Raw genomic sequence first — 57,671 nt, 5'->3', positions numbered from 1 at the left:
ACGAATTTTGCTGTTGAGGCAGGAAAAATATGACATCGATAAATGACTCTACCCTAATGCCCGCTGCGCTGCGCGATACTCGCCGCATGAACCAGTTTGTCTCCATTGCCGCCGCCGTGGCGGGCTTGTTATTTGGACTGGATATCGGCGTCATTGCCGGCGCATTACCGTTTATTACCGATCACTTTACTCTCAGCAGTCGCCTGCAGGAGTGGGTGGTGAGCAGCATGATGCTCGGCGCGGCCATCGGTGCGCTGTTCAACGGCTGGCTGTCGTTCCGTCTGGGGCGCAAATATAGCCTGATGGTCGGGGCAATTCTGTTCGTTGCCGGCTCCATTGGCTCGGCGTTTGCCGCTAACGTTGAAATCCTCCTGCTCTCCCGCGTGCTGCTGGGCGTGGCTGTGGGGATTGCGTCCTACACGGCGCCGCTTTATCTCTCCGAAATGGCGAGTGAAAACGTGCGCGGCAAGATGATCAGCATGTATCAGCTGATGGTCACGCTGGGTATTGTGCTGGCGTTCCTGTCTGATACCTACTTCAGCTACAGCGGCAACTGGCGCGCGATGCTGGGCGTGCTGGCCTTACCGGCGCTGGTGCTGATCGTCCTGGTGATTTTCCTGCCAAACAGCCCGCGCTGGCTGGCGCAAAAAGGGCGTCACGTGGAGGCGGAAGAGGTCCTGCGCATGCTGCGCGATACCTCGGAAAAAGCGCGCGAAGAGCTGAACGATATCCGCGAAAGCCTGAAGTTAAAGCAGGGCGGCTGGGCGCTATTTAAGATCAACCGCAACGTGCGCCGCGCGGTCTTCCTCGGCATGTTGCTGCAGGCGATGCAGCAGTTCACCGGGATGAACATCATCATGTACTACGCGCCGCGCATTTTCAAAATGGCCGGGTTTACCACTACGGAACAGCAGATGATCGCGACCCTGGTGGTCGGGCTGACCTTCATGTTCGCCACCTTTATTGCCGTGTTCACCGTGGACAAGGCGGGCCGCAAACCGGCGCTGAAGATTGGCTTCAGCGTGATGGCGCTCGGCACGCTGATCCTCGGCTACTGCCTGATGCAGTTTGATAACGGCACGGCCTCAAGCGGGCTTTCCTGGCTTTCTGTCGGGATGACCATGATGTGTATCGCAGGTTACGCGATGAGCGCCGCGCCGGTGGTGTGGATCCTGTGCTCCGAAATTCAGCCGCTCAAATGCCGTGATTTTGGCATCACCTGCTCCACGACCACCAACTGGGTATCAAACATGATCATCGGCGCGACCTTCCTGACGCTGCTGGACGCGATTGGCGCAGCGGGAACGTTCTGGCTCTATACGGTGCTGAACGTGGCGTTTATTGGCGTCACGTTCTGGCTGATCCCGGAAACCAAAGGCGTGACGCTGGAACATATCGAGCGCAAGCTGATGGCTGGCGAGAAGCTGCGGAATATCGGCGTGCGATCGTAATGACTGTTTAAGCGTTCAACACAAGTCAGAGTTGGTAAAATGGTTAGTCATTACAATAATAACGTAATGAAATTCACTACCAACTCTGGCAGGGAAGGATGAATAGAGGGATTTGAACTTAGGATAATTCTTAGGATAATGTATCATCGGAACACCGCTATTATTTGCGCAACATGAAACGCATCCTAAAAAGAAGAATGTCTATGTCTGAGATGGATATCAAAAAAAGCACCGATCTTGATTTTCCCCGTTATACCTCCCCGGCAATACACGCTAAAGAAATTGATCTTTTCGGTTTATTAGCGGTCCTTTTGGCGGCCAAAAAACGCATTGTCACCATTATCCTTGCTTTTGCACTGGCGGGGCTGGCCATTTCATTTTTACTGCCGCAGAAGTGGACCAGTAAAGCAGTGATCACTCAGGCAGAATCGTCGCAGTGGAACCCGCTGCGCCAGATGATGGTAGCGTTGCAGGTACTTGACGTGGACGCGAAAATTTCCCGTCCGGAAGTCTTTGACATGTTTATTAAAAAGTTTCAGTCGCAGTCATTGCTCGAAGAGTACCTGAAATCCTCTCCTTACGTGATGTCACAACTTAAAGATGCCGAGGTGGATCCGCTTGAGCTGCATCGGGCGATAGTTAACATTTCAGACAGAATGAAAGCGGTGAATGACGCTCAGGGAAAAGACGCGGATAAAGCGCCTTTTGTCTCCTGGACATTGAGTTTCACTGCGCCGACAGCTGACGATGCGCAAGCCGTACTGAATGGATACATCGATTATATCGCGGCTATTGTTGAAAAAGAGACGGTGCAGAATATCCGCAACCAGATCGCCCTGAAAAAGAATGTCGTTGAGCAGCAGCTGGAACTGGATCGTGTCCGTCTGACCAATATTCACAATACCAACCTGCAGCGACTGAATTATTCGCTGGAAGTGGCGAATGCCGCAGGCATTAAGAAACCAGTTTATAGCAACGGGCAGGCCGTAAAAGATGACCCGGATTACTCCGTTGCGCTCGGCGCTGACGGTATCGCGCAAAAGCTGCAGATCGAAAAAAATCTGAAGGACGTGACCGAGCTGAATGCGGATTTCCAGAACCGGGAATACCACCTCGCACAGCTGAAAAAGCTCTCCTTTGCCGATGTTAAACTTGAGCCATTCCGGTACCAGCTCTCTCCTTCCATGCCGGTGAAAAAGGATGGTCCTGGCAAGGCCCTGATTGTCGTTCTGGCGGCGCTCCTGGGGGGCCTGTTTGCCTGCGGTAGCGTTTTACTGCGCGAGGCGATGCTCGCCCGTACTTCGCCGCCGGAGCCGGTAGCGGAATAAGCTCTGCAGTTTAAAAGGCGCTGAATACAGCGCCTTTTTTTATGTACATCGGTTGTGTTAAAAATGAAACACAGATAAGGAGGGATGATGAAAACGATCGGCCTGTTAGGTGGAATGAGCTGGGAATCGACAATCCCTTATTACCGCCTGATTAATGAAGGGGTAAAGCAGCGTCTGGGCGGTCTGCACTCCGCAAGCCTGCTGCTGCACAGCGTTGATTTCCATGAAATCGAAGCCTGCCAGTCGAGCGGGGAGTGGGATAAAGCCGGGGAGATCCTGGCCCAGGCGGCGCTGGGGCTGGAGCGCGCCGGCGCCGAGGGTATCGTGCTTTGTACAAATACCATGCACAAAGTGGCGTCGCATATTGAGGAGCGCTGTTCGCTGCCGTTTCTGCATATCGCGGACGCAACCGGGCGTGCGATTGCGGCATCCGGGATGCGCCGCGTAGCGCTTTTGGGGACACGCTACACCATGGAACAGGATTTTTATCGTGGACGTTTGAACAGTGAATTTGGGATCGAGAGCCTGATCCCGGATGAAGAAGATCGGGCGCACATCAATCAGATTATCTTTGACGAGCTCTGCCTCGGTACCTTCACCGAATCTTCCCGCGCGTATTACGTCAGCGTCATCGATAAACTCGCGCAGCAGGGGGCTGAAGGCGCGATCTTCGGCTGCACCGAGATTGGCCTGCTGGTGCCCGTCGAGCGAAGCCCCGTCCCGGTATTCGATACCACCGCCATCCATGCCGCGGATGCCGTGGCGTTTATGCTGTCATAACGGGTTTTGCAGGTCAGGTAAGCGAAGCGCCACCTGGCGCGCGTGCTCCGTTAAGTGTTCGGTGAAAGCGTCCACCAGCGCGGAAGCCGGACGGTGCAGCGGGCGGATCAGGCTCACGGTGAACGGGACGGAGACGCTAAAGCGGCGGATGACGATCCCGCTTCCGGCATAGTCCAGCGCCGTGAGCGGATTCACCACCGCGACGCCGACGCCTGCACGCACCATCGCGCAAATCGAAGCCGCGCTGTGCGTTTCCACCACCATTCGCCGTTTGACCTGATGCTCGGCAAACAGCGTATCCAGCAGCTGTCTGTAGCTGTCTGTCTGCGAAAGGCTAATGTAGTTTTCCCCGTGGAAATCCTCCGGTGTGAGCACCGCCTTACCGGCAAGCCGATGCCCTGCGGGCAGAACGCATACTTCATCTAACGAGATCAACTCCGTGCGCGCCGTTCCCGCCGGCGTGGAGAGAGTTTCGGTTAAGCCTAAATCATGACGCTGGGCAGAAAGCCACTCTTCAAGCAGGGGGGATTCCTGAGGCACGATGGTGAGGCTGACCTCCGGGTACCGGGCCAGAAAGGGCTGCAGCAGCATCGGCAAAAAGGATTGCGAAAAGACGGGCAGGCAGACGATCGACAGCTCGCCCTGGCGAAACTCGCGCAGGCTTTCCGCAGCACTCACTATTCTGTCCAGTCCGTACCAGGAGCGCTGGACTTCCTCGAACAGGCGCAACCCCTGCACCGTCGGGTGAAGCCTGCCCCGGGTACGCTCGAACAGCTTCAGCCCCAGCACTTTCTCGAAGCGGGCCAGCTCGCGGCTCACCGTCGGCTGCGAGGTATGCAGCATCTGTGCGGCTTCGGTGAGATTGCCGGTAGTCATCACGGCGTGAAAAATCTCGATGTGGCGTAAATTGACGGCGGGCATAGGGCACCTGAAAGCAGATTACTGTCCATATCATTTTTGCATAGACTCGCGATAAAACGATATTTTTTATTCTCTTCGCGCTGTGGCGTAATCATCAAAACGCATTTACCCGGAGAAGACCATGCCACGCCCGCTGAACCAGACCGATACCGATTTGAACGCCGACAACCTGCTGCGCCTGCCTGCCGAGTTTGGCTGTCCGGTGTGGGTCTATGACGCGCAGATCGTTCGCGAGAAGATCGCTGCCCTGCATCAGTTTGACGTGGTGCGTTTTGCCCAGAAGGCCTGCTCCAATATTCATATTCTGCGCCTGATGCGTGAGCAGGGCGTGAAGGTCGACTCCGTCTCGCTTGGCGAAATCGAGCGCGCGCTGGCGGCCGGATACGATCCAAAAGCCGACAGCGACGCGATCGTCTTCACCGCCGATGTGATCGACGATGCGACGCTTGCGCGCGTCCACGAACTGCAGATCCCGGTGAATGCCGGTTCTGTGGATATGCTGGAGCAGCTCGGCCAGGTTTCTCCCGGCCATCGCGTCTGGCTGCGCGTGAACCCGGGCTTTGGTCATGGTCACAGCCAAAAAACCAATACCGGCGGTGAAAACAGCAAGCACGGGATCTGGTATGCCGATATGCCTGCCGCGCTGGAGGTATTACAGCGCTACGGCCTGAAGCTGGTGGGTATTCATATGCACATTGGCTCTGGCGTCGATTATGGCCACCTGGAGCAGGTGTGCGGTGCGATGGTGTGCCAGGTTGTCGACTTCGGCCAGGATCTGGAGGCGATCTCAGCCGGTGGCGGTCTCTCCATTCCTTATCGCGAAGGCGAAGAGGCGATCGATACCGATCACTACTACGGTCTGTGGAGCGCCGCGCGTGACCAAATCGCCGCGCATCTGGGCCACTCGGTGAAGTTGGAAATTGAGCCGGGTCGTTTCCTGGTGGCGGAAGCCGGCGTGCTGGTTTCGCAGGTGCGCAGCGTCAAAGAGATGGGGTCTCGCCACTTCGTATTGATTGATGCAGGCTTTAACGATCTGATGCGTCCGTCCATGTACGGCAGCTATCACCACATTACCGCCCTGGCCGCCGACGGCCGTGATTTAACGCAGGCGCCGCGCGTTGAGACGGTCGTTGCGGGCCCGCTGTGCGAATCGGGTGACGTGTTTACCCAGCAGGAAGGCGGCAAAGTGGAGACCCGCGCGCTGCCAGAGGTCAAACCGGGTGATTATCTTGTGCTGCATGATACCGGTGCCTACGGGGCGTCGATGTCATCTAACTACAACAGTCGCCCGCTGCTGCCGGAAGTGCTGTTTGATAACGGCAAGGCACGGCTGATCCGTCGTCGTCAGACCATTCAGGAACTGCTGGCTTTAGAACTCATCTGATGAAAGTAGGGCCCCGTTGTAACCGAATCGCGTAACACCAGCGTGCCGGTAAACGGCGGGATGGCATCGACCGGCTGGTTTTTTGCCAGCCGGATCGCCTGATCGATGGCCGTGACAATCATGTTGTCGATGGGCAGATAAACCGATGAGAGCGCAGGCTCCAGCCATTTCGCGCTTGGGGCATCGTCAAAGCCGAACAGTGAAATATCCTGCGGAATTTTAAGCCCTGCCTGGTGTAACGCTTTGGACGCCCCCAGGGCCATATCGTCGTTACAGGCAAACAGGGCGCTAAACGACACACCGTCGGCAATCAACTCCTTGCACAGCTCGTATCCCCGCGTCATTCCCGCATCGCCGTACTTTATCCGACGCTCGTCCAGGCGAATGCCGTGCTTTTCCAGCGCCTTACGGTAGCCCATCAGCCGCGCTTTCCCGGTTGGGGTGTGGATCGGAACGGTGATACAGGCGATCTCCCGATGGCCCTGGGCGATCAGGTAATCCACGGCCTTAAACGCGGCATCCTGCTGTTCGAAAAACACGCAGCGATCCGGCGCCTGGCTCACTTCACGGTTAATGACCACCAGCGGCGTTTTCACGGTGTTCATCAGTTTGACGATCGCTTTTTCGCTCATGTAGCGCGTGTAAAGCACGATGGCATCGCACTGGCGATCGGCCAGCATCTGCACCGCCTGTTCTTCCTGTTCCGGCGCGTCGTGACCGTCGGTGACGATCAGCTGTTTCCCGTGAGTTTCCGTCTGCCGCGACGCCTGCTGGAGAAGACGACCAAAGTAAAAGCCGTCGAAGGTCGAGACGACCAGGCCAATGCTGTTGCTGGTCTGGTTAGCCAGCGAACGCGCGAGAAAGTTCGGGCGATAGCCCAGCTCTTCCATCGCAGCAAAGACCTGCTGACGCGTACTCTCTTTAACCTGACCTGTGCCGTTCAGCACGCGCGAGACGGTAGCCTTCGACACGCCCGCACGCAGTGAGACATCCAGCATTGTTGCCATTCTACATTCCTGCTTCCACGTAATGATTTGCAGTTTAACACAGACCTCACGGCGTATAAGCGATGCGGGAAGCGCAAAACTTCCGCCACGATCACGCTTTTTGGTCACGATTCGTCTGGCCTGCGTGAAGTAAAACGAAATAGTCTGACTCTGGTAAAGTAATCGCCGAACCGAGCTGGAGCGACAGGCCAGCAAATAGATGAGAAAACGCAGGTGAAACGTGAAAAAGATAGCTATCCTCCCGCTTTACCAGGCACCGCACTATGCGGAGCAGGTCACCGACTGGCTCTGGCAGGCCTTTGGCGAAGGGCTTTCCCGGGAATTTTTCCACAGCATCGTTGAGCACAGCCAGACGCCGGGGGCCTTACCGCTGACGTTTATTGCCGTTGATAACGAACAGCTTGTTGGTACGGTAGGGCTCTGGCGCTGCGATTTGATCACGCGTCAGGATCTCTTTCCGTGGCTGGCGGCGCTCTACGTTGACGACGCGTCGCGAGGCAAGGGGCTGGCAGGAAAGCTACAGCAGCACGTTATTACCTGGGCCGCGCAGGCGGGATATGAAGAACTGCACCTCTGGTCTGCCTGCCGCGACTTCTACGAACGTTACGGCTGGCAGTATATCGGTGATGGGCTGGAATACCCCAACACGCGGGTTCACCTCTATCGTTATTCGCTCTGCGCTTCCGCAGGTGAAGCAACGGAGTGACGGCGAACCAGCGTCGGGCTAAACAGATGCGTAATATCCGGCGGCTGGCGCTGTTCAGCCAGCGCTAGCGCCAGCTCGGCGGCCTGCGTCGCCATGGTGATAATCGGGTAGCGTACGGTGGTCAGCCGCGGGCGCACGTAGCGAGAGACCAGCACGTCATCGAAGCCAATCAGCGAAATTTCTGCCGGAACCTCAATCCCGTTGTCATTCAGCACCCCCATTGCCCCCGCGGCCATGGAGTCGTTATAGCTGGCAACCGCCGTGAAATTTCGTCCGCGACCCAGCAGCTCGGTCATGGCCTGTTCACCGCCGCTCTCATCCGGTTCACCGTAGGCCACCAGACGGTCATTACACGGCAGGCCGTTTTCGCGCAGGGCGTCGTAGTAGCCCTGCAGGCGGTCTTCCGCATCAGAAATCGGATGATTGGAACAGAGATAGCCAATCCGGGTATGGCCCTGTTGAATCAGATGACGGGTCGCAAGCCAGGCGCCGTAGCGGTCGTCGAGGGCCACACAGCGTTTTTCAAACCCGGGAATAATGCGGTTGATGATCACCATTCCAGGCATCTGCTTCATCAGGTGAATCAGCTCGGCATCCGGGATCATTTTGGCGTGAACCACCAGCGCGGCGCAGCGGTGGCGGATCAGCTGCTCGATGGCCTGGCGTTCTTTTTGCTCATTATGATAGCCATTGCCGATCAGCAAAAAATTGCCTGTCTGGTAAGAGACCTGTTCAACCGCTTTCACCATGGCGCCGAAAAAGGGGTCGGAAACATCACCCACTACCAGCCCAATGGTTTCGGTGGACTGCTGGGCGAGCGCGCGGGCATTGGCATTGGGATGATAATTCAGGGATTCCATGGCGGTTTGTACCGCCTGGCGCGATGCGTCACTGGCTTTTGGGGAGTCGTTAATCACTCGAGAGACGGTTGCCACCGACACACCTGCCAGACGGGCCACATCCTTTATTGTCGCCATTCATTACCTTCTTATTGGGGGTAAGCGTTTACACACCAAATAGTGTTGCGGAAAAGCGCCGCGCATTCAAGGGGAGCGGATTTTCGCTCTCCACAAACGTGACGCAGGACAACACTGGTAGTGTAATCGTTACACGCGCAGTCATGTCTGAAGAATGTCAATCTGAACCTTTGGTTACACTTTGCGTCAGGCTGTTGCGATTGTCCGATGGCAAGGATGTTAGAGAGGTTGATACAGTCGAAATCCCAGAGGTATTGATAGGTGGAGTCAACTCCGGTTGATTAACACGCTTACACCAGCCTGCGTTTTTACGCAGGTTTTTTTTTGCCTGAAAGTTCAACCTGTAACAGCAATAGAAAATATTCACACCTGGTTGCACTTCGGCTCATTCCCTTGCGTTTTCCTGCTGGCGAAGCGCAGGTCGAACGACCACAATCAAGATCCCAGAGGTATTGATTGGTGAGAATTCTTAGTACGGTTTCGTACTCATCTCTTGCACCAACCTGCGCGGATGCGCAGGTTTTTTTTCGCCTCCACTTTTGCTGTCGCTCCCGTATCACTTCTCGTGTAATCTGCCACCATTTACTATCAACCCTCCACACTGGCTGGCAAAGGGAGTTGAGATGCTATTTGGGTTCTTCCGTACACTCTTCCGTATTCTTTTTCGCATCCGCGTTACTGGCGATGCCCAGGCGCTTCGCGGCGAACGCGTTCTTATCACGCCAAATCATGTTTCCTTTATAGACGGCATTCTGCTGGCGCTATTTTTACCCGTGCGCCCGGTGTTTGCGGTCTATACCTCTATCAGCCAGCAGTGGTACATGCGCTGGCTCACGCCGCTGATTGATTTTGTGCCGCTCGACCCGACAAAGCCGATGATGATTAAGCATCTGGTGCGTCTGGTTGAGCAGGGGCGCCCGGTGGTTATTTTCCCGGAAGGGCGTATCTCCGTGACCGGTTCGCTGATGAAAATCTACGATGGCGCGGGGTTTGTTGCAGCGAAATCAAAAGCGACCGTGGTGCCGCTGCGTATTGAAGGCGCAGAGTTGACCCATTTCAGCCGACTGAAGGGGCTGGTGAAGCAGCGTCTGTTCCCAAAAATCACGCTGCATATTCTGCCGCCCACGTTGTTACCGATGCCGGACGCCCCGCGTGCCCGCGATCGCCGTAAAATCGCCGGGGAAATGCTGCATCAGATTATGATGGAAGCGCGCATGGCCGTGCGTCCGCGCGAAACGCTGTACGAATCTCTGCTTTCCGCGCAGCACCGCTATGGCGCGAAGAAAAACTGCATCGAAGACATCAATTTTACCCCGGATACCTATCGCAAGCTGCTGACTAAGACCCTCTTTGTGGGCCGCATTCTTGAGAAATACAGCATGAAGGGCGAAAAGATTGGCCTGATGCTGCCTAACGCAGGCATCAGCGCGGCGGTGATTTTTGGTGCGGTTTCCCGGGGGCGCATCCCGGCAATGATGAACTACACGGCGGGCGTGAAAGGGCTGACCAGCGCCATCACCGCTGCCCAGATTAATACCGTCTTTACCTCTCGTCAGTTCCTGGACAAAGGCAAGCTCTGGCATCTTCCCGAGCAGCTCACCCAGGTGCGCTGGGTCTTCCTGGAGGATCTGAAAGCGGACGTGACCACCGGCGACAAGCTGTGGATTTTTGCTCACCTGCTGATGCCGCGTCTGGCGCAGGTCAAACAGCAGCCGGAAGATGACGCGATCATTCTCTTCACGTCGGGATCGGAGGGCAACCCGAAAGGCGTCGTCCACAGCCACAAGAGCATTCTGGCGAACGTTGAACAGATCAAAAGCATTGCCGACTTTACCGCGAATGACCGTTTTATGTCGGCGCTGCCGCTGTTCCACTCCTTTGGCCTGACGGTGGGGCTGTTTACGCCGCTGCTGACCGGCGCAGAAGTGTTCCTCTACCCAAGCCCGCTGCATTATCGGATTGTGCCGGAGCTGGTGTATGACCGTAACTGCACCGTTCTGTTCGGCACCTCAACCTTCTTGGGCAACTATGCGCGTTTCGCCAATCCGTATGACTTCTATCGCGTGCGGTATGTGGTGGCCGGTGCGGAAAAACTGCAGGAGAGCACGCGTCAGATCTGGCAGGACAAGTTTGGCCTGCGCATTCTCGAAGGCTATGGCGTTACCGAGTGTGCTCCCGTGGTCTCGATAAACGTACCGATGGCGGCGAAGCCGGGTACGGTGGGTCGAATTCTGCCGGGGATGGATGCGCGTCTGCTGGCCGTGCCGGGCATTGAGGACGGTGGCCGTCTGCAGCTGAAAGGGCCAAACGTGATGAACGGTTATCTGCGCGTGGAAAACCCAGGCGTGCTTGAGGTGCCGACGGCTGAAAACGTCAACGGCGAGGTTGAAACCGGCTGGTACGACACCGGTGATATTGTCCGTTTTGATGAACAAGGCTTTGTACAGATTCAGGGACGCGCGAAGCGCTTCGCCAAAATCGCCGGTGAAATGGTCTCTCTGGAAATGGTTGAGCAGCTGGCGACGGCCGTCTCCGCGGATAAGATGCATGCGACGGTAGTGAAGAGTGATGCCAGCAAAGGCGAGGCGCTGGTGCTGTTTACGACTGACGCTGAGCTTAAGCGCGACAGGTTACTGAGCTATGCGCGTGAACACGGTATTCCTGAACTGGCGGTGCCGCGCGATATTCGCTTCCTGAAGCAGCTCCCGGTGCTGGGTAGCGGGAAGCCCGATTTCGTGACCCTGAAAGGCATGGTTGAAGAGGCGGAACAGCAAAATGCGTGAGTCAGTACACACTAACACATCGCTCAGATCGAAAGGCATGATGGCCGTTATCGCTGCGCAGTTTCTCTCTGCGTTTGGTGATAACGCGCTGCTGTTTGCCACGCTGGCGCTGCTGAAGGCCGAGTTTTACCCCGACTGGAGCCAGCCGATCCTGCAGATGGTGTTTGTGGGCGCTTACATTATCTTTGCTCCGTTCGTCGGGCAGGTGGCGGACAGTTTCCCGAAAGGCCGAGTGATGATGTTTGCCAACGGTCTCAAGCTGCTGGGTGCCGCCAGCATTTGCTTTGGCTTCAATCCGTTTATTGGCTACACGCTGGTGGGCATTGGCGCTGCCGCTTACTCCCCGGCTAAGTATGGCATTCTCGGAGAACTGACCACGGGCGATAAGCTGGTGAAAGCCAACGGCCTGATGGAGTCGTCAACCATCGCCGCAATCCTGCTCGGATCCGTCGCGGGCGGCGTACTGGCCGACTGGCATGTCCTGGCGGCACTGGGCATCTGCGCGGTGGTGTATGGCGGGGCAGTTGTGGCGAACCTGTTTATTCCTAAGCTACCTGTGGCTCGCCCGGGGCAATCCTGGCGCTTTAAACCGATGACCGGCAGTTTCTTTACCGCCTGTCGCGTGCTGTGGCGTAACGGAGAAACGCGTTTCTCCCTGATGGGAACCAGTATGTTTTGGGGGGCGGGCGTCACGCTGCGCTTCCTGCTGGTGCTGTGGGTGCCGGTGGCGCTGGGAATTACCGACAACGCGACGCCGACCTATCTGAATGCGATGGTGGCCATCGGCATTGTGGTGGGAGCAGGCGCGGCGGCGAAGCTGGTGACGCTCGAGACGGTAGCACGCTGCATGCCCGCAGGGATCCTGATTGGCGTCGTGGTGCTGATTTTCTCGCTGCAACATGCATTATTGCCTGCGTATGTCCTCCTCATCCTGATTGGTATTCTGGGCGGTTTCTTCGTGGTGCCGCTGAACGCGTTGCTGCAGGAACGTGGCAAGCAGACCGTCGGGGCGGGGAATGCCATCGCGGTACAAAACCTGGGTGAAAACCTGGCGATGCTGCTAATGCTGGGGCTCTACTCGCTGGCGGTAAAAGTCGGTGTGCCGGTGGTGGGGATTGGCGTCGGGTTTGGCGGGCTGTTTGCGCTGGCGATTGCGGGATTGTGGATCTGGCAACGTCGGCGCTGATAAGTGCGGCCTGATGTCCTCACTCTGGCCCTCTCCTACAGGGAGAGGGAGCAAACCCTAAAAACGGCAACGTGCGTTGCCGTTTTGCTTTTATTACGGCGCAGGATACGTATAAACCTGATGCACCGCTTCAATCTCCGCTAACACCTCTTCACTCAGGTTCAGATGGAAACTCTCAATATTGGTTTTCAGCTGCTCCATCGTGGTCGCGCCCAGCAGGGTGCTGGCAACAAACGGCTGACGACGCACGAAGGCCAGCGCCATCTGGGCAGGGTCAAGACCGTGACGCTTTGCGATATCCACATAGGCGGCAACGGCCTTCTGCGTCTGCTCGCCGCTGTAGCGGGTAAAACGGCTAAAGAGGGTATTTCGCGCCCCGGCCGGTTTCGCGCCGTTCAGGTATTTCCCCGTCAGCGTGCCAAAGCCGAGACAGGAATAGGCGAGCAGTTCCACTTCTTCATATTGCGTCACTTCGGCCAGACCAACCTCATAGCTACGGTTAAGCAGGCTGTACGGATTCTGGATGGTGACGATACGCGGCAGATCGTGTTTATCCGCCAGGTGCAGATAGCGCATTACGCCAAAGGCCGTTTCGTTAGAGACGCCAATGTAGCGGATTTTTCCCGCGCGCTGGCACTCGGTCAGCGCTTCCAGCGTTTCCAGCAGCGTTACGGCGGGGGCGCTCTCATTCCAGCTATAGCCGAGCTTACCAAAGCAGTTGGTTGGACGCTGCGGCCAGTGCACCTGATACAGGTCGAGGTAGTCGGTTTGCAGGCGCTTCAGGCTGGCATCCAGTGCGGCGCGGATATTCTTACGATCGAGGATCTGATTCGAGCGGATCCCGGTATCGTTGTTGCGCGCGGGACCACTGACTTTTGAGGCAATCACCAGCTTTTCACGGTTGCCGCGTTTTGCCAGCCAGTTACCGACATAGGTTTCGGTAAGTCCCTGCGTTTCCGGACGTGGAGGAACAGGGTACATCTCCGCGACATCAATCAGGTTAATCCCCTGGCTGACGGCGTAATCGAGTTGTGCATGGGCATCGGCTTCGCTGTTTTGTTCACCAAATGTCATCGTGCCCAACCCCAGTTGGCTTATTTCCAGAGCGCTGTGGGGGATACGGTGATAATGCATAGCCGGCTTCCTCAGTAGACTTATAGACCGCGTCAGGGCGTGCCCGACAAAGGAATATAAACATGGCAGAGGGGAAGCAAAAGGGGAAGAAAAAAATCAAAAAGGCCAGCAAGCGACTGACCTCTCTCTGTTTATCGCTCGATAATTTGCGATACTTCGTCGCGATTGATCTGCATTTTATTGCCTTCCTGGTCGCGGTAGCTGACCAGACCGGTATCATCGTCGACTTCGGGTTTGCCGTCGGTCAGGATCATTCGACCGTCTTTTGTCGCCATAACGTAATCGCTGCTACAGCCCGATACGGCAAACGCTAAACCGACTGCTGAAACTAACACTGCCCATTTTTTCATCGTTATCGTCCTCATCTGGATCTGGCGCGTATCAAATCATAGTTTAGTTTTAACCCGATATGGCAACAGGAGGAAGCGGTAAAATCTTAAAAACCAGCTGATTATGTTTGAGAGCTCGCAAAATAAGTAAAAAACTATGTTTTTAGAAGAAAATGGTGAGCAAGAAGCGCGCCGGTGAAGTTCTTTTTGAGATAAAAACCGCGCGGCAGCGTTAGTATCGGCTCACCCTTCGAGCCGATTGCCTCGGTAAGCGCTTTGCTGTTGGCCGCTTTCGGGCGCAGCTGTAATACTTCTCCGTGCCGGGCGGTGATGCGCTCTACCTGCCCAAGCACGATCATGTCCATCAGCTCCTCCCAGTCCAGCCGCAGCTGATGCTCTTCTTCGTCGTTCGGGCTCCAGAGCAGCGGCGCGCCAACGCGACGCTCAGCCAGCGGGATCTGACGCTCACCTTCAACCGGCACCCACAACACGCGCTTCAGCTTGTGACGAACGTGGCTGGTTTCCCACGTCACGCCGGTGTTGCCGGTTAGTGGCGCAACGCAGACGAAGGTGGTCTCAAGGGGCTTGCCCTGGCTGTCTATGGGGATGGTTTTTAACTCCACGCCAAGCGCTGCAAAATCCTGCTCGGGTTTGCTCCCTGCGCTGGCGCCCAGCCACAGCTCAAGCAGCATGCCGATCCAGCCTTTATCCCGTTTTAGATCCTTCGGGATCTGAAGCCCTGCCATTGCCGCCAGCTCGCCAAGCGAAAAGCCTGCCAGACGCTGTGCCTGCTGTAGCAACTGGCCCTCGCTGGACGGCGGTGAGAGCAAGGGTGTAAGCGGATGCATGAAGGTAACCTTTTGATTAAAAAATAAACGAAGAAATTGTCCCCTGTGGATAGAGTTTAACTATTTCTGTACCAATATTCCATGTCTATGATTTATAGGTTTTTTTATTGCTTTTAAATCGTTTCACCAGACTCAGAAAACCGGTTGTTCAAATCTGGTCACTGACAATGAACAGGATCTTACACCATGTTATCCACAGAAAAATGGGATAACTGGGCATAACCCTGACTACTGTTTCAATTTACAGCCTTGACGTGCGATGAAAATCGAATTTTCAAACAAATTGTGACTAACTTATTGGCACAATCTGTGGATAAAACCGACGCTGTTCGATCTTTCATCAGCACGACGCTCCCTGATGTGACGATCGTCACGCTATTCTGTTTTTTGTTCATAAAAATACATTTAACTTTATGAAAAATATTGAATTATTTAACTGGCGCGAAAGCGTTGGCAAGGCAGGGTTTGAGGTTGTTCATCGGTAATCAGACACTTCTTCACAACTATATCCACAGAAAAGGTGAATAAAATTCCCTTCACTGCCTCTCATCTGTTTATAACTCAGTACTTATTTGTGAGTTATTCAAATGTTATTAGGTTGCAGCCCTGTAAGAGAGTGGTTTACCGCCTCCCTGTAGTGTGAAACAATCATTCATATATAAGGTTTAATTTGGGGTAGTCCGGTGATTGATGACGATGGCTACCGCCCGAACGTAGGAATAGTAATTTGTAATCGTCAGGGCCAGGTAATGTGGGCCCGGCGATATGGTCAGCACTCCTGGCAGTTCCCGCAAGGCGGGATCAATCCGGGAGAGTCCCCAGAACAAGCGATGTACCGGGAGCTTTTTGAAGAGGTCGGTTTAAGCCGAAAAGATGTTCGCATCCTGGCTTCGACCCGCAACTGGTTGCGTTACAAGTTACCGAAACGTTTGGTGCGTTGGGACACAAAGCCGGTTTGTATCGGCCAGAAACAGAAGTGGTTTCTGTTGCAGTTGGTGGGCAACGATTCAGACATCAATATGCAAACCAGCAGTACGCCGGAGTTCGATGGCTGGCGCTGGGTGAGCTATTGGTATCCTGTTCGTCAGGTCGTGTCATTTAAACGCGATGTTTACCGTAGGGTGATGAAAGAGTTTGCAAGTGTGGTCATGCAGCTTCAGGAGGTCCCCCCTAAGCCGCAGAGCGCACCTGCCTGGCGACGTAAAAGAGGTTAAGCTACGCAAATCATGCTCACCCGCTTGCGAGAAATAGTCGAGAAGGTGGCCAGTGCTCCGCGTCTGAACGAGGCGCTGAATATTCTGGTTACTGACATCTGTCTTGCGATGGAGACCGAGGTCTGTTCGGTATATCTGGCCGACCACGATCGGCGCTGCTATTACCTGATGGCGACCCGTGGTTTGAAAAAACCACGTGGACGCACCGTCACGCTTGCATTTGATGAAGGTATCGTGGGCCTGGTTGGGCGGCTGGCTGAACCCATCAACCTTGCTGATGCGCAAAAACACCCCAGCTTTAAATACATCCCTTCCGTAAAAGAAGAGCGCTTCCGCGCTTTCCTTGGCGTGCCGATTATCCAGCGTCGCCAGCTGCTCGGCGTACTGGTTGTCCAGCAGCGCGAGCTACGTCAGTACGATGAAAGCGAGGAGTCTTTCCTCGTCACGCTGGCCACGCAGATGGCGGCGATCCTCTCCCAGTCTCAGCTTGCCGCGCTCTTTGGCCAGTATCGCCATACGCGCATTCGTGCCCTTCCGGCATCGCCAGGCGTAGCGATTGCTGAAGGCTGGATGGACGCCACGCTGCCGTTAATGGAGCAGGTTTACGAAGCCTCAACGCTTGATGAAGCGCTTGAGCGCGAGCGTCTTACCGCCGCGCTGGAAGAGGCGGCGAATGAATTTCGTCGTTACAGCAAGCGTTTTGCCGCAGGTGCGCAAAAAGAGACGGCGGCCATTTTCGACCTCTATTCGCATCTGCTCTCCGATGCGCGTCTGCGTCGTGAGCTTTTTGCTGAAGTGGATAAAGGCTCGGTCGCGGAGTGGGCCGTTAAGAAGGTTATCGAGAAATTTGCCGACCAATTTGCGGCATTGACCGACGGTTACCTGAAAGAGCGGGCTGGAGATCTCCGGGCCCTGGGACAACGTCTGCTGTTCCATCTTGATGACACCATTCAGGGGCCGAATGCCTGGCCTCAACGGTTTGTTCTGGTCGCCGATGAACTGTCGGCAACCACGCTGGCTGAACTGCCGCAGGACAGGCTGGCCGGTGTCGTGGTGCGCGATGGTGCCGCCAACTCACACGCCGCCATTATGGTGCGCGCGCTGGGTATCCCAACCGTTATGGGGGCCGATATCCAGCCGTCGGTACTGCACCGCCGTACGCTGGTGGTTGACGGCTATCGCGGTGAGCTGCTGGTCGATCCTGAGCCGGTTCTGCTCCAGGAATACCAGCGTCTTATCAGCGAAGAGAATGAATTAAGCAAGCTGGCGGAGGATGACGTTAACCTGCCCGCACAGCTTAAGAGCGGAGAGCGGATCAAAGTCATGCTCAACGCCGGTTTAAGCCCTGAGCATGAAGAAAAGCTTGGCAGCCGCATCGACGGTATTGGCCTGTACCGTACTGAAATCCCGTTCATGCTGCAGAGCGGTTTCCCCTCCGAAGAGGAGCAGGTGGCGCAGTATCAGGGGATGCTGCAGATGTTTAACGACAAACCTGTCACCCTGCGAACCCTCGATGTCGGCGCGGATAAACAGCTGCCCTATATGCCGATCAGCGAAGAAAACCCGTGCCTGGGCTGGCGTGGGATCCGCATTACGCTCGATCAGCCGGAGATCTTCCTGATCCAGGTGCGTGCAATGCTGCGCGCCAACGCGGCGACGGGCAATCTCAGCATCTTACTCCCGATGGTCACCAGCATTGATGAGATCGACGAGTCCCGGCGACTGATCGAACGTGCAGGCCGTGAAGTGGAAGAGATGATCGGCTATGCGATCCCGAAACCGCGGATCGGGGTGATGCTTGAAGTGCCGTCTATGGTCTTTATGCTGCCGCAGCTGGCAAACCGTGTTGATTTTATCTCTGTCGGCACAAACGACCTGACGCAATATATTCTGGCCGTCGACCGTAACAACACCCGTGTCGCCAGTATCTACGACAGCCTGCATCCGGCGATCATTCGCGCGTTAGCGATGATTGCCCGTGAAGCGGAACAGTACGGCATTGATTTACGCCTGTGCGGTGAAATGGCCGGGGATTCAATGTGCGTTGCGATCCTGATTGGTCTGGGATACCGCCATCTGTCGATGAACGGTCGCGCTGTCGCCCGCGTGAAGTACCTGCTGCGGCATATCGACATCAACGATGCCCGCGAGCTGGCCGAACGCAGCCTTGACGCGCAGCTGGCAGCAGAGGTTCGTCATCAGGTCGCAGCGTTTATGGAACGACGCGGTATGGGCGGCCTGATCCGCGGCGGCCGCTAATCATCTTTCTGCCTCTCCCTCCGGGAGAGGGCTCCAGCGCGCATAAAACCCTATACACATCTTTTACATCTCTGGCGCATCCTCCGCGCCCGCCTTGTGCTATGATTCGCAACTTTGGAGCCTCTGCTTACGGCAGAATCGCATTTCTACCGCTGTCCACTTTCAGCGGAATAACAACATCTTGTGGTGACAGATGAACAGTGGTTATCTGCATTTTCCGGAATTTGATCCGGTCATTTTTTCAGTAGGACCTGTTTCGCTTCACTGGTACGGTCTGATGTACCTGGTGGGCTTCATTTTTGCCATGTGGCTCGCTGGCCGTCGCGCCAGTCGTCCGGGCAGCGGCTGGACGAAAAACGAAGTTGAAAACCTGCTCTATGCGGGCTTCCTCGGCGTGTTCCTCGGTGGCCGCATTGGGTACGTGCTGTTCTATAACTTCCCGGTGTTCCTGAATGACCCTCTCTATCTGTTCCGCGTGTGGGACGGCGGCATGTCCTTCCACGGCGGCCTGATTGGGGTGATCCTGGTGATGGTGATTTTTGCCAAACGCACCAAACGCAACTTCTTCCAGGTTTCAGATTTTATCGCACCGCTGATCCCGTTTGGTCTCGGCGCTGGCCGTCTGGGTAACTTTATCAACGGTGAGCTGTGGGGCCGCGTCGACCCGAGCGTGCCGTACACGATGCTCTTCCCGGGCTCCCGCGCAGAGGATATCGCGCTGCTGCCATCACACCCGGAGTGGCAGTCCATTTTTGATACCTACGGCGTTCTGCCGCGCCATATGTCTCAGCTGTACGAGCTGGCGCTGGAAGGCGTGGTACTGTTTATCATCCTCAACCTGTTTATCCGCAAACCGCGTCCGATGGGCGCTGTCTCCGGCCTGTTCCTGATTGGCTACGGCGCATTCCGTATTATTGTCGAGTTCTTCCGTCAGCCTGACGCACAGTTTACCGGCGAATGGGTACAGTACATCAGCATGGGGCAGATCCTCTCCATTCCGATGATTGTCGCGGGTGCCATTATGATGATTTGGGCGTATCGTCGTCGTCCACAGCAACAAATTTCCTGAGGAACCATGAAACAGTATCTTGAATTGATGAAAAAAGTGCTCGACGAGGGCACGCCGAAAAACGACCGCACCGGCACCGGTACGCTCTCCATTTTTGGCCACCAGATGCGCTTCAACCTGCAAGAAGGCTTCCCTCTGGTGACGACAAAGCGCTGCCACCTGCGCTCGATCATTCATGAACTGCTCTGGTTCCTGCAAGGCGATACCAACGTAGCGTATCTGCACGAAAATAACGTCTCAATCTGGGACGAGTGGGCAGATGAAAATGGCAACCTGGGCCCGGTTTACGGCAAGCAGTGGCGCGCCTGGCCGACGCCTGATGGTCGCCATATTGACCAGATCACCACCGTGATGAACCAGCTGAAAAACGATCCGGACTCGCGCCGAATCATCGTTTCCGCCTGGAACGTCGGCGAGCTGGATAAAATGGCGCTGGCGCCGTGCCATGCGTTCTTCCAGTTCTATGTGGCGGATGGAAAGCTTTCTTGTCAGCTCTACCAGCGCTCCTGTGACGTGTTCCTCGGCCTGCCGTTTAACATTGCCAGCTATGCGCTGTTGGTCCACATGATGGCGCAGCAGTGCGATCTGGAAGTGGGCGATTTCGTCTGGACCGGTGGGGACACCCATCTTTACAGCAACCATATGGAACAGACGCATCTCCAGCTGACTCGCGAACCGCGTGCTCTGCCGAAGCTGATTATCAAGCGCAAACCGGCATCAATCTTCGACTACCGCTTTGATGATTTCGAGATTGAGGGCTATGACCCGCATCCGGGCATCAAAGCGCCTGTCGCTATCTGATGCGATAAAGCGTGACACAACCGGTGCTCTTTAGCGCCGGTTTTTTTTCGCCTTTATCCCGTTTCCCGAAGCGCTATCCAGAAAGCGTGCAACGCGCTGCAACACTCTCAATTCCTCGGATAACGCCTCGTAAAACGAAGAACCGTCGCTCGTCATGTTCACGGCGCTTCGCCACACTCCCGGTATGAAAAAAGAGAACGGTTTTACGCTTATCGAAACGCTGGTCGCGATTTCGCTTGTCGTTATCCTCAGCGCCTCAGGGCTGTACGGCTGGGACAGCTGGCAGCGGCAGCAGCGGCTGTGGCAAACCGCCAGTCAGGTGCGAGATTACCTGCTGTTTCTGCGCAATCATGCCAACCGCTACAACCGCGACCATCAAATTACCCGTCTGCGGGTGGGAGGCATGGATTGTCTGGTGAGCTCTGCCGCGCAAGGCTGTGAGAAGGGCAGTCCCTTTGTGCTGATACCACTCTGGCCTGAGGTCGCGATCGGCGAGGTAACGCCGTCGCTCGCGTTCTATGGATTAAAGGATACGGCATGGGCAGGGCGGATACGCGTTCAAAGCCGCGCGGGAGAATGGCTGATTATTGTCTCAAATGGAGGACGCATCAGGATGTGTAAGGTCTCTGCGGGAGGTTCATGTCGATGAAGCAGCGAGGTTTCTCACTGACTGAAGTTCTGATTGCCACGGCGATTAGCAGCCTTTTGCTGATAAGCGCATCGCGTTTTTTACCCGGCTTGCAGCGTGCGATCTTAGTGCAATCTGGTCAGAGACAACTGGAGGAAGAGGTCTGGCACCACCTGTTTGCTCTGGGCAAACAGCTTCAGCGTGCGGGGTACTGCGCGGGAAACTGTCAGGGACAGGCACTGGTGACAGCCAGGCAAGGAAGTTGCGTCATTGTGCGGTGGGATGCCAACAGTAACGGCAGCTGGGATAACAGCGCATCAGAAAATGACAGCACCGGTTTTCGACTGGAGTCTGGTGCGCTTGAAACCCAGCGTGGAGCGACCTCATGTGAAGGAAAAGGATGGGAAAAGCTCACGGACCCGGACAGGCTAGCGATCGCGCATTTTGTGGTGAGGACAGTGGAACATGCCGGTTTTGCGCCAGAGGTGAATATCGAACTGGCGGCGATTCGTAAAGGCGAGCAGGGGGAACCCTGGCAGGCGTTGTATACGGTCACGGGGTACAACCTGTGAATCGTCAACGCGGCATGTCTTCGCTGGCGCTGGTTCTGCTTTTACTGGTGCTGGGTACCCTTATCCTCACGGGGCTCAATCAGCAGCTCACAACGTTTAGCGCGCTCGTTGGCGGGGAGAAAAGCTCGCTTCAGCAGCAGGTGAAGGTACAGTCCGCGCTTGAATGGGGACGGGTTCAGAGCTGGTCGTCGGAGTCACAGGTTCAGTGCAAAATGACACCGGCGTGGCGAGTGTGTTTGCGCCAGCTGAGTGGGGCGCGTGTACTGCTGATTGCCGGAGACAGCGGCCTGCTGCTTTGGCGCTCAGGAGAGATTGTCGACGGGAACGTTCGCTTTTCGCCTCACGGCTGGAGTGATTTTTGTCCCCTTAAGGAGAGCGCGTTATGCCAGCTGCCGTGAGCAGAGAAAAAGGGTTTAGCATGGTTGAGGTACTGCTGGCGATGATGCTGCTGGTGATCGTCGTGACCGCTCTGTCGGGTTATCACCGGGCGCTGGCGGCGCGGTTCACCCTGTTTAACCAGTATCGCCAGCTCTGGCACCATGCCTGGAATCAGTCTCAGCTTTCAACAAATGTTCTCCCGGCAGGCTGGCAGGCCAGTCGGGGGCAGACAACGCACGCAGGATGTGTCAGCATCACGGTCACACTTATTTCTCCTCTGGGGCGGCGCGGTGAGATAACGCGTCTGCATTGCCCGGTTAGCCAGTAGTCGGGAGCGTCTATGTTAAGGGTCTACCACTCAAATCGTCTGGATGTGCTGGAAGCGCTGATGGAATTTATCGTTGAGCGCGAGCGGCTTGACGATCCTTTTGAGCCTGAAATGGTGCTGGTGCAGAGCACCGGTATGGCACAGTGGCTGCAAATGTCGCTTTCCCGTAAATTTGGCATAGCCGCAAATATTGATTTCCCGCTGCCCGCGAGTTTTATCTGGGAGATGTTTGTGCGCGTGTTGCCGGACATCCCGGAGCAGAGCGCCTTCAACAAACAAGGCATGAGCTGGAAGCTCATGGCGCTGCTGCCGGAAATGCTGCAGCACGATGAATTCGCCATGCTGCGCCACTACCTCAATGACGATACCGATAAGCGCAAGCTGTTCCAGCTGGCGTCGCGTACCGCCGATCTCTACGACCAATACCTTGTTTACCGTTCTGACTGGTTAATTCGTTGGGAAGCGGGCGAGCTGGTTGAAGGGCTACCGGAGGCGCAAATATGGCAGGCACCGCTGTGGAAAGCACTGGTAGAGCATACGGAGAAACTTGGGCAGCCTAAGTGGCACCGTGCCAACCTGTACGAGCGGTTTATCTCAATACTCGAGAATGCCCCGGAGCGCCCGGCCCGACTGCCGTCACGCGTTTTTATCTGCGGGATATCCGCCTTACCGCCTGTTTATCTGAAGGCGTTGAACGCGCTGGGTAAACATATTGATATCCATATTTTGTTCACCAACCCTTGCCGACAGTATTGGGGGGATATCCTCGACGAACGTTGGCTTGCGCGGCTGGTAACTCGCCAACGAAAGCGCCTTTTTGAAGAACGTTCCGTCCCGCTGTTTAAAGACGGCTCGACTGCCGGGCAGCTTTTTGATGAAGACGGTATCCAGAACCTGCCCAATCCACTGCTTGCCTCGTGGGGGAAGCTGGGGCGTGACTACATTCACATGCTTTCAGACATCACTTCATCAGGCGAAGGCGACGTGGATGCCTTTGTCGACATTACCCCGGATAGCCTGCTGCATCATATTCAGCTGGATATCCTCGATCTGGAAAACCGTGCCGTGATGGGCGTGACGGCGAACGAATTCGAACGTAGCGACAGCAAGCGCAAGCTGGATGCTGACGATCGCAGCATCACGATCCATGTTTGCCATAGCCCTCAGCGCGAGGTCGAAGTGCTTCACGACCAGCTGCTGGCGATGCTGCAGGACGATCCCGAACTGACGCCACGCGATATTGTGGTGATGGTGGCGGATATCGACAGCTACAGTCCCTTTATTCAGGCCGTTTTTGGCAGTGCGACGGGCGAGCGATATCTGCCTTACGCTATCTCTGACCGTCGTGCCCGCCAGTCGCATCCGGCACTGCAGGCCTTTATCACTCTGCTTTCACTGCCGGATAGCCGCTTTATCTCCGAAGATGTCCTGGCGTTACTGGATGTTCCCGTGCTGGCTGCACGCTTCAACATCAATGAAGAGGGGCTGCGCTACCTTCGCCAGTGGGTGAACGAATCTGGCGTACGCTGGGGGATCGATGACGATAACGTTCAGGAGTTCGAACTTCCTCCAACCGGGCAGCACACGTGGCGTTTTGGCCTGACGCGTATGCTGCTGGGCTACGCCATGGAGAGCAGCCAGGGCGAGTGGAATGAGGTGCTGCCTTATGATGAGTCCAGCGGGTTAATTGCTGAACTGGTGGGGCATTTAGCGTCACTCCTGATGCAGCTTAACCGCTGGCGACACGAGCTGATGCAGCCGCGTCCGCTTGAAGCGTGGCTTCCGGTTTGCAGGGCATTGCTTAATGATTTCTTCCTGCCAGACAGTGACACCGAAGCGGCAATGGCACTGATTGAAACGCAGTGGCAGGCGATCATCGACGAAGGCGTGAACTCCCACTATCAGGAGGCCATCCCGCTGTCGCTGTTGAGGGATGAGCTGACGCAGCGGCTCGATCAGGAGCGAATCAGCCAGCGTTTCCTGGCAGGCCCCATCAATATCTGCACCCTGATGCCAATGCGTTCTATCCCGTTTAAAGTGGTCTGTCTGCTTGGCATGAACGACGGCGTTTATCCGCGCGCGCTGGCGCCGCTGGGGTTCGATTTGATGAGCGCAGATCCAAAGCGGGGCGACCGTAGCCGCCGCGATGATGACCGCTACCTCTTCCTTGAGGCGCTCATTTCCGCCCAGAGTAAGCTCTATATCAGCTATATCGGCCGTTCCATTCAGGACAACAGCGAGCGTTTTCCCTCCGTTCTGGTGCAGGAGCTGGTGGACTATATCGGCCAGAGTCACTATCTGCCGGGGGATGAAGAGCGCAACTGCGATGAAAGCGAGAAGAGGGTGAAATCTCATATCACCTGTTTCCACAGCCGCATGCCATTTGACCCGGTGAACTACACGCCCAGCGAGCGCCAGAGCTATGCGCAGGAGTGGTTACCGGCAGCGAAAAAGGAGGGGAGTGCGCATACCGATTTCATACAGGAACTTGACCCGCGCCCTGTCGATACCCTGACCTTTGAACAGCTTCAGCGGTTTTGGGCGCATCCGGTGCGCGCCTTCTTCCAGCAGCGATTGCAGGTCAACTTCCGTTCTGAAGAGAGTGAAATTCCTGATGCAGAGCCCTTTACGCTGGAAGGGCTGGAGCGCTACCAGTTAAACCTGCAGCTGTTGAATGCGCTGGTTGAAGAGGAAGATGCTGACAAACTTTATCGCCGCTACCGTGCTGCAGGGCAGCTGCCCTATGGGGCGTTCGGGGAAATTGTCTGGGAGGCGCAGTGTCAGGAGATGACCGCCCTGGCAGAGCGCGTAAGAGCGTGCCGACAGCCAGGGAAAAGCATTGAAATCGATCTCAACTGCAATGGTGTACAGCTCACGGGCTGGTTAACCCAGGTTCAGCCGGACGGGCTGCTGCGCTGGCGGCCCTCTATGCTTAGCGTTTCACAGGGTTTGCAACTCTGGCTGGAACATCTTGTCTACAGTGCGGATGGTCATAAAGGTGAAAGTCGGATTTTCGTGCGCAAAGAGGGCGAATGGCGCTTCCCGCCGATGGAGTCTGAGCAGGCGTTACGGTATCTGTCTTTGTACATTGAGGGCTACCGTCAGGGAATGAACAAACCGCTCCTGGTACTGCCGGAAAGTGGCGGCGCCTGGATAAAAGCCTGTTATGACGCACAGAATGATGCGATGTTAACGGATGAGGCGTCACTGCAGAAAGCGCGCAGTAAATTTATGCAGGCCTACGAAGGTAACATGATGGTGCGGGGCGAAGGTGAAGATGTCTGGTATCAGCGCTTATGGCGAACGCTTGAGCCAGAGTACATTGAGGCCATCACGGAAGAGGCGCAGCGCTACCTGCTGCCGTTGTTTAAATTTAATCAGTCCTGAGCGCTGTATAAAAATTGCGCAGCATGGGGTGTTCATTTATGATGCACTTCTTATCACGGACTGATGTACCCCATAAAGAGATGTTGGCGTGTCCAGCACGCAATGTGTTAATGATGTAGCCGTGATAAAGAGGTAGCACCTTGTTTAAAGCGTTTGTTTTGTTTTTCGCCCTCTGGGTACCTGTCACTCAGGCAGACTCCGGTTGGCAACCCGTTCAGGAAACTATTCGTAAAAGCGAAAAAGATACTCGTCAATATCAGGCTATTCGTCTTGATAACGGCATGACTGTGCTGCTGGTTTCCGATCCGCAGGCGGTGAAGTCCCTCTCGGCATTAGTGGTGCCGGTTGGATCGCTGGAAGATCCTGACGCGCATCCTGGGCTTGCACACTATCTGGAACATATGACGCTGATGGGGTCAAAAAAATACCCGCAGCCAGATAGCCTGTCCGAATTTTTGAAAATGCATGGCGGCAGCCACAATGCCAGTACGGCACCGTACCGCACGGCCTTTTATCTTGAAGTCGAAAATGATGCGCTGGAAGGCGCGGTCGACCGCCTTGCTGATTCCATCGCAGCCCCCCTGCTGGATAAAAAATATGCCGACCGTGAACGCAATGCCGTCAATGCTGAGTTGACCCTTGCCCGCACGCGAGACGGTATGCGCATGGCCCAGGTCAGCGCCGAAACCATCAACCCTGCGCACCCGGGTTCGCGCTTCTCCGGCGGTAACCTGGAGACGTTAAGCGACAAACCGAACAGCCCGGTGCTTGATGCCCTGCACGCGTTTCGCGATAAATACTACTCCGCCAACCTGATGAAAGCGGTCATCTACAGCAATAAACCGTTGCCAGAACTGGCAGGCATGGCGGCTAAAACGTTTGGTCGGGTGCCGAATAAAAATATCGACCTGCCGCAGATAGACGTACCGGTGGTCACGGACGCGCAAAAGGGCATTGTGATCCACTACGTGCCTGCGCTGCCGCGCAAAGTGCTGCGCGTGGAATTCCGCATCGATAACAACACCGCAAAGTTTCGCAGTAAAACCGATGAGCTGGTGACCTACCTGATAGGTAACCGTAGTCCGGGTACGCTTTCTGACTGGCTGCAAAAACAGGGGCTCGTGGAAGGTATTCGCGCCGACTCCGATCCGGTTGTGAACGGCAATAGCGGCGTGCTGGCGATCTCCGCCACCCTGACCGACAAGGGCCTGGCGAACCGTGACGAAGTGGTGGCTGCGATCTTCAGCTACCTCTCTTTACTGCGTGAGAAAGGCGTCGATAAGCGCTACTTTGATGAGCTCGCGCACGTGCTGGATCTCGATTTCCGTTACCCGTCCATTACCCGCGACATGGATTACGTTGAGTGGCTGGCGGATACCATGATCCGCGTGCCGGTGGAGCACACCCTCGATGCGGTCAATATTGCCGACCGGTATGATGCCGATGCGGTGAAAGCCCGCCTGGCGATGATGACGCCGGAGAATGCCCGCATCTGGTACATCAGCCCGAACGAACCGCATAACAAGACGGCGTATTTTGTCGATGCTCCTTATCAGGTGGACAAAATCAGCGCACAGACCTTCGCCGACTGGCAGAAGAAGGCCGGGGAGATTGCGTTGAAGCTGCCGGAGCTGAACCCCTATATTCCGGATGACTTCTCGCTGACCAAAACGACTCAAGATTATCCGCACCCGGCGCTGATCGTTGATGAGCCTACGCTACGCGTGGTGTATACCCCTAGCCGCTATTTCGCAAGCGAGCCAAAGGCCGATGTCAGCGTGGTGCTGCGTAACCCGAAAGCGATGAACAGCGCTAAAAATCAGGTGATGTTCGCGCTCAATGACTATCTCGCCGGGATTGCGCTCGATCAGCTCAGCAACCAGGCGGCCGTGGGCGGGATCAGCTTCTCCACCAACGCCAACAACGGTTTGATGCTCAATGCAAACGGCTATACCCAGCGTTTGCCTCAGCTGTTCCAGGCACTGCTGGAGGGTTATTTCAGCTATACGCCGACGGAAGAGCAGCTTGAGCAGGCCAAATCGTGGTATGCGCAGATGATGGATTCTGCGGAGAAGGGCAAAGCTTACGATCTGGCGCTTATGCCGGCGCAAATGCTGTCGCAAGTTCCTTATTTCCAGCGAGAGGACCGCCGCGCGCTGTTGCCTTCGATCACCTTAAAAGACGTGCTGGCTTACCGTGACGCGCTGAAAACCAACACGCGCCCGGAGTTCCTGATCGTCGGCAACATGAGTGAGGACCAGGCCAAAACCCTGGCAGAGAATGTACGCGCTCAGCTCGGTTCGAAAGGCGACGAGTGGTGCCGAAACCAGGACGTGCTGGTTGAGAAAAAACAGAATGTGATTTTTGAAAAGGCGGGTAACAGCACGGACTCCGCGCTGGCCGCGGTATTTGTGCCAACGGGCTATGATGAATTCGCCAGCTCAGCACAGAGTGCCGTGCTGGGGCAAATTATTCAGCCGTGGTTCTACAACCAGTTACGCACTGAGGAGCAGCTTGGCTACGCGGTGTTTGCCTTCTCCATGAACGTAGGCCGACAGTGGGGGCTGGGTTTCCTGCTGCAAAGCAGCGATAAACAGCCGGCGTATCTCTGGAAGCGTTACCAGGCCTTCTTCCCGCAGGTGGAAGCGAAACTCCGCGCCATGAAGCCGGAAGAGTTTGCGCAGATCCAGCAGGCCGTCATCGCACAGGTGATGCAGCCGCCGCAGACGCTGGGTGAAGAAGCCTCGCAGCTGAGCAAAGATTTCGATCGCGGTAATCTGAAATTTGATTCGCGTGATAAAGTAGTGGCCGAGATAAAACAGCTGACGCCGCAGAAGGTTGCCGACTTCTTCCATCAGGCGGTCATTAAGCCGCAGGGTATGACCATTCTGTCCCAGGTTTCCGGTAGCCAGAACGGGAAAACGGAGTACGTGAACCCGAAAGGCTGGAAAGTCTGGAAGAGCGTCAGCGCGCTGCAGCAATCTATGCCCTGGAGTAAGAAAGAATGACCGATACCGCTGAGTCCCTTGATCCCTTACGTTTACCTCTGCAGGGTGAACGATTGATTGAAGCCTCAGCGGGAACGGGAAAAACCTTCACTATTGCCGCCCTGTACCTGCGTCTGCTGCTGGGGCTTGGCGGCAACGCCGCTTTTCCACGCCCTTTGAGCGTGGAAGAGCTGCTGGTAGTCACCTTCACCGAGGCTGCCACCGCTGAGCTGCGGGGCCGTATTCGCAGCAATATCCACGAGCTGCGCATCGCCTGTCTGCGTCAGAGCACGGATAACCCTCTCTACGCGAGCCTTCTGGAAGAGATTGCCGATAAGCAACAGGCCGCCCAGTGGCTGCTCCTCGCTGAACGGCAGATGGATGAAGCGTCCGTCTTCACCATTCACGGTTTTTGCCAGCGCATGCTGAGCCTGAATGCATTTGAATCCGGAATGCTGTTTGAACAGCAGCTCATTGAAGATGAATCCGTGCTTCGCTATCAGGCCTGTGCGGATTTCTGGCGTCGCCACTGCTACCCGTTACAGCGCGATATCGCCGAAGCGGTACATGCGCTGTGGAAGGGCCCGGAGGCGCTGCTGCGCGCTATCGATCGTTACCTGCAGGGCGAAGCGCCGGTCATCAAATCCCCGCCGCCAGCGGATGAAACCCTGGCCTCACGGCATGAAAAAATCATCGCGCAAATTGCCGACATCAAGCAAAAATGGATGGAGTCCGTTGGCGAGATTGACGCAATCATCGAAAATTCCGGGATTGACCGACGCAAGTTTAACCGTGGCAACCAGGGAAAATGGATCGACAAGATCAGCGCCTGGGCGCAGGAGGAGACGCGAGGCTACCAGCTCCCGGACGCGCTGGAGAAATTCTCCCGGCGTTTCCTGGTTGAGCGGACCAAATCCGACGGCATTGTGCCTGAGCATCCCCTGTTTGTGGCGATTGAAACCCTGCTGGCTGAGCCCTTAACGCTCAACGATCTGATGATCGCCCGCGCCATGACGGAAATTCGCGAAGCCGTCGCGCGTGAAAAACGCCGCCGGGGTGAGCTGGGGTTTGACGACATGCTGAGCCGCCTCGATGCGGCGCTGTGCAGTGAAAATGGCGAAGCGCTTGCCGCCGCGATCCGGACCCGCTTCCCGGTGGCGATGATTGACGAATTTCAGGATACCGACCCTCAGCAATACCGCATTTTCCGCCGTATCTGGCGCCAGCAGCCCGGTACCGCGCTGCTATTAATCGGCGATCCGAAACAGGCCATCTACGCCTTCCGCGGTGCGGATATTTTCACTTACATGAAAGCCCGTAGCGAAGTTGACGCGCACTACACTCTCGATACTAACTGGCGCTCCTCTCCCGGCATGGTGGAAAGCGTCAACGCGCTCTTCAGCCGCATGGATACGGCGTTTATGTTCCGGGAGATCCCGTTTCAGCCGGTAAAGTTTGCCGAGAAAAATGCCTCGTTGCGCTTCGAGTTCAACGGCGAGACGCAGCCTGCCATGAACTTCTGGCTGCTGGACGGGGAAGGCTGCGGCGTTGCCGACTATCAAAATGCCATGGCCCAGCACTGTGCCGCACAAATCCGCGACTGGCTCAGCGCGGGCGCGCACGGTAAAGCGCTGCTGTGGAAGGGGGATAAACCAACTCCGGTAAAGGCATCCGATATCACGGTGCTGGTGCGCAGCCGTCAGGAGGCCGCGCTCATCCGCGACGCCCTGACGTTACTAAATATCCCCTCCGTCTACCTCTCAAACCGCGACAGCGTCTTTGAAACGCTGGAAGCGCAGGAGATGCTATGGCTGCTGCAGGCCGTGCTGGCTCCGGAGCGGGAAAGCACGCTGCGTAGCGCACTGGCGAGCGCGATGCTCGGGCTGAACGCGCGGGATATCGATGCGCTCAACAATGACGAAGCCGCGTGGGATGCCGTGGTAGAAGAGTTTGTTCGCTACCGCGAAAAATGGCAGAAGCGTGGAGTCATGGCGATGGTGCGCGAGCTCATGGCACAGCGCCACATTGCCGAGAATATGCTGGCGACAGCAGGCGGCGAGCGCCGTTTGACCGATATTTTACATATCAGCGAACTGCTGCAGGAAGCCGGTACGCAGCTGGAGAGCGAACACGCCCTCGTGCGCTGGCTGGCGCAGCAGATTGCCGATCCGAACAGTAATTCGTCCAGCCAGCAGATGCGCCTTGAGAGTGATAAACATCTGGTGCAGATCGTCACCATTCACAAGTCGAAAGGCCTGGAATATCCGCTGGTCTGGCTGCCGTTTATCGCCAATTATCGCGTGCAGGATCAGGCCTTTTACCACGATCGCGAATCTTTTGAGGCGGTGCTCGATCTCAGCAACGCGGAGTCCAGCGTTGAGCTGGCTGAAGCCGAGCGTCTGGCGGAAGACCTGCGCCTGCTTTACGTGGCGCTGACCCGTTCGGTCTGGCACTGCAGCCTGGGCGTTGCGCCTCTGTTCCGTCGCCGTGGCGAAAAGACCGGGGAGAGCGATTTTCATCTGAGCGCGCTGGGGCGGCTTATTCAGCATGGTGAACCCAAAGACGCGGCGGGCCTGCGCCAGTGCATCGAATCTCTTTGCACAGAGCATGTTGCCCTGCATATTCCGTCGCAGCCCGACAACAGCCGCTGGCAGATGCCGGAGCTGAGTGACTCACAGCTCCATGCCCGTCAGGTGGTACGTACTATTGCCGACGACTGGCGGGTCACCAGCTATTCCGGTTTGCAGCAGCACGGGCAGAGTATTGCGCAGGATCTGATGCCAAAACTGGACGTGGATGCCGCAGGAGCCGGTAGCGTACCTGTTGAGCCGGTGCTCACGCCGCACCAGTTCCCGCGCGGCGCCTCGCCGGGCACGTTTTTGCATAGCCTGTTTGAAGAGCTGGATTTTACCCAGCCGGTATCGGAAGAGTGGGTGCTGAAGATGTTACAGAGTGGCGGCTACGACGCACAGTGGCAGCCGGTTCTCACCGACTGGATCCGCGCGGTACTGCACGCGCCGCTCACGACGCAGGGGATCTCGCTGAACCAGTTGACCGCCAAAGATAAGCAGGTGGAGATGGAGTTTTATCTCCCCATCGCCAGCCCGCTCAGGGCCGAGGCGCTTGATGCGCTGATCCGCGAGTACGATCCGTTATCCGCCGGATGTCCGCCGCTGAACTTCCGCCAGGTGCAGGGGATGCTCAAAGGCTTTATCGACCTGGTTTTCCGCCACGAAGGGCGCTACTACCTGCTGGATTACAAATCAAACTGGCTGGGTGAAAGCAGCGAAGCCTACACCCAGGACGCGATGGCCTCGGCAATGCAAATGCATCGCTACGATCTGCAGTACCAGCTTTACACCCTTGCGCTGCACCGTTACCTGCGCCATCGCATGGCCGATTACCGCTACGAAGCGCATTTTGGCGGCGTAATTTACCTGTTCCTGCGCGGAGTGGATGCTAACGACCCGCATTCCGGCGTCTTTAGCACGCGTCCGGCTGCGGAACTGATTGAAAAAATGGATAACCTGTTTGCTGCAGGCACGGAGGAGGTGGCATGACGATGCAGGCGCTACTGCTGGACGCGGTTGAACAACGATTATTGCGTCACCTGGATGTGCAGTTCGCCATGATGGTGGCAGGCGAGGAGCCTGCCGTCATGCTTGCCGCCGCCATTCTGAGTAAAGACGCTGGGGAAGGGCACGTATGTCTGCCGCTGTCGCGTCTGGCGGTGGATGAGAAAATGCCTCCGGCTTTACAGGCGTGTTTCGCGCTGCTGGGTGACGCAGTGGACTGGCAGGGGATATTACTCGGCTCGCCTGCCGTGAGCGGAGCCGATACCGGGACGCCAATGATCCTTGTCGGCGAGCGTTTGTATCTTAACCGGCTGTGGCGTAACGAACTGACGGTAGCGCGCTTCTTCAGCGAGACTAACGCCCCGCTTCCCTGCGATGAAGCGCAGCTCCGGCAAACGCTGGATACGCTGTTTACCGCTGACGACGCGACAGACTGGCAGAAAGTGGCGGCAGCCGTGGCCTTAACGCGACGGATCTCGGTGATTTCTGGCGGCCCGGGCACCGGGAAAACGACCACCGTGGCAAAACTGCTTGCCGCGCTGATTCAGCTCTCGGGTGAGCAAAAGTGCCGTATTCGCCTGGCGGCCCCCACCGGTAAAGCCGCGGCACGTCTGACGGAGTCGTTAGGCGGCGCGCTGCAAAAGCTGCCGCTAACCGGGGAGCAGCTTGCGCTTTTCCCCAATGAAGCCAGCACGCTGCACCGTTTGCTTGGCGCACAGCCGGGTAGCCAGCGTCTGCGCTATCATGCCGGTAATCCATTGCACCTTGACGTGCTGGTGGTGGATGAAGCGTCGATGATTGACCTGACTATGATGTCGCGTTTGATCGATGCGCTACCGCCGCACGCGCGTGTCATTTTCCTCGGCGATCGCGACCAGCTTGCCTCCGTTGAGGCGGGAGCCGTATTGGGGGATATCTGCACCTATGCCAGCCTGGGATATACCGCTGAACGCGCGCAGGAGTTAGCCCGTCTCACCGGATGTTCGCTCACCTCTGAAAACCATTCGCTGGCAGGGGCGCTGCGCGACAGCCTGTGTCTGCTGCAAAAAAGCTACCGTTTCGGCAGCGACTCCGGCATCGGCCAGCTTGCGGCAGCGGTGAACCGGGGCGACCGGCGCACCACCACTGCGGTGTTTGACGGTACCTTTACGGATATAGAGAAAAAATCGCTGCAAAGCGGGGAAGAGTATCAGGCGATGCTGGACGACGCCCTGCAGGGGTACCAGCACTTTCTGACGGGCGTACAACAGCAAAGTACGCCGGAGCAGGTCATTGCCGCGTTTGGCGAGTATCAGCTGCTCTGTGCGCTGAGGGAAGGCCCCTTTGGCGTCCGGGGTCTCAACGACAGGCTGGAACAGCTGCTGGCGCAAAAACGCAAAATTAACCGTACCCCGCACTCGCGCTGGTATGAAGGGCGACCGGTGATGATCTCCCGCAACGACAGCGCGCTGGGGTTGTTTAATGGGGATATCGGGATTGCGCTCGACTGCGGTCAGGGCCTGCGCGTCTGGTTCCAGATGCCGGACGGGAGCGTGAAGTCCTTCCAGCCCAGCCGTTTACCCGAGCATGAAACCGCCTGGGCGATGACGGTGCATAAATCCCAGGGCTCCGAGTTTAACCATGCGGCGCTGATCCTGCCCACGCAGCTTTCACCCGTCGTTACCCGCGAGCTGATCTATACCGCCATTACGCGCGCGCGTCAGCGCCTGTCGCTCTATACCGATGAACGGGTGCTGGTGCAGGCGATCGCCACCCGAACGGAACGCCGAAGCGGGCTGGGCGCGATATTTGAGTCACTCTGAACAACGCCAGAGATCCAGGCCGGGTACGCGCAGCGCTACCCGGCAAGCGTTGTATTATCCCAGGTCAGCCATCAGCACCTTTGAACGACGCTGATAGTTGTACATCTCTTTCTTCGTTTCCGGCAGAGAATCGATATCCACCGGCGTGAATCCGCGCTCCTGGAACCAGTGAATGCTGCGCGTCGTCAGGACGAACAGCTTGCTTAGCCCCATCTGGCGCGCCTGTGCCGCCACGCGTTCAAGCAGCATTTCGCCGCGTGAAGAGCTACGGTAATCAGGATGCACCGCCACGCAGGCCATTTCACCGATCTTCTCTTCCGGGAACGGATAGAGCGCGGCGCAGGCAATGGTCAGGTTATCGCGCTGAATAATGGTGAATTTGTCGATCTCCATCTCCAGCTGTTCGCGTGAGCGACGCACCAGAATACCCTGCTGTTCCAGCGGGCGGATCAGCTCCAGAATGCCGCCGATGTCATTGATGGTGGCGCGGCGGATCTGCTCCGCACTCTCCATCACAATCTGCGTACCAATACCGTCGCGGGAGAATAGCTCCTGCAGCAGGGCCCCGTCTTCCTGATAGCTGATCAGGTGGCTGCGGCGCACGCCGCTGCGGCAGGCCTTCACGGCGCCACGCAGGAAGCGGACGGTGCCGGAGTGGTAATCACCTTCGGCTTCCAGCGCTTCCACGCGGGCCTGGGCTTCATTCGGGAAGAGTTCCGGTACGATTGTTCCTTCAGCGTCCACGACGCCCTGGGAGGAGCAGAACCCAATCATTTTTTCCGCCTTCAGCTTGATCGCCAGCTGCGTGGCGATCTCTTCGGACGTCAGGTTAAAGCTTTCGCCGGTCACGGAAACGGCGACCGGGCCCATCAGAACGATGGCGCCGCTGTCCAGCTGGCGGTGAATAGCTTCCTCATCAATACGACGGATACGGCCGCTGTGGCAGTAATCCACGCCATCGTCCACGCCGAGCGGCTGGGCAATGATAAAGTTGCCGCTCACGACGTTGATATGCGCCCCCTGCAGCGGCGTATTGTTCAGGCTCATGGAGAGACGCGCGGTAATATCCAGCTGCAGCAGACCCGCCGCCTGTTTCACCAGCTCCAGGGTTTTGGCATCGGTGACGCGGGTGTGTTTGTGGTAAATCGGCTCGTGGTGGTGAGCGGCCAGGTTGGCGTCGATCTGCGGACGCGCGCCATACACCACCACCAGGCGGATCCCGAGGCTGTGCAGCAGGCCAATGTCATTGACGATGCTGGAAAAATTTTCATGCTCAATGGCTTCGCCGCCAAGCATGATGACAAACGTTTTTCCCCGATGGGCGTTGATATAGGGAACAGAATGGCGGAATCCCTGGACCAGTTCGGTTCTACGTTCCTTCACCATGGCACAACCCTTAATGAATGTTTATTCGTAATTTCTGTATTTTTATTCGATTGTGGTCGCGTGTGCAAGTGCAAATTTTCCGCGACCCACAGAAATTGGTAAGTAATCCGTGCGTTAGCGTATGATTGTTTACCCTTTTATAGATGACAGTTTATGCGTCATTCGTTAAAGTTTTCGGTCAATCTGGACATTTTGTATATCAGTCAGTGTTCTTGCTCGGGAGAAGCATGTCGGGATCCAATTCAGCAATAAGCCGCCGCCGTTTGTTAAAAGGGGCCGGGGCAATGTGGTTGCTTAGCGTCAGTCAGGTCGGTCTTGCCGCCACGAGTCAGGTGGTGGCGGTGCGCGTCTGGCCGTCGTCGACCTATACGCGCGTGACGGTCGAATCCAATCGCGTGCTGAAATATAAGCAATTTGCCCTCAGCAACCCGGAACGCGTGGTGGTGGATCTCGAAGGCGTTAACCTCAACTCCGTGCTGAAAGGGATGGCGGCGCAGATCCGCGGTGACGATCCGTTTATTAAATCGGCTCGCGTCGGGCAGTTTGATCCGCAAACCGTGCGCATGGTGTTTGAACTGAAGCAGAACGTTAAGCCGCAGCTGTTTGCCCTGGCGCCCGTTGCGACGTTTAAAGAGCGCCTGGTGATGGATCTCTACCCGGCCAACGCAACGGATATTCAGGATCCGCTTCTTGCCCTGCTGGAGGATTACAACAAGGGCGACTTGCAGCGTCAGGTTCCACCTGCGCAAAGCGGTCCGCAGCCGGGGAAAGCAGGGCGCGATCGTCCGATTGTGATCATGCTCGATCCCGGACACGGCGGTGAAGACTCCGGCGCGGTGGGGAAATACCGCACGCGTGAAAAAGACGTTGTGCTGCAAATTGCCCGCCGCCTGAAGGCGTTGATTGATAAAGAAGGTAATATGCGCGCCTATATGACGCGCAATGAAGATATCTTTATTCCGCTGAAGGTCCGGGTGGCGAAAGCGCAGAAGCAGCGCGCCGATTTGTTCGTGTCGATCCATGCGGATGCCTTTACCAGCCGCCAGCCAAGCGGCTCGTCGGTGTTCGCGCTCTCAACCAAAGGCGCGACCAGTACCGCAGCAAGATATCTGGCTGACACCCAGAACGCCTCTGACCTGATTGGCGGCGTGAGCAAAAGCGGTGACCGCTACGTCGACCACACTATGTTCGATATGGTGCAGTCGCTGACCATTAACGACAGCCTGAAGTTTGGTAAAGCGGTGCTGGGCAAGCTGGGCAACATCAATAAGCTGCATAAAAACAGCGTTGAACAGGCCGGGTTTGCGGTACTCAAAGCACCGGATATCCCGTCCATCCTGGTCGAAACCGCGTTTATCAGTAACGTCGAAGAGGAGCGTAAGCTCAAGACGGCAAAATTCCAGCAGGAGGTTGCGGAGTCGATTCTGGCGGGGATACGGGCGTATTTCTCTGACGGGGCGACGCTGGCGCGACGCGGATAACGCTTTCAGCCGGGTAAACGCCCGGCAAATTCACAAACGACAGATACAAAAAAACACCCTTGAGGGTGTTTATTGTTTTAGAAGTGTTGGTTGCGGGGGCCGGATTTGAACCGACGACCTTCGGGTTATGAGCCCGACGAGCTACCAGGCTGCTCCACCCCGCGTCCGTCTTTCTACTCGTGTAGAAACTTACTTCTTCAAATTTGATTGGTTGCGGGGGCCGGATTTGAACCGACGACCTTCGGGTTATGAGCCCGACGAGCTACCAGGCTGCTCCACCCCGCGTCCGTCTTTCTACAGTCGTAGAAGATACTTCATCAAATTTTAATTGGTTGCGGGGGCCGGATTTGAACCGACGACCTTCGGGTTATGAGCCCGACGAGCTACCAGGCTGCTCCACCCCGCGTCCGTGGATGCGCACTATACTCGGATAGGTTTGTGATGCAACCCCTTTTTCACATAAATCATGATTTTGTATGCAAATTGAACGACATGGCTCTGTTTGGACTATTTTTTGCGCAAAATTTGCCAAAGGGCATGCGATCGCATTTCATTAGCCCTGGCGGTTTGTTATCTTCATCACGCGGAAATGGGCAACTTAAAGACGAGATATAATGAAAGGACGTTGGGCGAAGTATCTGATGGCGGGCGCAATGGTAGCGATTCTTGCGGCCTGTTCTTCCAAACCGACCGATCGCGGTCAACAGTATAAAGACGGGAAGTTATCCCAGCCTTTCTCTTTAGTTAATCAGCCTGATGCCGTCGGCGCACCGATTAATGCCGGTGATTTCTCCGAGCAGGTCTACCAGATCCGCAACGCGTCGCCGCGTCTGTATGGTACCCAGAGTAGCGTGTATAACGCGGTCCAGGACTGGCTGAAAGCAGGCGGCGATACGCGCAACATGCGCCAGTTTGGTATCGACGCCTGGCAGATGGAAGGGGCCGATAACTACGGCAACGTCCAGTTTACCGGCTACTACACCCCGGTTATCCAGGCACGGCACTCGCGTCAGGGCGAGTTCCAGTACCCTATCTACCGTATGCCGCCAAAACGCGGTCGTCTGCCGTCTCGCGCTGAGATCTACGCCGGTGCGCTAAGCGAAAACTACGTTCTGGCCTACAGCAACTCCCTGATGGATAACTTCATCATGGACGTTCAGGGCAGCGGCTACATTGATTTTGGCGACGGGTCGCCGCTTAACTTCTTCAGCTATTCCGGTAAAAACGGCCACGCCTATCGCAGTATCGGTAAGGTGCTGATCGACCGCGGCGAAGTGAAGAAAGAAGATATGTCGATGCAGGCGATCCGCGAGTGGGGCGAGAAACACAGCGAAGCCGAGGTGCGCGAGCTGCTGGAGCAGAACCCGTCGTTCGTCTTCTTCAAACCGCAAAACTTCGCGCCGGTGAAAGGGGCGAGTGCAGTTCCCCTGATTGGCCGCGCGTCGGTAGCATCGGATCGTTCGATTATTCCTGCAGGCACCACGCTGCTGGCTGAAGTCCCTCTGCTGGACAATAACGGCAAGTTCAACGGTCAGTATGAGCTGCGTCTGATGGTGGCGCTGGACGTCGGCGGGGCAATTAAAGGCCAGCACTTCGACATCTATCAGGGTATTGGCCCTGACGCAGGCCATCGCGCGGGCTGGTATAACCACTACGGACGCGTGTGGGTACTGAAGGCGGCGCCAGGTGCTGGAAACGTATTCAGCGGCTGATTGTGATATTCTGAGCACAATACGGATTACTGTTCAGGGTGAGGAAAACCTCACCCTTTTTACATCTGAGGTCTTATGTCTGTGGTAATCAGCGACGCCTGGCGCCAGCGTTTTGGCGGGACGGCACGTTTATATGGTGAAAAAGCCCTGCAGCTGTTTGCGGATGCGCACGTCTGCGTCGTGGGCATTGGTGGTGTGGGGTCGTGGGCGGCAGAAGCGCTGGCGAGAACCGGTATTGGCGCAATTACCCTGATTGACATGGATGACGTTTGCGTCACCAACACCAACCGTCAAATCCATGCTCTGCGCGATAGCGTCGGCCTGGCAAAATCCGAGGTGATGGCGGAGCGTATTCGTCTCATCAACCCGGAGTGCCGCGTGACGGTGATCGACGACTTTGTGACGGCAGATAACGTCGCGGAGTACATGAGCAAAGGCTACAGCTATGTGATTGACGCCATCGACAGCGTGCGGCCAAAAGCGGCGCTGATCGCCTACTGCCGTCGTTACAAGGTCCCACTGGTGACCACCGGTGGCGCGGGCGGACAAATCGATCCGACGCAGATCCAGGTGGCCGATCTGGCGAAAACCATTCAGGATCCGCTGGCGGCCAAGCTGCGTGAACGCCTGAAGAGCGACTTCAACGTGGTGAAAAACAGCAAAGGCAAGCTCGGCGTCGACTGCGTGTTCTCGACGGAAGCGCTGGTCTACCCGCAGGCGGATGGTTCAGTCTGCGCGATGAAAAGCACGGCGGAAGGGCCAAAACGAATGGATTGCGCCTCAGGTTTTGGTGCGGCCACCATGGTGACCGCCTCCTTCGGCTTTGTGGCGGTGTCTCACGCCCTCAAGAAAATGATGGCGAAGGCGGAACGTCAGGCCTGAGCCTGACGTGCGGCATCCAGTACCGCGTCGCTGAGTGCGATCAACCCCTGACCGCGCGAGGCGCTGAGCTGCGCGCGCAGCCCAAGCTCATCAAATAACGCCAGCGGCGAATGTGCCAGCAATTCCGCCGCGCTTTTCCCTTCCACAGCGGTCAGCAATACGGCCAGCAGGCCCCGGACGATGCGGCCTTCGCTGTCGCCGAAGAAGTGCAGCGTCTCGCCGGAGACGCTCACGCCCAGCCAGACGCGGTTTTCACAGCCTGCGATCTCTTTCGCCTGCGCTTTAAGATCGTCTGAAAGGGCAGGGAGCTGTTTACCCAGCAGGATCAGCTGTCGATATTTATCTTCCCACTGCTGGAGCGGGGCGAAGGTCTGTTTTAAGGTCTCTTCTGTGATGACGGTGCCAAACGGATGTCCGGCTAAAGCAGCGCTAGTCATTAATCCACCAGTATTTCAAGGGCGCGGTCAACGGCGGCAACCAGCGCGTCGACATCGCTTTGGGTATTATACGGCGCAAACGAGGCGCGCAGCGTACCGTTAACGCCAAGCGCCGCCAGCAGCGACTGGGCGCAGTGCTGTCCGGCACGCAGGGCAATGCCGTACCCGGCCAGCAGCGTCACCATGTCGCTGTGATGTACGCCCGCAAAATCAAAGGCGAGCAGGCTTGAATCCTGAACGCGGAACGAGCGGAAACCCGGGCGCTTTTTGAGTTCTTCCTCTGCCAGCGTCGCCAGCCCCCGGGTCCAGCTTTCAGCCTGAACGATGTCTGTTTCTGCCAGCCACTCCAGCGCCGCGCTTAAGCCAATCACCCCCGCCACGTTCGGCGTACCGGCCTCCAGGCGATAGGGAACATCCTGAGTTTTGAAGCCATCGAACGACACTTCGGTGATCATTTTGCCGCCACCCAGCCACGGCGTCATTTTTGCCAGCAGTTCAGGCTTGCCGTACAACGCCCCAATACCGGTTGGCCCGTAGAGCTTATGCCCTGAGAAGGCATAGAAATCAATATCAAGCGCCTGCACATCAGCGGGGAAGTGCACTACGCCCTGAGCGCCGTCGACCATCACCACCATCCCGCTTGCATGGGCAATGCAAATAGCCTGAGCCAGGTCCGGGCAACCTCCCGTGACGTTCGACATCTGTCCGAGCGCCAGAATGCGGCTGCGAGGGGTAATCAGTTCGGGGAGACGTGCCACGTCGGGCAGAAGGTCTGCACCCAGTGGGAGTTTCACCACGCGCGCACCCGTTTGCTCGGCCACCATCAGCCATGGCACAAGGTTGGCGTGATGTTCCGCCTCGCTGACGACGATCTCATCGCCCGGCTGAAGCAGCGGGCGCGCGTAGCACTGGGCCACCATATTGATGGCTTCGGTGGTGCCGCGCGTCCAGACGATGTTTTTCCCGCTTTCGGCATTGATCAGGCGCGCGACCTGATCGCGTGCGGCTTCGTAGCGCGCGGTTAATCGCTGGGCTTCGGCAAACTGGCTGCGATGCACGTTCCCGGCGCTCAGGCTGTAGAACTGCTGCGTGGCCTCAATCACCGCCTGTGGCTTAAGGGCGGTGGCGGCGCTATCCAGGTAAATACCGGCATCGGCCAGAGCCGGAAACTGTGCGCGGAACTGCGCAGGACTGAAAGCGTTCATGGGATTCCTCATTTCAATATAGCGATCGTCGCGCAATTTCAGCGGCAGGGCAAGGAGGTTGATATCTATCAGAATTGTCTGCTTATCCTTACGACTTCAAAAAAGCAGGTTATGCTAAATAGTGTTAGGCGGATGTTTTAGCCTGTTATAAATCGAGGTTTGAATAGCATTAATTGCTAAAGGAGAATAATCATGAATAAGACAGCTGCAATCATTTCTGCCTGTGCGTTTACTTTTGCCCTGAGCGCGTGTTCTGGTAACAACTACGTGATGCACACCAACGATGGTCGTTCTATCGTTTCGGAAGGGAAACCGACTACCGATAATGATACCGGGATGATTTCGTACAAAGATGCTAACGGGAACAAGCAGCAGATCAACCGCACGGACGTGAAAGAGATGAAAGAGATCGAGCATTAACAGATCGCAGGCGAAAAAAAAGCACCGCAAATTGGCGGTGCTACATTAATCACTATGGACAGACAGGGTAAATGTACAGGAAGTGAAAAATTGGTAGCGTTGCTACCGTGGTCTGAATCGCAGACCAATTGCAAACACAACAACACAACATCACAACCGTAAGCCAAAAGCCCTTCAGAACACGCATTCCGAAAAAAGCTCTTCGTTCCGGCTCAGGAAGTGCCGCCACTATAGGTATTTGCTGGTAGTTCCTCAACGGACAAATTATAATGGCTCAGATAAAAAAAACTAATAGGTTAAACGTTGTTTCCTGTTTGTTAAAACCCGTTAACATCTAAGCCAGATAACCATGTCAAAGCGATTGCCACCCCTTAATGCATTACGTGTTTTTGATGCAGCAGCACGTCACCTAAGCTTCACCCGCGCGGCAGATGAGCTTTTTGTGACACAGGCCGCAGTAAGTCACCAAATCAAGTCTCTGGAGGATTTTCTGGGCCTTAAGCTGTTTCGTCGACGCAACCGTTCGTTGCTGTTGACCGAAGAGGGGCAGAGCTATTTTCAGGATATTAAAGAGATTTTTTCCCAGCTTACGGAAGCCACTCGTAAGCTGCAGGCTCGGAGTGCAAAAGGTGCTCTGACCGTCAGTTTATTGCCCAGTTTTGCTATTCATTGGCTGGTGCCAAGGCTCTCAAGCTTTAACTCAGCTTATCCGGGGATCGACGTTCGAATCCAGGCGGTAGATCGTCAGGAGGACAAGCTGGCCGATGACGTAGATGTCGCCATTTTTTATGGTCGCGGTAACTGGCCGGGCTTGCGCGTTGAAAAATTATACGCAGAATATCTCCTGCCGGTCTGTTCTCCTCTGCTGTTAACAGGTGAGAAGGCGCTGAAGTCACCCGCTGATCTGGCTCAGCATACGCTTTTGCATGATGCCTCTCGCCGCGACTGGCAAACTTATACCCGTCAATTAGGTCTTACACATATTAACGTGCAGCAGGGACCCATTTTTAGCCACAGTGCGATGGTGTTACAGGCTGCCATTCACGGGCAGGGCGTGGCGTTGGCGAACAACGTCATGGCGCAGTCCGAAATTGAGGCAGGCCGCCTGGTTTGCCCTTTTAATGATGTACTGGTCAGCAAGAATGCGTTTTATCTGGTTTGTCATGACAGTCAGGCAGAACTGGGTAAAATAGCCGCCTTCCGGCAGTGGATACTGGCGAAAGCGGCAACCGAGCAAGAAAAATTCCGCTTCAGGTATGAGCAATAACGTTTGTGTGCCGGGCACGCATCAACTCAGGACTTAAACATGACCAGCCGATTCATGCTGATTTTTGCCGCGGTGAGTGGCTTTATTTTTGTTGCACTGGGCGCCTTTGGCGCACATGTATTAAGCAAGTCTTTGGGCGCAGTAGAGATGGGCTGGATCCAGACCGGCCTTGAATATCAGGCGTTCCACACGCTGGCTATTTTTGGGCTGGCGGTGGCGATGCAGCGTCGTATCAGTATCTGGTTTTACTGGAGCAGCGTGTTTATGGCGCTGGGTACCGTGTTGTTCAGCGGTAGCCTGTACTGCCTTGCGCTCTCACATTTGCGCCTGTGGGCGTTCGTTACACCTGTCGGCGGCTTCAGCTTCCTGGCGGGTTGGGTATTAATGTTTATCGGAGCTATCCGTCTGAAACGCAAGGGCGTTGTTCATGAATAAGGTTGTTTTATATTGTCGCCCGGGGTTTGAGAAAGAGTGCGCGGCGGAAATTACCGATAAAGCGGCGAAGCGCGAAGTCTTCGGCTTTGCCCGTGTAAAAGAAAACGCGGGCTATGTGGTATTCGAGTGCTATCAGCCTGAAGACGCGGACAAGCTGGCGCGCGAGCTGCCGTTCAGCTCGCTGATCTTTGCTCGCCAGATGTTTGTCGCGGGTGAGCTGCTGAAGGATCTTCCGCCGGAAGACCGCATCACGCCTATTGTCGGCATGCTGCAGGGCGTGGTGGAGAAGGGCGGCGATCTGCGCGTTGAAGTGGCGGATACCAACGAAAGTAAAGAGCTGATGAAGTTCTGCCGTAAGTTCACCGTGCCGCTGCGTGCGGCGCTGCGTGATGCGGGCGTGCTGACGAACTACGAAACGCCGAAGCGTCCGGTGGTGCATATCTTCTTTATCGCACCGGGCTGCTGCTATACAGGCTATTCGTACACCACCAACAACTCTCCCTTCTTTATGGGTATTCCGCGTTTGCGCTTCCCGTCCGATGCGCCAAGCCGTTCCACGCTCAAGCTGGAGGAGGCGTTCCACGTTTTTATCCCGGCAGATGAGTGGGATGAGCGTCTGGCAAACGGCATGTACGCCGTCGACCTTGGCGCGTGCCCGGGCGGCTGGACCTATCAGCTGGTGAAACGCAATATGTGGGTATCGTCCGTTGATAACGGTCCAATGGCGCAAAGCCTGATGGACACCGGGCAGGTCACATGGCTGCGTGAAGACGGATTCCGCTATCGCCCGAACCGTAACAACATCTCGTGGATGGTGTGCGATATGGTTGAGAAACCGGCAAAAGTGGCCGCGCTGATGGCCTCCTGGCTGGTCAACGGCTGGTGTCGTGAGACCATTTTCAACCTCAAGCTGCCGATGAAAAAGCGCTATGAGGAAGTGTCGCAGAACCTGGCCTACATTCAGGAGCAGATGGATGAACACGGAATTAACGTGGAGATCCAGGCGCGTCAGCTGTACCACGACCGTGAAGAGGTGACGGTGCATATTCGTCGCTGGTGGGCTGCGGTCGGCGGACGTCGCGACGAGCGATAGTCCGCTGATTGCCCTCACCCCGGCCCTCTCCCAAAGGGGCGAGGAGGAAAAGACCGCACCGAGAAATTCCCTCTCCCCCATGGGGAGAGGGTTAGGGTGAGGGGATATTAACGTTCTAACCGCAGCTGCTGTAAATTCCCGTCCAGCTGTAAATCCGTCTGTAGCGTTGCGATCTCCCGGCAGATAAACGCCATCTCTTTATGCGCCTCCAGCTTCTTGCGCCACTTTTCCGGTACCTCATCCAGACGGGCGTAAATCCCTTCCAGACTCTGAAAATCGGTCAGCAGCTGCGCGGCGCTCTTCGGCCCAATACCGGCGACACCCGGAACCTTAGAACTGCTGATGCCTGCCAGCCCCCAGTAATCCGGCAGTTGCTCAGGCGAGACGCCGAACTCGCTGGCAATAAACGGCGCGTCCAGCCAGCGTTTTTGAAAATAGTCGCGAATGCGGATAGTCGGGGAGAGCAGCTGGCAGTAGCCTTTGTCAGTTGAAACGATAGTGGCCTGATGTCCGGCGCTTGCCACCTTTACGGCCAGGGTGGCCGCGAGATCGTCTGCTTCATTTCCCTGTGCACCCCAGCAGGGAACGCCCCGCTGTTCAAATGCAGCGCGCAGCATGGGCAATTCAGCGTGAAGAGCGTCCGGCATCGGGGCGCGTCCGGCTTTGTAGTCAGGTAGACGCTGGTGTCGCCAGCCCGTGTTGCGGGCTTCGTCATCAAATACCGCGACCGCATGGGTGGGCTCACTGTGGCGGATAAGCTGTTCCAGCGCGTGCAGACAGGTGTCTTTACAAGGCGTCCCCTGTACCGCATGGATACGACGGATCAGGTTAAGAGCATCGACGATAAGTAAATGAACGGCCACAGATAATCTCCCTTCTATCTCATGCGTAAAGGGTAACACTGTCAGCAGCGTGAAACTATGAATGGTGGGGAAAACAGGAAGAAGCCTCGCAAAACGAGGCTTCCTGAGGGGCTTAATCGCAGGTCACGATCTTCATCGCCAGGCCGCCGCGAGAGGTTTCGCGGTATTTGGCGTTCATATCTTTACCTGTTTCGTACATGGTTTCGATAACCTTATCGAGACAGACGCGCGGCTCGCTGGTGCGGCGCAGCGCCATACGTGCCGCGTTCACCGCCTTCACTGAGGCAATCGCGTTACGTTCAATGCACGGTACCTGTACCTGTCCGGCAACCGGGTCACAGGTCAGTCCCAGGTTATGTTCCATGCCGATTTCCGCAGCAATGCACACCTGTGTCGGGCTTGCACCCAGCAGTTCGGCCAGACCCGCCGCCGCCATGGAGCACGCCACGCCGACTTCACCCTGACAGCCCACTTCCGCACCGGAAATAGACGCGTTCATCTTATACAGCGAACCAATCGCACTGGCGACCAGCAGGTAGCGCGCCAGCGAGTTCGCGTTCACTTCACGGATAAACTTGTCGTAGTACGCCAGCACCGCCGGAACGATACCGCAGGCGCCGTTAGTCGGCGCGGTGACCACGCGGCCCCCTGCGGCGTTCTCTTCGTTTACCGCCAGGGCGAACATGTTGATCCAGTCTACAACGGCCATCGGGTCCGTCGTCGTTTTGTCGGTGCTCACCAGCATACGGCGCAGCGCAGCAGCGCGACGCGGCACGCGAAGCTTGCCCGGCAGAACGCCTTCGGTGGTGATCCCGCGCTCAATACCGCCGCGCATCACTTCCCAGACGTTAGTGAAGTGCTGTTCGAGCTCTTCTTTACTGTGAAGTGCCAGCTCGTTTTTCATCATCAGGCCGGAGAGGGAAAGGCCCGTCTCCTGGCAGTGACGCTGAAGATCCGCCGCCGTTTTGTACGGATACGGCACTTCGACAGAAGAGGTATTGGTTTGACCAAAGTGGTCTTCGTCGACGATAAAGCCGCCGCCGATAGAGTAATACGTCTGGCTGTATACCGCTTTGTCGCCGGCCAGCGCGGTGATGCGCATGCCGTTTTCGTGCAGCGACAGGTTGTCCGCATGGAAATTCATGCAATGGTCAACCGGGAATTCAACCTCATGCTCGCCGTTCGCCAGCAGCAGGCGCCCGTGGGTGTTCACGTCCTGGATAAAGCCAGGGATCGCATCAATATCAACGGTATCCGGCAGGTTTCCCGCCAGGCCCATGATAATGGCGATATCGGTATGGTGGCCTTTCCCGGTCAGGGAAAGCGAGCCGTATACATCGACAACCACGCGGGTAACGTCATGCAAGATGCCGCGTGCAATCAAGTCATCCGTGAACTGCTTACCGGCTTTCATTGGTCCGACGGTGTGAGAGCTGGAAGGACCAATACCGATTTTGAAGATATCGAATACGCTAATCATGATGCGTCCATTGCTTTCAGTCAGAGAGGGAGGAGTGCGCCGTCAGAAGACGGCGCGGGTGATAATCAGAACATGGTATACAGGGAGTAGAAGATCGCAGAGATTGCGATAAGACCCATGATAACCACAAAGACGTTGCTCACATGACCGCTGTACTTGCGCATAGCAGGGACTTTCTGAATCGCGTACATCGGCATCAGGAACAGAATCATTGCGATGACCGGGCCGCCCAGGGTTTCAATCATGCCCAGGATGCTTGGGTTCAGGGTCGCTACCGCCCAGGTGGTGAGCAGCATAAACAGTGCAGTGATTTTGTTCAGCTTGTTGATTTCAATGCTCTTGCCTTTACCGCGCAGAGATTTAATCACCATACCGTTGAAGCCTTCACGCGCGCCGAGGTAGTGGCCCAGGAAGGATTTGGTGATGGCGATAATCGCGATGATTGGTGCCATCCACGCAATGACCGGTGCGTTAAAGTGGTTCGCCAGGTAAGACAGAATAGAGATGTTCTGCTCTTTCGCTGCCGCCAGATCCGCCGGGGAGAGGCTCAGTACGCAGCTGAAGACGAAGAACATAACGGTCAGTACCATCATGATGTGAGCGCGCGCCAGGATGCTGGAGCACTTCTTCTCTGCGCCATTACCGTACTCTTCACGTTTCGCCACGGCGAAAGAGGAGATGATTGGGGAGTGGTTGAAGGAGAACACCATCACCGGAATCGCCAGCCAGAGGGTCATCAGCAGGCCGTTACCGGTTGCCGATGCGCTGCTCAGGGACAGGGTTTCCAGCGCTGCGCCGTTCCACTGTGGGATCAGGTAGAAAGCCAGTACCATCAGAGCAATAACGAACGGGAAGACCAGTACGCTCATTGCTTTCACAATCATCTGCTCACCGAAGCGAACGATGGTCATCATGCCCACGATCAGGATCAGAGACAGAATCGCACGCGGCGGCGGCGTCATGTGCAGCTGGTGCATCATGAAGCTTTCAACGGTGTTGGTGATTGCCACGCTGTAGACCAGCAGGATAGGGTAAATCGCGAAGAAGTAGAGCAGGGTAATAAGTTTACCTGCGCCAACGCCGAAATGCTCTTCAACAACTTCAGTGATGTCTTCGCCCGGGTTTTTACCGGACAGCACGAAGCGGGTCAGACCGCGGTGTGCGAAGAAGGTCATCGGGAAAGCAATGATAGCCATAATGATCAGCGGAATCAGACCGCCGACGCCTGCGTTGATAGGAAGGAACAGTACACCAGCGCCGATTGCTGTGCCGTAAAGGCCAAGCATCCACATGGTATCCGTTTTGCGCCAACCACTTCGGGATTCAATCGAAGCAACGGTGCTGGTTTGAGTGGTTTCCATCTGTATCTCCTGGAGGAAGCGAATTGTCAGGTTTTTTAGTCAAATCCGATGAAAAAGTGCCTGACGGTAATATGAAATTCGTTCAGTGACGGTTTTTTAATAATTTTCGCCCGTAACTATTGGCGGGCGGAAAGATACATTCTAGTTATGAATCTATCAGTGATCCTGATCCCAAATGCAATAATCCACTTATGATGTGGGCATCTTTAGACCATTTATCTGTTAAAAAAACGCCAAAGAGAATTTACGGGCGCGAAGGCTACCACCAACGACATGTGAGCTGAAAGACTGGCCCGTGATATAGGTGTCTTTAGCTGTAAAGAAATGGGTTTTTAGTATTTTCTGGCAGGTAATTTGGATTAAGGCTGATAATTTACGGTTGAAAAAACCAGGTAATCGTTTGCGTTTGCGCATAGTTTGTAAAAGACATAAGTGATGCGTATGAATTACCTCGGTAATAAAAAAGCCGGGACGCGCAACAGGCGACCCGGCTTTGATCAGATGCTGCTGAGCGCTATGTGCAGATTTCGTAGCAAGGAATATAGGCTGAGCCCGGCAGCTTCATGCGGTGCTGGGCGACAAAGCCCTGCAGCATGTCGTCCATGCGGCGCATCATCTCCGGGTCGCCGTGGATCTTGTATGGACCGTACTGTTCAATGGCGCGGATGCCCATCTCTTTGACGTTGCCCGCCACAATCCCGGAGAAGGCACGACGCAGATCGGCAGCCAGGACTTCCACCGGCTGGTCCGGATAGAGTTTCAGGTTCGCCATATTTTCGTGCGTTGGCTCGAACGGGATCTGCAGGTCCGGCGCGATACGGATTGACCAGTTAAAGCTGTACGCATCGCCGGTATCACGACGGTTTTCTTTTACCAGCGGCATCGCTTTTTTCATCTGGCGAGCCACTTCCGCGGCATCGTCAATGATGATGCGATAGTGACGACGCGCGGCTTCGCCCAGCGTGTGCACGATAAACTCGTCCAGCACGCGGAAGTAGTCGGCGCTCTCTTTTGGCCCGGTCAGGATCAGCGGCAGAACCTGATCTTTGTTGGCCGGGTTCATCAGAATACCCAGCAGATAGAGCAGCTCTTCCGCTGTCCCCACGCCGCCCGGGAAGATGATAATGCCGTGGGCGATACGGACAAACGCTTCAAGACGTTTCTCGATATCCGGCATGATAATCAGCTCGTTAACCAGCGGGTTAGGCGGCTCAGCGGCTATGATTGACGGCTCGGTCATGCCGATAAACCGCCCCTCTTTATAACGCTGCTGCGCGTGACCTACTGCGGCACCTTTCATTGGCGCTTCCATCGCACCCGGACCGCAGCCGGTACAGATATTCAGCTCGCGCAGGCCGAGCTGGGTGCCCACCCGACGCGCATAAAGATATTCAGTTTCGTTAATGGAGTGACCGCCCCAGCAGACGACCATGTTCGGCGCTTCGCCAACGTGCAGGGCACGGGCGTTACGCAAAATGGAGAACACCAGGTTGGTGATATGGACCGAGCTTTCCAGGTCGAGATGCTGGAAACGGCCTGCGTTGTGGATCTGCCCGTTAACAAACAGGATGTCACGCAGCACGGCAAACAGGTTAGCCTGAAGTGAACGAATGATGTGCCCGTCGACAAAGGCCTCTTCCGGCGGGTTGATGACTTCAAGCTTCACGCCACGCTCGCGGCGCAGCACGTTGATATCAAAGCTTTCGAAGCGGGACAGCAGTTCTTTACTGTTATCTGTCAGGCTTCCGGAGTTCAGTACGGCAAGTGAACAGTTACGAAACAGTTGATAAAGATCGCTGCTGGCCGTGCGCTTAAGCATGTCCACTTCCAGCTGCGACAACATATCCATTGAGCCAAGCGGGCTAATATGTGTAATCAAGTGAGCTCCTTACGGGACGATTATCGTCTTTCCCTGTTGATTACAATAGCCCTGGCGCGTGACGTTTCACAACCTAAAGCGCGGAAGATACCGCGCATATTGTGAAAATATTTATATTACTGACGCACCAGCCGTCCCGTTGCCGGCACAAAATCGGTGTTGGTGCGCCACGGGTTGATGTCCAGACCGCCGCGGCGGGTGTAGCGCGCGTAAACGCTCAGTTTTTCTGGCTGGCAGAAACGCTGAATATCGCTAAAGATGCGCTCCACGCACTGCTCGTGGAATTCGTTGTGATGGCGGAAAGACACCAGGTAGCGCAGCAGCTTTTCCCGGTCAATTTTCGGGCCGCGGTACTGGATCTGCACCGAGCCCCAGTCCGGCTGATGCGTGATCAGGCAGTTAGATTTCAGCAGATGGCTGACCAGCGTCTCTTCAACCACTTGCCCGCTCGCCGCGTTTTCGAGGTAATCGGCGCTGAATTCATAATTCTCCACCTCGATATCCTGATCGTCGATGCAGGTCCCGTTGAAGTGGGCGACTGGCTGCCCTTCCAGCTCGTGCAGGCGATACAGTGAAACGCTCACCTTTCCCTGCGCGCAGGCGCTTAAATCACGTTCCAGGGTGTGCTGAACGTCGTCCCAGCTGTTGAATTTTGTCTGGTTAAAGCTGTTGAGATAGAGCTTAAAGCTTTTGGACTCGACGAGATTAACGCTGGCGTAATCCAGCTCAACGTGGCCCACTGCCACCTGCGGCAGACCGCGCGCGTTTAGCCACGAGAGTTCGTACAGCGTCCAGATGTCACCGCCGACAAACGGCAAGGCATTCGCATGCAGGCCCAGAGGATCGCGATTCAGGCTGCGCGGCACGCCCTGCAGCAGGCTTGCATCGTAGGTATCGCGGTAATCGGTCGATTTACCCAGCGTTAAGCCGGTTAACGCCTGATGATTTTCGTAAGACATGTTTCATAGCCACTTTACAGGTACACTTATGGCCTGAGTTTATCCTGTCTGACAAGAAGAGAGAAATCGGTGGACATCGAAACTGCAAATGCCCTCACTACCTTCACGGCCCGCTACTGCGATGCATGGCATGAAAAGCACGGAACATGGCCACAAAGCACTGATTTGTATGGCGTACCCTCGCCATGCATTATCTCTTCAGTCGATGATTACGTTATCTGGCAGCCAAAACCTTTCGACGGCGAGCAAAATGTAAATGCGGTTGAGCGTGCAATGGACATTGTGGTACAACCAGCGGTTCACGCGTTTTATACCACGCAGTTCGCAGGGGATATGCCCGCGCGCTTTGCTGATATCACGCTGACGCTGTTGCAGACCTGGAGCGAAGACGATCTGCAGCGTGTTCAGGAAAACCTGATTGGTCATCTGGTTACGCAAAAACGCCTTAAGCTTTCTCCGACGCTTTTTATTGCCACGCTGGACAGCGAACTGGATGTGTTATCCGTATGTAACCTGTCAGGTGAAGTGGTTAAAGAGACTATCGGCACCCGCAATCGCGAGACTCTCGCCCCCTCTCTTGCGGATTTCCTCACCCGACTTGAGCCCCTTCTGTAATCCATGCTGCTACAGCGCGTGTGAGAGATCTCTTACAAGGTTTGTGAGAGATCGCTGGAACATTCAGTATTACCTCATTAAATTCAGATTAATATCACTCTATTTTTCAACAGATTAGTTGTTCATCCTATTATTTTTAGGGAGCCTGTGCGTCTTACAACTCCGGCTGAGTGGGTTGTAAGACGAAGCGGAATAGCGGATTCTATCTCCGTCGACAGGACGCCGACACGAGAAACGAACATCAGGATGATGGCTTTTCTCACGCAGGACTCGTCAGGATGGCGCTGCAGGAAGGCTTCAGGATGAAGCGAAGTGGATAACGCAGGATGCGTAAGGGACACCTCCAGGAAGGAGAATGAGAGCCGGTCAGGATGGTCGGTGGGTCAGGAAGGCCAGGACGTTTCGGGATGAAACAAACGCGTCAGGAAGATGTGTGCAGGATGTATTGGCTTACGGATGACCAGGCCTTCGGGCTTCAGGAAAAGTTGTCACGGATGAGCAGGGAGCACGAATTGTAGCTGGAATGCTGCGAAACGAACCGGGAGCACTGTTTTTACAGTGCTCCCTTTTTTTATTTCTGCCTTCCGCAATGCTATGCTGCGCGCCGTTCACTTTTTCAGTTGAGGTTACTATGACGCAACACGATAGCGTTCGTGCGCAGTTGCACGCCATCGAAGCCCTTTTGCGCCAACATCAGCTGTGGCAGGAGACCGCGCCGCAGCCAGAAGCGTTCGCGAGCACTCAGCCCTTCTGCCTGGATACGCTGGCCCCGTTTGAATGGCTGCAGTGGGTGTTAATTCCGCGCATGCACGCCCTGCTTGAGGGCGGTCACCCGCTTCCGCAGGCGTTTGCTGTCTCTCCCTACTATGAAATGGCGCTCGAGGCGACGCACCCTGCGCGCGACGTGATGCTGGTCGAACTGGAAAAACTGGATGCCCTGTTTGCCGGTGAAGATGCATGACGCTTGAGATCCTCTATCAGGACGAGTGGCTGGTGGCGGTGAATAAACCGTCAGGCTGGCTGGTACACCGCAGCTGGCTCGATCGCGATGAGAAGGTGGTGGTGATGCAGACCGTTCGCGACCAGATTGGCCAGCATGTTTTTACCGCCCATCGTCTCGACAGGCCGACCTCCGGCGTGCTGCTGATGGGGCTTTCCAGCGAGGCGGGGCGTCTGCTGTCACAGCAGTTTGAACAGCATCAGATGCAAAAGCGCTATCACGCGATCGTGCGCGGCTGGCTGACGGAAGCCGCCACGCTGGATTATCCGCTGGTGGAGGAGCTGGACAAAATCGCCGATAAATTTGCCCGCGATGACAAAGGTCCGCAGCCCGCGGTGACGGACTATCGCGGCATGGCGACGACCGAAATGCCGGTGGCAACCAGCAAATTCCCGACCACACGCTACAGCCTGGTTGAGCTTCTGCCTAAAACCGGGCGTAAGCACCAGCTGCGACGCCATCTTGCGCACCTGCGCCATCCGATTATTGGCGACAGCAAACACGGTGATTTACGCCAGAACCGCAGTGCGGCCGAACACTTTGGCTGCCATCGTCTGATGCTGCACGCCAGCGAGCTGAGCCTGACGCACCCGTTTACCGGCGAGCCGCTGACTATCCGTGCTGGGCTGGACGACGTCTGGATGCAGGCGCTGTCACAGTTTGGCTGGCTGGGACAACTCCCCGAAAATGAAAGGGTTGAGTTTGTATCGGGCAACGTTCAGGATGAACGGTAAACGTATTCATTATGGGAAAATAGCATGGCTGAAGTAGGCATTTTTGTCGGGACAATGTACGGCAACTCGCTGCTGGTAGCGGAAGAGGCTGAGGCAATACTCGCCAGCCAGGGCCATAAAGCCACGGTCTATGAAGATCCGGAACTGGCAGACTGGGAAAAGTATAAAGATAAATACATTCTGGTGGTGACCTCCACCACCGGGCAGGGCGATCTGCCGGACAGCATCGTGCCGCTGTTTCAGGGCATTAAAGACCAGCTTGGCTATCAGCCGGACGTGCACTACGGCATCATTGCTCTGGGCGACAGTTCTTACGCCAACTTCTGCGGCGGCGGCAAGCAGTTCGATGCGCTCCTGCAGGAACAGAGCGCCCAGCGCGTCGGCGAGATGCTGCTGATTGATGCCGGGGAGCATCCTGAACCCGAAAGCGAATCGAACCCGTGGGTCGAGCACTGGGCAACTCTCCTTAAATAGTTGTGTAGGCCGGGTCAGGCGTAGCCGCCGCCCGGCGATACATCCCGCTCCAAACGCCAATTCCGTGAACCACCTTCCATTCCCCTGGGCTTATGCCATAAACAACCTCTCATACACCCTTTAATACTGTGTTTCTGCACGGTGAGGTGATGAGGCACTCCTTCATATACTTTTCCGGTCACTATAAAACGGCGTCAGGCCGTACCAAAACGACAAAACACCAATCTCATTCTGATTACCCTACCGGTGCTGTACAGAATGAACCAGGCGAAAGCTATGTTTCAGGAGTGCAACAATGAGTACATTAAGCCACGCAGCGAGCAGCGCTGAAAAGCGCACCAACGCCCGCTACTGGATAGTGGTGATGCTGTTTATCGTCACATCCTTTAACTATGGTGACCGCGCCACGCTGTCGATTGCCGGTTCGGAAATGGCAAAAGATATCGGCCTTGATCCGGTGGGCATGGGTTACGTTTTCTCCGCATTCTCATGGGCCTACGTCATCGGGCAAATTCCTGGCGGCTGGCTGCTGGACCGTTTTGGATCTAAACGCGTCTATTTCTGGTCCATCTTTATCTGGTCGATGTTTACCCTGTTACAGGGGTTCGTCGATATCTTCAGCGGCTTCGGCATTATCGTGGCGCTCTTCACGCTGCGCTTCCTGGTAGGCTTAGCGGAAGCACCTTCCTTCCCGGGGAACAGCCGCATTGTCGCTGCCTGGTTCCCGGCGCAGGAGAGGGGAACGGCGGTGGCGATTTTCAACTCCGCACAGTACTTCGCAACGGTGATCTTCGCGCCAATCATGGGCTGGCTGACGCATGAGGTGGGCTGGTCGCACGTCTTCTTCTTCATGGGCGGACTTGGGATCGTCATCAGCTTCGTCTGGCTGAAAGTGATCCACGAACCCAACCAGCACCCTGGCGTGAACAAAAAAGAGCTGGAGTACATCGCGGAAGGCGGCGCGCTGATCAATATGGATCAGAAATCCGCAAAAGCAAAAGTCCCGTTCAGCCAGAAATGGGCGCAGATCAAGCAGCTCGTCGGCTCGCGCATGATGATCGGCATCTATCTGGGCCAGTACTGTATTAACGCCTTAACCTACTTCTTCATCACCTGGTTCCCGGTGTACCTGGTGCAGGCTCGCGGCATGTCGATTCTGAAAGCGGGATTTGTCGCGTCGGTTCCGGCAATCTGCGGCTTCGTCGGTGGCGTGCTCGGCGGAGTGATTTCCGACTGGCTGATGCGCCGGACCGGCTCGCTGAACATTGCGCGTAAAACCCCGATTGTGCTCGGCATGCTGCTCTCCATGACCATGGTGTTCTGTAACTACGTCAACGCCGAATGGATGATTATCGGCTTTATGGCGATGGCCTTCTTCGGCAAAGGCATTGGCGCGCTGGGCTGGGCGGTGATGGCGGATACAGCGCCGAAGGAGATCAGCGGCCTGAGCGGCGGACTGTTCAACATGTTCGGCAATATCTCCGGGATTGTTACGCCTATCGCTATCGGCTACATCGTCGGCACCACCGGCTCTTTCAACGGTGCGCTGATCTACGTGGGTGTGCATGCGCTGGTGGCGGTGCTGAGTTACCTGGTGCTGGTTGGGGATATCAAACGCGTCGAACTTAAACCTGTTGCGGAGCGTGGATGATGACAACGCAATCGAGCCCAACCGTTACGGAGATGAAGGTCATTCCGGTAGCCGGACAGGACAGCATGCTGCTCAACATTGGCGGTGCGCATAGCGCCTGGTTTACCCGTAATATCGTCGTGCTGAAAGACAGCTCAGGGAATACCGGCGTGGGCGAAGCCCCGGGCGGAGAGGTGATCTACCAGACGCTGGTCGATGCCATTCCGCAGGTGGTGGGCCAGGAGGTCGCCCGTCTGAACAAGGTCGTTCAGCGGGTCCATAAGGGCAATCAGTCGGCGGACTTTGATACGTTCGGTAAAGGTGCCTGGACGTTTGAACTGCGCGTCAACGCGGTCGCCGCGCTGGAGGCCGCCCTGCTCGACTTGCTGGGTAAGGCGCTCAATGTTCCGGTTTGCGAGCTGCTGGGGCCAGGTAAACAGCGCGATGCGGTAACGGTGCTGGGCTATCTGTTCTACGTTGGCGATCGCAATAAAACCGATCTCCCCTATCTGGCGCGATCCACGGGCGATCACGAATGGTATTGCCTGCGCCACCAGGAAGCGCTCTCCAGCGACGCGGTGGTGCGGCTGGCCGAGGCGGCGCAGGATCGCTACGGCTTCAAGGATTTCAAGCTGAAGGGCGGCGTGCTGCCCGGCGAGCAGGAGATTGAAACGGTCCGGGCGCTGAAAAAACGCTTTGCGGATGCGCGGATCACCGTCGATCCCAACGGCGCATGGCTGCTGGATGAAGCCATTAGCCTGTGCAAAGGGCTGGGGGATGTCCTGACCTATGCAGAAGATCCCTGCGGTGCGGAGCAGGGCTTCTCGGGCCGTGAAGTCATGGCCGAGTTTCGTCGCGCCTCCGGGCTGCCTGTTGCGACCAATATGATCGCCACCAACTGGCGTGAAATGGGCCATGCGGTGATGCTGAACGCCGTCGACATACCGCTGGCGGACCCTCACTTCTGGACGCTTTCAGGTGCAGTGCGCGTGGCGCAGCTGTGCGATGACTGGGGGCTGACCTGGGGCTGTCACTCGAACAACCACTTTGATATTTCGCTGGCGATGTTTACCCACGTTGGCGCGGCGGCGCCGGGTAACCCGACCGCCATCGACACCCACTGGATTTGGCAGGAAGGGGAAGCCCGCCTGACGAAAAATCCGCTGGAAATCATCAATGGCAAGATTGCCGTACCGGATGCGCCGGGGTTGGGCGTGGAGATTGACTGGGATCAGATCCATAAAGCCCATGAGGCGTATAAAAAGCTACCGGGCGGCGCGCGTAACGACGCGGGCCCGATGCAGTACCTGATCCCCGGCTGGACATTTGACCGTAAGCGCCCTGTTTTTGGACGTCACTGATAAAAGGATTACACGATGAGTACTTTTTCTACCCCTGTCGTCACCGCCATGCAGATCGTTCCGGTTGCGGGCCATGACAGCATGCTGATGAACCTGAGCGGCGCGCATGCGCCATTCTTCACCCGCAATATTGTCATTATCAAAGACAATTCCGGCCATACGGGCGTGGGCGAAATTCCGGGCGGGGAGAAGATCCGCCAGACGCTGGAAGATGCCATTCCGCTGGTGGTGGGCAAAACGCTGGGCGAGTACAAAAATGTCCTCAACACCGTGCGCAATACCTTTGCCGATCGCGATGCCGGAGGGCGTGGCCTGCAGACCTTCGATCTGCGCACCACCATTCACGTAGTGACCGGGATTGAATCCGCGATGCTGGATCTGCTGGGTCAGCATCTGGGCGTTAACGTTGCCTCGCTGTTGGGCGAGGGGCAGCAGCGCAGCGAAGTGGAAATGCTGGGCTATCTGTTCTTTGTCGGCGACCGCAGGCTGACGCCATTGCCTTATCAGAGCCAGCCGGATGAACAATGCGACTGGTATCGACTTCGCCACGACGAGGCGATGACCCCGGATGCGGTGGTGCGCCTGGCGGAAGCCGCGTACGAAAAATATGGCTTTAATGATTTCAAACTGAAGGGCGGCGTGCTGGCCGGTGAGGAAGAGGCGGAAGCCGTCACCGCGCTGGCAAAACGTTTCCCGCAGGCGCGCGTGACGCTGGATCCGAACGGCGCGTGGTCGCTTGATGAAGCGATCAAAATTGGTAAGCAGCTGAAAGGCGTGCTGGCGTATGCGGAAGATCCGTGCGGGGCTGAACAGGGCTTCTCGGGCCGTGAAGTCATGGCGGAATTCCGTCGCGCCACGGGGCTGCCGACCGCGACCAATATGATTGCCACCGACTGGCGTCAGATGGGACACACCCTGTCATTGCACTCCGTCGATATTCCGCTGGCAGACCCGCACTTCTGGACGATGCAGGGGTCGGTGCGCGTGGCGCAAATGTGCCACGAGTTTGGCCTGACCTGGGGCTCGCACTCTAATAACCACTTCGACGTGTCGCTGGCGATGTTCACGCACGTTGCCGCCGCCGCGCCGGGCACGATTACCGCTATCGACACGCACTGGATCTGGCAGGAAGGTAATCAGCGTCTGACTAAGCGGCCGTTTGA

47 protein-coding genes and 3 tRNA genes (1 of these 50 cut by a window edge) are annotated in these 57,671 nt (G+C 56.2%); 33 read left to right on the top strand and 17 right to left on the bottom strand.

Features of this window, described 5'->3' with window-relative positions:
• The first annotated feature begins 29 nt into the window (after positions 1-29).
• From araE to WM95_RS20065, 3 genes are all read left to right on the top strand, one after another.
• Positions 30-1,451, top strand: a complete 1,422-nt coding sequence (gene araE, locus WM95_RS20075; RefSeq protein WP_023309060.1) for an arabinose-proton symporter AraE — start codon at positions 30-32, stop codon at positions 1,449-1,451.
• Positions 1,452-1,654: 203 nt separating this feature from the next.
• Positions 1,655-2,779, top strand: a complete 1,125-nt coding sequence (wzz(fepE), locus tag WM95_RS20070; RefSeq protein WP_063408198.1) for an LPS O-antigen length regulator Wzz(fepE) — start codon at positions 1,655-1,657, stop codon at positions 2,777-2,779.
• An 87-nt stretch (positions 2,780-2,866) separates the two neighbouring features.
• Complete coding sequence (locus WM95_RS20065) at positions 2,867-3,559, top strand: aspartate/glutamate racemase (protein WP_063408197.1); 693 nt, start codon at positions 2,867-2,869, stop codon at positions 3,557-3,559.
• Here the strand turns inward: WM95_RS20065 and WM95_RS20060 are convergent.
• On the bottom strand, positions 3,554-4,480 hold the full coding sequence (locus tag WM95_RS20060) for a LysR family transcriptional regulator (protein WP_045355591.1): 927 nt from the start codon (positions 4,478-4,480) through the stop codon (positions 3,554-3,556). The genes WM95_RS20065 and WM95_RS20060 overlap by 6 nt on opposite strands.
• A 121-nt stretch (positions 4,481-4,601) precedes the next feature.
• On the opposite strand from WM95_RS20060, the gene lysA reads away from it, so the two are divergent.
• The gene (lysA, locus tag WM95_RS20055) at positions 4,602-5,864 is read left to right on the top strand and encodes a diaminopimelate decarboxylase (protein ID WP_063408196.1); all 1,263 of its coding nucleotides are present in this window, start codon (positions 4,602-4,604) and stop codon (positions 5,862-5,864) included.
• Here the strand turns inward: lysA and WM95_RS20050 are convergent.
• Positions 5,834-6,871, bottom strand: coding sequence for a LacI family DNA-binding transcriptional regulator (locus WM95_RS20050; protein WP_045404611.1), 1,038 nt, complete (start codon positions 6,869-6,871; stop codon positions 5,834-5,836). The two genes, lysA and WM95_RS20050, sit on opposite strands and share 31 nt — an antisense overlap.
• A 229-nt stretch (positions 6,872-7,100) precedes the next feature.
• On the opposite strand from WM95_RS20050, the gene WM95_RS20045 reads away from it, so the two are divergent.
• Complete coding sequence (locus WM95_RS20045) at positions 7,101-7,577, top strand: GNAT family N-acetyltransferase (protein WP_063408216.1); 477 nt, start codon at positions 7,101-7,103, stop codon at positions 7,575-7,577.
• Here the strand turns inward: WM95_RS20045 and galR are convergent.
• Positions 7,538-8,554, bottom strand: a complete 1,017-nt coding sequence (gene galR, locus WM95_RS20040; protein WP_023309052.1) for an HTH-type transcriptional regulator GalR — start codon at positions 8,552-8,554, stop codon at positions 7,538-7,540. The two genes, WM95_RS20045 and galR, sit on opposite strands and share 40 nt — an antisense overlap.
• A 623-nt stretch (positions 8,555-9,177) precedes the next feature.
• On the opposite strand from galR, the gene aas reads away from it, so the two are divergent.
• Both aas and lplT read left to right on the top strand, forming a co-directional pair.
• Positions 9,178-11,337 (top strand): bifunctional acyl-ACP--phospholipid O-acyltransferase/long-chain-fatty-acid--ACP ligase, encoded by a 2,160-nt coding sequence (gene aas, locus WM95_RS20030; RefSeq protein WP_063408195.1) that lies wholly within the window; start codon positions 9,178-9,180, stop codon positions 11,335-11,337.
• The gene (gene lplT / locus WM95_RS20025) at positions 11,330-12,523 is read left to right on the top strand and encodes a lysophospholipid transporter LplT (protein WP_047060028.1); all 1,194 of its coding nucleotides are present in this window, start codon (positions 11,330-11,332) and stop codon (positions 12,521-12,523) included. The genes aas and lplT overlap by 8 nt, the downstream gene beginning before the upstream one ends.
• Positions 12,524-12,616: 93 nt before the next feature.
• Here lplT and WM95_RS20020 read toward each other — a convergent pair whose 3' ends face one another.
• The 3 genes from WM95_RS20020 to mutH form a co-directional block, all read right to left on the bottom strand.
• Positions 12,617-13,657, bottom strand: a complete 1,041-nt coding sequence (locus tag WM95_RS20020; protein ID WP_063408194.1) for an NADP(H)-dependent aldo-keto reductase — start codon at positions 13,655-13,657, stop codon at positions 12,617-12,619.
• Between the two features lie 131 nt (positions 13,658-13,788).
• Positions 13,789-14,007 (bottom strand): YgdI/YgdR family lipoprotein, encoded by a 219-nt coding sequence (locus tag WM95_RS20015; RefSeq protein WP_008499668.1) that lies wholly within the window; start codon positions 14,005-14,007, stop codon positions 13,789-13,791.
• A gap of 134 nt (positions 14,008-14,141) precedes the next feature.
• On the bottom strand, positions 14,142-14,834 hold the full coding sequence (gene mutH, locus WM95_RS20010; protein WP_063408193.1) for a DNA mismatch repair endonuclease MutH: 693 nt from the start codon (positions 14,832-14,834) through the stop codon (positions 14,142-14,144).
• A gap of 683 nt (positions 14,835-15,517) precedes the next feature.
• On the opposite strand from mutH, the gene rppH reads away from it, so the two are divergent.
• The 12 genes from rppH (at position 15,518) to recD (ending at position 33,834) form a co-directional block, all read left to right on the top strand.
• On the top strand, positions 15,518-16,048 hold the full coding sequence (gene rppH, locus WM95_RS20005; protein ID WP_045355585.1) for an RNA pyrophosphohydrolase: 531 nt from the start codon (positions 15,518-15,520) through the stop codon (positions 16,046-16,048).
• A 12-nt stretch (positions 16,049-16,060) separates the two neighbouring features.
• On the top strand, positions 16,061-18,307 hold the full coding sequence (gene ptsP, locus WM95_RS20000) for a phosphoenolpyruvate--protein phosphotransferase (RefSeq protein WP_088544968.1): 2,247 nt from the start codon (positions 16,061-16,063) through the stop codon (positions 18,305-18,307).
• A gap of 193 nt (positions 18,308-18,500) precedes the next feature.
• Positions 18,501-19,376, top strand: coding sequence for a prolipoprotein diacylglyceryl transferase (gene lgt, locus WM95_RS19995; protein ID WP_023309046.1), 876 nt, complete (start codon positions 18,501-18,503; stop codon positions 19,374-19,376).
• A 6-nt stretch (positions 19,377-19,382) separates the two neighbouring features.
• The gene (gene thyA / locus WM95_RS19990) at positions 19,383-20,177 is read left to right on the top strand and encodes a thymidylate synthase (protein ID WP_014885081.1); all 795 of its coding nucleotides are present in this window, start codon (positions 19,383-19,385) and stop codon (positions 20,175-20,177) included.
• A 184-nt stretch (positions 20,178-20,361) separates the two neighbouring features.
• Complete coding sequence (locus WM95_RS19985) at positions 20,362-20,826, top strand: prepilin peptidase-dependent protein (RefSeq protein WP_029740488.1); 465 nt, start codon at positions 20,362-20,364, stop codon at positions 20,824-20,826.
• Positions 20,817-21,377 carry a prepilin peptidase-dependent protein gene (locus WM95_RS19980; protein ID WP_047173535.1) on the top strand — a complete coding sequence of 187 codons (561 nt, stop codon included), beginning with the start codon at positions 20,817-20,819 and terminating at the stop codon, positions 21,375-21,377. Before WM95_RS19985 ends, WM95_RS19980 begins: the two co-directional genes overlap by 10 nt.
• Complete coding sequence (locus WM95_RS19975; protein WP_063408191.1) at positions 21,374-21,775, top strand: DUF2509 family protein; 402 nt, start codon at positions 21,374-21,376, stop codon at positions 21,773-21,775. Before WM95_RS19980 ends, WM95_RS19975 begins: the two co-directional genes overlap by 4 nt.
• Positions 21,760-22,083, top strand: coding sequence for a prepilin-type N-terminal cleavage/methylation domain-containing protein (locus WM95_RS19970; protein ID WP_047173533.1), 324 nt, complete (start codon positions 21,760-21,762; stop codon positions 22,081-22,083). The genes WM95_RS19975 and WM95_RS19970 overlap by 16 nt, the downstream gene beginning before the upstream one ends.
• Positions 22,084-22,095: 12 nt before the next feature.
• Complete coding sequence (recC, locus tag WM95_RS19965) at positions 22,096-25,470, top strand: exodeoxyribonuclease V subunit gamma (RefSeq protein WP_063408190.1); 3,375 nt, start codon at positions 22,096-22,098, stop codon at positions 25,468-25,470.
• 140 nt (positions 25,471-25,610) lie between these two features.
• On the top strand, positions 25,611-28,478 hold the full coding sequence (ptrA, locus tag WM95_RS19960) for a pitrilysin (RefSeq protein WP_045404597.1): 2,868 nt from the start codon (positions 25,611-25,613) through the stop codon (positions 28,476-28,478).
• Entirely contained in the window at positions 28,475-32,017 is a 3,543-nt protein-coding gene (gene recB, locus WM95_RS19955; RefSeq protein ID WP_063408188.1) for an exodeoxyribonuclease V subunit beta, read from the top strand. The genes ptrA and recB overlap by 4 nt, the downstream gene beginning before the upstream one ends.
• Complete coding sequence (gene recD, locus WM95_RS19950; RefSeq protein ID WP_063408187.1) at positions 32,014-33,834, top strand: exodeoxyribonuclease V subunit alpha; 1,821 nt, start codon at positions 32,014-32,016, stop codon at positions 33,832-33,834. Before recB ends, recD begins: the two co-directional genes overlap by 4 nt.
• A gap of 54 nt (positions 33,835-33,888) precedes the next feature.
• On the opposite strand, the gene argA is transcribed toward recD, so the two are convergent.
• A complete protein-coding gene (gene argA, locus WM95_RS19945) occupies positions 33,889-35,220 on the bottom strand; it encodes an amino-acid N-acetyltransferase (RefSeq protein WP_023309037.1) in 1,332 nt (443 codons plus the stop codon).
• Positions 35,221-35,447: 227 nt separating this feature from the next.
• Here argA and amiC point away from each other — a divergent pair, with 227 nt between their 5' ends.
• Positions 35,448-36,701, top strand: coding sequence for an N-acetylmuramoyl-L-alanine amidase AmiC (gene amiC / locus WM95_RS19940; protein ID WP_023309036.1), 1,254 nt, complete (start codon positions 35,448-35,450; stop codon positions 36,699-36,701).
• Between the two features lie 87 nt (positions 36,702-36,788).
• Here the strand turns inward: amiC and WM95_RS19935 are convergent.
• The 3 genes from WM95_RS19935 to WM95_RS19925 form a co-directional block, all read right to left on the bottom strand.
• A tRNA-Met gene (locus WM95_RS19935) sits at positions 36,789-36,865 on the bottom strand.
• A gap of 44 nt (positions 36,866-36,909) precedes the next feature.
• Positions 36,910-36,986, bottom strand: a tRNA-Met gene (locus WM95_RS19930).
• A gap of 44 nt (positions 36,987-37,030) precedes the next feature.
• Positions 37,031-37,107, bottom strand: a tRNA-Met gene (locus tag WM95_RS19925).
• Positions 37,108-37,315: 208 nt separating this feature from the next.
• Here WM95_RS19925 and mltA point away from each other — a divergent pair.
• Positions 37,316-38,413 (top strand): murein transglycosylase A, encoded by a 1,098-nt coding sequence (gene mltA / locus WM95_RS19920; protein WP_023309035.1) that lies wholly within the window; start codon positions 37,316-37,318, stop codon positions 38,411-38,413.
• Between the two features lie 75 nt (positions 38,414-38,488).
• Entirely contained in the window at positions 38,489-39,295 is an 807-nt protein-coding gene (gene tcdA, locus WM95_RS19915; RefSeq protein WP_008499651.1) for a tRNA cyclic N6-threonylcarbamoyladenosine(37) synthase TcdA, read from the top strand.
• Here tcdA and csdE read toward each other — a convergent pair.
• A complete protein-coding gene (csdE, locus tag WM95_RS19910; protein ID WP_023309034.1) occupies positions 39,286-39,732 on the bottom strand; it encodes a cysteine desulfurase sulfur acceptor subunit CsdE in 447 nt (148 codons plus the stop codon). The two genes, tcdA and csdE, sit on opposite strands and share 10 nt — an antisense overlap.
• Positions 39,732-40,937 (bottom strand): cysteine desulfurase CsdA, encoded by a 1,206-nt coding sequence (csdA, locus tag WM95_RS19905; protein ID WP_063408515.1) that lies wholly within the window; start codon positions 40,935-40,937, stop codon positions 39,732-39,734. The genes csdE and csdA overlap by 1 nt, the downstream gene beginning before the upstream one ends.
• Positions 40,938-41,129: 192 nt before the next feature.
• Here csdA and WM95_RS19900 point away from each other — a divergent pair, with 192 nt between their 5' ends.
• The 4 genes from WM95_RS19900 (at position 41,130) to rlmM (ending at position 44,152) form a co-directional block, all read left to right on the top strand.
• Positions 41,130-41,357 carry a YgdI/YgdR family lipoprotein gene (locus tag WM95_RS19900; RefSeq protein ID WP_008499648.1) on the top strand — a complete coding sequence of 76 codons (228 nt, stop codon included), beginning with the start codon at positions 41,130-41,132 and terminating at the stop codon, positions 41,355-41,357.
• 349 nt (positions 41,358-41,706) lie between these two features.
• Positions 41,707-42,624, top strand: coding sequence for a glycine cleavage system transcriptional regulator GcvA (gene gcvA / locus WM95_RS19895; RefSeq protein ID WP_023309032.1), 918 nt, complete (start codon positions 41,707-41,709; stop codon positions 42,622-42,624).
• A 39-nt stretch (positions 42,625-42,663) separates the two neighbouring features.
• Positions 42,664-43,059, top strand: a complete 396-nt coding sequence (locus tag WM95_RS19890) for a DUF423 domain-containing protein (RefSeq protein ID WP_023309031.1) — start codon at positions 42,664-42,666, stop codon at positions 43,057-43,059.
• Positions 43,052-44,152, top strand: a complete 1,101-nt coding sequence (rlmM, locus tag WM95_RS19885; RefSeq protein WP_023309030.1) for a 23S rRNA (cytidine(2498)-2'-O)-methyltransferase RlmM — start codon at positions 43,052-43,054, stop codon at positions 44,150-44,152. Before WM95_RS19890 ends, rlmM begins: the two co-directional genes overlap by 8 nt.
• A gap of 107 nt (positions 44,153-44,259) precedes the next feature.
• On the opposite strand, the gene xni is transcribed toward rlmM, so the two are convergent.
• The 5 genes from xni to queF all read right to left on the bottom strand — a co-directional run bounded on the left by xni (position 44,260) and on the right by queF (position 50,694).
• Complete coding sequence (gene xni, locus WM95_RS19880; RefSeq protein WP_059446902.1) at positions 44,260-45,015, bottom strand: flap endonuclease Xni; 756 nt, start codon at positions 45,013-45,015, stop codon at positions 44,260-44,262.
• A gap of 112 nt (positions 45,016-45,127) precedes the next feature.
• Entirely contained in the window at positions 45,128-46,495 is a 1,368-nt protein-coding gene (gene sdaB, locus WM95_RS19875) for an L-serine ammonia-lyase II (RefSeq protein ID WP_045355758.1), read from the bottom strand.
• A 65-nt stretch (positions 46,496-46,560) separates the two neighbouring features.
• Positions 46,561-47,856, bottom strand: coding sequence for an HAAAP family serine/threonine permease (locus WM95_RS19870; protein WP_059446901.1), 1,296 nt, complete (start codon positions 47,854-47,856; stop codon positions 46,561-46,563).
• A gap of 514 nt (positions 47,857-48,370) precedes the next feature.
• Complete coding sequence (gene ppnN / locus WM95_RS19865; RefSeq protein WP_063408514.1) at positions 48,371-49,735, bottom strand: nucleotide 5'-monophosphate nucleosidase PpnN; 1,365 nt, start codon at positions 49,733-49,735, stop codon at positions 48,371-48,373.
• A gap of 116 nt (positions 49,736-49,851) precedes the next feature.
• On the bottom strand, positions 49,852-50,694 hold the full coding sequence (gene queF, locus WM95_RS19860; protein ID WP_063408513.1) for an NADPH-dependent 7-cyano-7-deazaguanine reductase QueF: 843 nt from the start codon (positions 50,692-50,694) through the stop codon (positions 49,852-49,854).
• A gap of 69 nt (positions 50,695-50,763) precedes the next feature.
• Here queF and syd point away from each other — a divergent pair, with 69 nt between their 5' ends.
• The 7 genes from syd to gudD form a co-directional block, all read left to right on the top strand.
• Positions 50,764-51,309: a SecY-interacting protein gene (gene syd, locus WM95_RS19855; RefSeq protein ID WP_023309025.1), complete on the top strand. Its 546-nt coding sequence runs from the start codon at positions 50,764-50,766 to the stop codon at positions 51,307-51,309.
• 631 nt (positions 51,310-51,940) lie between these two features.
• Entirely contained in the window at positions 51,941-52,270 is a 330-nt protein-coding gene (locus WM95_RS19845) for a YqcC family protein (protein WP_023309024.1), read from the top strand.
• A complete protein-coding gene (gene truC, locus WM95_RS19840) occupies positions 52,267-53,043 on the top strand; it encodes a tRNA pseudouridine(65) synthase TruC (RefSeq protein ID WP_023309023.1) in 777 nt (258 codons plus the stop codon). The genes WM95_RS19845 and truC overlap by 4 nt, the downstream gene beginning before the upstream one ends.
• 24 nt (positions 53,044-53,067) lie before the next feature.
• Entirely contained in the window at positions 53,068-53,517 is a 450-nt protein-coding gene (locus WM95_RS19835; RefSeq protein ID WP_029741558.1) for a flavodoxin, read from the top strand.
• 295 nt (positions 53,518-53,812) lie between these two features.
• Positions 53,813-55,168, top strand: a complete 1,356-nt coding sequence (gene gudP, locus WM95_RS19825) for a galactarate/glucarate/glycerate transporter GudP (protein ID WP_023309021.1) — start codon at positions 53,813-53,815, stop codon at positions 55,166-55,168.
• Positions 55,168-56,508 (top strand): enolase C-terminal domain-like protein, encoded by a 1,341-nt coding sequence (locus WM95_RS19820; protein ID WP_063408516.1) that lies wholly within the window; start codon positions 55,168-55,170, stop codon positions 56,506-56,508. The genes gudP and WM95_RS19820 overlap by 1 nt, the downstream gene beginning before the upstream one ends.
• Before the next feature lie 15 nt (positions 56,509-56,523).
• Positions 56,524-57,671, top strand: the 5' portion of a protein-coding gene (gene gudD / locus WM95_RS19815; RefSeq protein ID WP_023309019.1) for a glucarate dehydratase. Its footprint extends 190 nt past the window's final position; only the first 1,148 of its 1,338 coding nucleotides appear in the window; the start codon lies at positions 56,524-56,526; the stop codon falls past the right edge of the window.

The organism is Enterobacter cloacae complex sp. ECNIH7 (assembly GCF_002208095.1).
Taxonomy (GTDB): domain Bacteria; phylum Pseudomonadota; class Gammaproteobacteria; order Enterobacterales; family Enterobacteriaceae; genus Enterobacter; species Enterobacter cloacae_M.
The sequence above is the reverse complement of the archived record's forward strand: the minus strand, read 5'-3'. Positions and strand labels throughout refer to the sequence as shown.

What these genes read in the sequence shown, in the direction of transcription:
- araE (WP_023309060.1), top strand. Translation starts at nt 30, where the DNA reads ATGACATCGATAAATGACTCTACCCTAATGCCCGCTGCGCTGCGCGAT.
- WM95_RS20065 (WP_063408197.1), top strand. Translation starts at nt 2,867, where the DNA reads ATGAAAACGATCGGCCTGTTAGGTGGAATGAGCTGGGAATCGACAATC.
- WM95_RS20060 (WP_045355591.1), bottom strand. Translation starts at nt 4,480, where the DNA reads ATGCCCGCCGTCAATTTACGCCACATCGAGATTTTTCACGCCGTGATG.
- lysA (WP_063408196.1), top strand. Translation starts at nt 4,602, where the DNA reads ATGCCACGCCCGCTGAACCAGACCGATACCGATTTGAACGCCGACAAC.
- WM95_RS20050 (WP_045404611.1), bottom strand. Translation starts at nt 6,871, where the DNA reads ATGGCAACAATGCTGGATGTCTCACTGCGTGCGGGCGTGTCGAAGGCT.
- galR (WP_023309052.1), bottom strand. Translation starts at nt 8,554, where the DNA reads ATGGCGACAATAAAGGATGTGGCCCGTCTGGCAGGTGTGTCGGTGGCA.
- aas (WP_063408195.1), top strand. Translation starts at nt 9,178, where the DNA reads ATGCTATTTGGGTTCTTCCGTACACTCTTCCGTATTCTTTTTCGCATC.
- lplT (WP_047060028.1), top strand. Translation starts at nt 11,330, where the DNA reads ATGCGTGAGTCAGTACACACTAACACATCGCTCAGATCGAAAGGCATG.
- WM95_RS20020 (WP_063408194.1), bottom strand. Translation starts at nt 13,657, where the DNA reads ATGCATTATCACCGTATCCCCCACAGCGCTCTGGAAATAAGCCAACTG.
- WM95_RS20015 (WP_008499668.1), bottom strand. Translation starts at nt 14,007, where the DNA reads ATGAAAAAATGGGCAGTGTTAGTTTCAGCAGTCGGTTTAGCGTTTGCC.
- mutH (WP_063408193.1), bottom strand. Translation starts at nt 14,834, where the DNA reads ATGCATCCGCTTACACCCTTGCTCTCACCGCCGTCCAGCGAGGGCCAG.
- ptsP (WP_088544968.1), top strand. Translation starts at nt 16,061, where the DNA reads ATGCTCACCCGCTTGCGAGAAATAGTCGAGAAGGTGGCCAGTGCTCCG.
- lgt (WP_023309046.1), top strand. Translation starts at nt 18,501, where the DNA reads ATGAACAGTGGTTATCTGCATTTTCCGGAATTTGATCCGGTCATTTTT.
- thyA (WP_014885081.1), top strand. Translation starts at nt 19,383, where the DNA reads ATGAAACAGTATCTTGAATTGATGAAAAAAGTGCTCGACGAGGGCACG.
- WM95_RS19985 (WP_029740488.1), top strand. Translation starts at nt 20,362, where the DNA reads ATGAAAAAAGAGAACGGTTTTACGCTTATCGAAACGCTGGTCGCGATT.
- WM95_RS19980 (WP_047173535.1), top strand. Translation starts at nt 20,817, where the DNA reads ATGTCGATGAAGCAGCGAGGTTTCTCACTGACTGAAGTTCTGATTGCC.
- WM95_RS19970 (WP_047173533.1), top strand. Translation starts at nt 21,760, where the DNA reads ATGCCAGCTGCCGTGAGCAGAGAAAAAGGGTTTAGCATGGTTGAGGTA.
- recC (WP_063408190.1), top strand. Translation starts at nt 22,096, where the DNA reads ATGTTAAGGGTCTACCACTCAAATCGTCTGGATGTGCTGGAAGCGCTG.
- recB (WP_063408188.1), top strand. Translation starts at nt 28,475, where the DNA reads ATGACCGATACCGCTGAGTCCCTTGATCCCTTACGTTTACCTCTGCAG.
- recD (WP_063408187.1), top strand. Translation starts at nt 32,014, where the DNA reads ATGACGATGCAGGCGCTACTGCTGGACGCGGTTGAACAACGATTATTG.
- argA (WP_023309037.1), bottom strand. Translation starts at nt 35,220, where the DNA reads ATGGTGAAGGAACGTAGAACCGAACTGGTCCAGGGATTCCGCCATTCT.
- amiC (WP_023309036.1), top strand. Translation starts at nt 35,448, where the DNA reads ATGTCGGGATCCAATTCAGCAATAAGCCGCCGCCGTTTGTTAAAAGGG.
- mltA (WP_023309035.1), top strand. Translation starts at nt 37,316, where the DNA reads ATGAAAGGACGTTGGGCGAAGTATCTGATGGCGGGCGCAATGGTAGCG.
- tcdA (WP_008499651.1), top strand. Translation starts at nt 38,489, where the DNA reads ATGTCTGTGGTAATCAGCGACGCCTGGCGCCAGCGTTTTGGCGGGACG.
- csdE (WP_023309034.1), bottom strand. Translation starts at nt 39,732, where the DNA reads ATGACTAGCGCTGCTTTAGCCGGACATCCGTTTGGCACCGTCATCACA.
- csdA (WP_063408515.1), bottom strand. Translation starts at nt 40,937, where the DNA reads ATGAACGCTTTCAGTCCTGCGCAGTTCCGCGCACAGTTTCCGGCTCTG.
- WM95_RS19900 (WP_008499648.1), top strand. Translation starts at nt 41,130, where the DNA reads ATGAATAAGACAGCTGCAATCATTTCTGCCTGTGCGTTTACTTTTGCC.
- gcvA (WP_023309032.1), top strand. Translation starts at nt 41,707, where the DNA reads ATGTCAAAGCGATTGCCACCCCTTAATGCATTACGTGTTTTTGATGCA.
- WM95_RS19890 (WP_023309031.1), top strand. Translation starts at nt 42,664, where the DNA reads ATGACCAGCCGATTCATGCTGATTTTTGCCGCGGTGAGTGGCTTTATT.
- rlmM (WP_023309030.1), top strand. Translation starts at nt 43,052, where the DNA reads ATGAATAAGGTTGTTTTATATTGTCGCCCGGGGTTTGAGAAAGAGTGC.
- sdaB (WP_045355758.1), bottom strand. Translation starts at nt 46,495, where the DNA reads ATGATTAGCGTATTCGATATCTTCAAAATCGGTATTGGTCCTTCCAGC.
- WM95_RS19870 (WP_059446901.1), bottom strand. Translation starts at nt 47,856, where the DNA reads ATGGAAACCACTCAAACCAGCACCGTTGCTTCGATTGAATCCCGAAGT.
- queF (WP_063408513.1), bottom strand. Translation starts at nt 50,694, where the DNA reads ATGTCTTACGAAAATCATCAGGCGTTAACCGGCTTAACGCTGGGTAAA.
- WM95_RS19845 (WP_023309024.1), top strand. Translation starts at nt 51,941, where the DNA reads ATGACGCAACACGATAGCGTTCGTGCGCAGTTGCACGCCATCGAAGCC.
- truC (WP_023309023.1), top strand. Translation starts at nt 52,267, where the DNA reads ATGACGCTTGAGATCCTCTATCAGGACGAGTGGCTGGTGGCGGTGAAT.
- WM95_RS19835 (WP_029741558.1), top strand. Translation starts at nt 53,068, where the DNA reads ATGGCTGAAGTAGGCATTTTTGTCGGGACAATGTACGGCAACTCGCTG.
- gudP (WP_023309021.1), top strand. Translation starts at nt 53,813, where the DNA reads ATGAGTACATTAAGCCACGCAGCGAGCAGCGCTGAAAAGCGCACCAAC.
- WM95_RS19820 (WP_063408516.1), top strand. Translation starts at nt 55,168, where the DNA reads ATGACAACGCAATCGAGCCCAACCGTTACGGAGATGAAGGTCATTCCG.